53 protein-coding genes, 1 tRNA gene and 1 pseudogene (2 of these 55 running past the window's edge) are annotated in these 57,671 nt (G+C 41.4%); 23 read left to right on the top strand and 32 right to left on the bottom strand.

What is annotated here, in order from left to right:
• Both IPM95_02180 and IPM95_02175 read left to right on the top strand, forming a co-directional pair.
• Window positions 1-563: the 3' portion of a hypothetical protein gene (locus tag IPM95_02180; GenBank protein ID MBK9328124.1), read on the top strand. It extends 1,861 nt beyond the left edge of the window; 563 of the gene's 2,424 nt are visible here — the last part of the coding sequence; the start codon falls outside the window, past its left edge; it ends in the stop codon at window positions 561-563.
• Window positions 521-1,339 (top strand): gliding motility-associated C-terminal domain-containing protein, encoded by an 819-nt coding sequence (locus IPM95_02175; GenBank protein MBK9328123.1) that lies wholly within the window; start codon window positions 521-523, stop codon window positions 1,337-1,339. The genes IPM95_02180 and IPM95_02175 overlap by 43 nt, the downstream gene beginning before the upstream one ends.
• 15 nt (window positions 1,340-1,354) lie before the next feature.
• Here IPM95_02175 and IPM95_02170 read toward each other — a convergent pair whose 3' ends face one another.
• From IPM95_02170 to IPM95_02160, 3 genes are read right to left on the bottom strand one after another with little or no spacing between them, the layout of a single operon-like run.
• Window positions 1,355-1,555, bottom strand: a complete 201-nt coding sequence (locus IPM95_02170) for a DUF445 family protein (protein MBK9328122.1) — start codon at window positions 1,553-1,555, stop codon at window positions 1,355-1,357.
• Entirely contained in the window at window positions 1,555-1,971 is a 417-nt protein-coding gene (locus IPM95_02165; protein MBK9328121.1) for a DUF445 family protein, read from the bottom strand. Before IPM95_02165 ends, IPM95_02170 begins: the two co-directional genes overlap by 1 nt.
• Window positions 1,972-1,982: 11 nt before the next feature.
• A complete protein-coding gene (locus IPM95_02160; protein ID MBK9328120.1) occupies window positions 1,983-2,639 on the bottom strand; it encodes an orotate phosphoribosyltransferase in 657 nt (218 codons plus the stop codon).
• Window positions 2,640-2,694: 55 nt separating this feature from the next.
• On the opposite strand from IPM95_02160, the gene IPM95_02155 reads away from it, so the two are divergent.
• Window positions 2,695-3,330 (top strand): NUDIX domain-containing protein, encoded by a 636-nt coding sequence (locus IPM95_02155; GenBank protein ID MBK9328119.1) that lies wholly within the window; start codon window positions 2,695-2,697, stop codon window positions 3,328-3,330.
• 2 nt (window positions 3,331-3,332) lie between these two features.
• Here the strand turns inward: IPM95_02155 and IPM95_02150 are convergent, their stop codons facing one another.
• The 4 genes from IPM95_02150 to IPM95_02135 all read right to left on the bottom strand — a co-directional run bounded on the left by IPM95_02150 (window position 3,333) and on the right by IPM95_02135 (window position 6,749).
• Window positions 3,333-4,232 (bottom strand): AEC family transporter, encoded by a 900-nt coding sequence (locus IPM95_02150; protein ID MBK9328118.1) that lies wholly within the window; start codon window positions 4,230-4,232, stop codon window positions 3,333-3,335.
• Between the two features lie 71 nt (window positions 4,233-4,303).
• Window positions 4,304-4,843 (bottom strand): sterol desaturase family protein, encoded by a 540-nt coding sequence (locus IPM95_02145; GenBank protein MBK9328117.1) that lies wholly within the window; start codon window positions 4,841-4,843, stop codon window positions 4,304-4,306.
• Between the two features lie 71 nt (window positions 4,844-4,914).
• On the bottom strand, window positions 4,915-5,880 hold the full coding sequence (gene ftcD, locus IPM95_02140) for a glutamate formimidoyltransferase (protein MBK9328116.1): 966 nt from the start codon (window positions 5,878-5,880) through the stop codon (window positions 4,915-4,917).
• Window positions 5,880-6,749, bottom strand: coding sequence for an alpha/beta hydrolase (locus IPM95_02135; GenBank protein MBK9328115.1), 870 nt, complete (start codon window positions 6,747-6,749; stop codon window positions 5,880-5,882). The genes ftcD and IPM95_02135 overlap by 1 nt, the downstream gene beginning before the upstream one ends.
• A 44-nt stretch (window positions 6,750-6,793) precedes the next feature.
• Between IPM95_02135 and IPM95_02130 the strand changes: the two genes are divergently transcribed.
• Window positions 6,794-7,360 carry a Crp/Fnr family transcriptional regulator gene (locus IPM95_02130; GenBank protein MBK9328114.1) on the top strand — a complete coding sequence of 189 codons (567 nt, stop codon included), beginning with the start codon at window positions 6,794-6,796 and terminating at the stop codon, window positions 7,358-7,360.
• 227 nt (window positions 7,361-7,587) lie between these two features.
• Here the strand turns inward: IPM95_02130 and IPM95_02125 are convergent, their stop codons facing one another.
• The 3 genes from IPM95_02125 to IPM95_02115 form a co-directional block, all read right to left on the bottom strand.
• Window positions 7,588-8,202 carry a methyltransferase domain-containing protein gene (locus IPM95_02125; GenBank protein ID MBK9328113.1) on the bottom strand — a complete coding sequence of 205 codons (615 nt, stop codon included), beginning with the start codon at window positions 8,200-8,202 and terminating at the stop codon, window positions 7,588-7,590.
• Window positions 8,203-8,318: 116 nt separating this feature from the next.
• Window positions 8,319-9,122, bottom strand: a complete 804-nt coding sequence (locus tag IPM95_02120; GenBank protein ID MBK9328112.1) for a hypothetical protein — start codon at window positions 9,120-9,122, stop codon at window positions 8,319-8,321.
• Entirely contained in the window at window positions 9,119-10,039 is a 921-nt protein-coding gene (locus IPM95_02115) for a polysaccharide deacetylase family protein (protein ID MBK9328111.1), read from the bottom strand. Before IPM95_02115 ends, IPM95_02120 begins: the two co-directional genes overlap by 4 nt.
• A 319-nt stretch (window positions 10,040-10,358) precedes the next feature.
• Here IPM95_02115 and IPM95_02110 point away from each other — a divergent pair, with 319 nt between their 5' ends.
• Together IPM95_02110 and IPM95_02105 are read left to right on the top strand one after the other, a co-directional pair.
• The gene (locus IPM95_02110; protein MBK9328110.1) at window positions 10,359-11,687 is read left to right on the top strand and encodes an adenosylhomocysteinase; all 1,329 of its coding nucleotides are present in this window, start codon (window positions 10,359-10,361) and stop codon (window positions 11,685-11,687) included.
• 159 nt (window positions 11,688-11,846) lie between these two features.
• Window positions 11,847-11,922: transfer RNA gene (locus IPM95_02105), tRNA-His, on the top strand.
• A 14-nt stretch (window positions 11,923-11,936) separates the two neighbouring features.
• On the opposite strand, the gene IPM95_02100 is transcribed toward IPM95_02105, so the two are convergent.
• The 16 genes and pseudogenes from IPM95_02100 to IPM95_02025 all read right to left on the bottom strand — a co-directional run bounded on the left by IPM95_02100 (window position 11,937) and on the right by IPM95_02025 (window position 26,655).
• Window positions 11,937-12,524, bottom strand: a complete 588-nt coding sequence (locus IPM95_02100) for a phosphatase PAP2 family protein (GenBank protein MBK9328109.1) — start codon at window positions 12,522-12,524, stop codon at window positions 11,937-11,939.
• A gap of 4 nt (window positions 12,525-12,528) precedes the next feature.
• Window positions 12,529-12,774, bottom strand: coding sequence for an acyl carrier protein (locus tag IPM95_02095; GenBank protein MBK9328108.1), 246 nt, complete (start codon window positions 12,772-12,774; stop codon window positions 12,529-12,531).
• Window positions 12,771-13,945, bottom strand: a pseudogene (locus IPM95_02090) (2-oxo acid dehydrogenase subunit E2). Before IPM95_02090 ends, IPM95_02095 begins: the two are co-directional and overlap by 4 nt.
• Window positions 13,938-14,933: an alpha-ketoacid dehydrogenase subunit beta gene (locus tag IPM95_02085; protein ID MBK9328107.1), complete on the bottom strand. Its 996-nt coding sequence runs from the start codon at window positions 14,931-14,933 to the stop codon at window positions 13,938-13,940. Before IPM95_02085 ends, IPM95_02090 begins: the two are co-directional and overlap by 8 nt.
• Window positions 14,926-15,927, bottom strand: coding sequence for a pyruvate dehydrogenase (acetyl-transferring) E1 component subunit alpha (pdhA, locus tag IPM95_02080; GenBank protein ID MBK9328106.1), 1,002 nt, complete (start codon window positions 15,925-15,927; stop codon window positions 14,926-14,928). Before pdhA ends, IPM95_02085 begins: the two co-directional genes overlap by 8 nt.
• 3 nt (window positions 15,928-15,930) lie before the next feature.
• On the bottom strand, window positions 15,931-17,673 hold the full coding sequence (gene acsA / locus IPM95_02075) for an acetate--CoA ligase (GenBank protein MBK9328105.1): 1,743 nt from the start codon (window positions 17,671-17,673) through the stop codon (window positions 15,931-15,933).
• Window positions 17,674-17,795: 122 nt separating this feature from the next.
• On the bottom strand, window positions 17,796-18,218 hold the full coding sequence (locus IPM95_02070) for an SH3 domain-containing protein (GenBank protein MBK9328104.1): 423 nt from the start codon (window positions 18,216-18,218) through the stop codon (window positions 17,796-17,798).
• Window positions 18,219-18,224: 6 nt separating this feature from the next.
• Entirely contained in the window at window positions 18,225-18,695 is a 471-nt protein-coding gene (locus IPM95_02065; protein MBK9328103.1) for a BON domain-containing protein, read from the bottom strand.
• A gap of 125 nt (window positions 18,696-18,820) precedes the next feature.
• The gene (locus tag IPM95_02060; GenBank protein MBK9328102.1) at window positions 18,821-19,807 is read right to left on the bottom strand and encodes a DUF3089 domain-containing protein; all 987 of its coding nucleotides are present in this window, start codon (window positions 19,805-19,807) and stop codon (window positions 18,821-18,823) included.
• A gap of 5 nt (window positions 19,808-19,812) precedes the next feature.
• The gene (locus tag IPM95_02055) at window positions 19,813-20,952 is read right to left on the bottom strand and encodes a hypothetical protein (protein MBK9328101.1); all 1,140 of its coding nucleotides are present in this window, start codon (window positions 20,950-20,952) and stop codon (window positions 19,813-19,815) included.
• 66 nt (window positions 20,953-21,018) lie between these two features.
• On the bottom strand, window positions 21,019-21,666 hold the full coding sequence (locus IPM95_02050; GenBank protein MBK9328100.1) for an SDR family NAD(P)-dependent oxidoreductase: 648 nt from the start codon (window positions 21,664-21,666) through the stop codon (window positions 21,019-21,021).
• 3 nt (window positions 21,667-21,669) lie between these two features.
• Entirely contained in the window at window positions 21,670-22,410 is a 741-nt protein-coding gene (locus IPM95_02045) for a class I SAM-dependent methyltransferase (GenBank protein MBK9328099.1), read from the bottom strand.
• A 1-nt stretch (window position 22,411) separates the two neighbouring features.
• Entirely contained in the window at window positions 22,412-23,803 is a 1,392-nt protein-coding gene (locus IPM95_02040) for an MATE family efflux transporter (protein MBK9328098.1), read from the bottom strand.
• Between the two features lie 84 nt (window positions 23,804-23,887).
• Entirely contained in the window at window positions 23,888-24,658 is a 771-nt protein-coding gene (locus tag IPM95_02035) for an SDR family oxidoreductase (protein MBK9328097.1), read from the bottom strand.
• An 81-nt stretch (window positions 24,659-24,739) separates the two neighbouring features.
• Window positions 24,740-25,645: an EamA family transporter gene (locus tag IPM95_02030; GenBank protein MBK9328096.1), complete on the bottom strand. Its 906-nt coding sequence runs from the start codon at window positions 25,643-25,645 to the stop codon at window positions 24,740-24,742.
• Window positions 25,646-25,695: 50 nt separating this feature from the next.
• Window positions 25,696-26,655 carry a hypothetical protein gene (locus tag IPM95_02025; protein MBK9328095.1) on the bottom strand — a complete coding sequence of 320 codons (960 nt, stop codon included), beginning with the start codon at window positions 26,653-26,655 and terminating at the stop codon, window positions 25,696-25,698.
• A 112-nt stretch (window positions 26,656-26,767) separates the two neighbouring features.
• On the opposite strand from IPM95_02025, the gene IPM95_02020 reads away from it, so the two are divergent.
• The 3 genes from IPM95_02020 (at window position 26,768) to IPM95_02010 (ending at window position 29,773) form a co-directional block, all read left to right on the top strand.
• Window positions 26,768-27,493, top strand: coding sequence for a 3'-5' exonuclease (locus IPM95_02020; GenBank protein ID MBK9328094.1), 726 nt, complete (start codon window positions 26,768-26,770; stop codon window positions 27,491-27,493).
• A gap of 7 nt (window positions 27,494-27,500) precedes the next feature.
• Entirely contained in the window at window positions 27,501-29,282 is a 1,782-nt protein-coding gene (locus IPM95_02015) for an ABC transporter ATP-binding protein (GenBank protein MBK9328093.1), read from the top strand.
• A gap of 71 nt (window positions 29,283-29,353) precedes the next feature.
• Window positions 29,354-29,773, top strand: a complete 420-nt coding sequence (locus IPM95_02010; GenBank protein MBK9328092.1) for a DNA-binding protein — start codon at window positions 29,354-29,356, stop codon at window positions 29,771-29,773.
• Here the strand turns inward: IPM95_02010 and IPM95_02005 are convergent, their stop codons facing one another.
• From IPM95_02005 to IPM95_01995, 3 genes are all read right to left on the bottom strand, one after another.
• Window positions 29,774-30,046 carry a heavy-metal-associated domain-containing protein gene (locus IPM95_02005; GenBank protein ID MBK9328091.1) on the bottom strand — a complete coding sequence of 91 codons (273 nt, stop codon included), beginning with the start codon at window positions 30,044-30,046 and terminating at the stop codon, window positions 29,774-29,776.
• Window positions 30,047-30,291: 245 nt separating this feature from the next.
• The gene (locus IPM95_02000; protein ID MBK9328090.1) at window positions 30,292-31,431 is read right to left on the bottom strand and encodes a glycoside hydrolase family 88 protein; all 1,140 of its coding nucleotides are present in this window, start codon (window positions 31,429-31,431) and stop codon (window positions 30,292-30,294) included.
• 19 nt (window positions 31,432-31,450) lie between these two features.
• Window positions 31,451-33,475: a T9SS type A sorting domain-containing protein gene (locus IPM95_01995; GenBank protein MBK9328089.1), complete on the bottom strand. Its 2,025-nt coding sequence runs from the start codon at window positions 33,473-33,475 to the stop codon at window positions 31,451-31,453.
• Between the two features lie 225 nt (window positions 33,476-33,700).
• On the opposite strand from IPM95_01995, the gene rnr reads away from it, so the two are divergent.
• Window positions 33,701-35,602 carry a ribonuclease R gene (rnr, locus tag IPM95_01990; protein MBK9328088.1) on the top strand — a complete coding sequence of 634 codons (1,902 nt, stop codon included), beginning with the start codon at window positions 33,701-33,703 and terminating at the stop codon, window positions 35,600-35,602.
• A gap of 7 nt (window positions 35,603-35,609) precedes the next feature.
• Here the strand turns inward: rnr and IPM95_01985 are convergent, their stop codons facing one another.
• On the bottom strand, window positions 35,610-36,671 hold the full coding sequence (locus IPM95_01985) for an NAD(P)-dependent glycerol-3-phosphate dehydrogenase (GenBank protein MBK9328087.1): 1,062 nt from the start codon (window positions 36,669-36,671) through the stop codon (window positions 35,610-35,612).
• On the bottom strand, window positions 36,649-38,316 hold the full coding sequence (locus IPM95_01980; protein ID MBK9328086.1) for a 1-acyl-sn-glycerol-3-phosphate acyltransferase: 1,668 nt from the start codon (window positions 38,314-38,316) through the stop codon (window positions 36,649-36,651). The genes IPM95_01985 and IPM95_01980 overlap by 23 nt, the downstream gene beginning before the upstream one ends.
• 100 nt (window positions 38,317-38,416) lie before the next feature.
• Here IPM95_01980 and IPM95_01975 point away from each other — a divergent pair, with 100 nt between their 5' ends.
• Window positions 38,417-39,076 carry an ATP-binding protein gene (locus tag IPM95_01975; protein ID MBK9328085.1) on the top strand — a complete coding sequence of 220 codons (660 nt, stop codon included), beginning with the start codon at window positions 38,417-38,419 and terminating at the stop codon, window positions 39,074-39,076.
• A 23-nt stretch (window positions 39,077-39,099) separates the two neighbouring features.
• Here the strand turns inward: IPM95_01975 and IPM95_01970 are convergent, their stop codons facing one another.
• Window positions 39,100-43,863, bottom strand: a complete 4,764-nt coding sequence (locus IPM95_01970) for a translocation/assembly module TamB domain-containing protein (GenBank protein MBK9328084.1) — start codon at window positions 43,861-43,863, stop codon at window positions 39,100-39,102.
• Between the two features lie 160 nt (window positions 43,864-44,023).
• On the opposite strand from IPM95_01970, the gene tsaD reads away from it, so the two are divergent.
• The 12 genes from tsaD to IPM95_01910 form a co-directional block, all read left to right on the top strand.
• Window positions 44,024-45,034, top strand: a complete 1,011-nt coding sequence (gene tsaD, locus IPM95_01965) for a tRNA (adenosine(37)-N6)-threonylcarbamoyltransferase complex transferase subunit TsaD (protein MBK9328083.1) — start codon at window positions 44,024-44,026, stop codon at window positions 45,032-45,034.
• A gap of 83 nt (window positions 45,035-45,117) precedes the next feature.
• Window positions 45,118-46,314 (top strand): T9SS type A sorting domain-containing protein, encoded by a 1,197-nt coding sequence (locus tag IPM95_01960; protein MBK9328082.1) that lies wholly within the window; start codon window positions 45,118-45,120, stop codon window positions 46,312-46,314.
• 33 nt (window positions 46,315-46,347) lie between these two features.
• On the top strand, window positions 46,348-46,755 hold the full coding sequence (locus tag IPM95_01955; GenBank protein MBK9328081.1) for an acyl-CoA thioesterase: 408 nt from the start codon (window positions 46,348-46,350) through the stop codon (window positions 46,753-46,755).
• A gap of 89 nt (window positions 46,756-46,844) precedes the next feature.
• Complete coding sequence (locus IPM95_01950) at window positions 46,845-47,888, top strand: NAD(P)-dependent alcohol dehydrogenase (protein ID MBK9328080.1); 1,044 nt, start codon at window positions 46,845-46,847, stop codon at window positions 47,886-47,888.
• Window positions 47,889-48,043: 155 nt separating this feature from the next.
• Window positions 48,044-49,672 carry a glycerol-3-phosphate dehydrogenase/oxidase gene (locus IPM95_01945; GenBank protein MBK9328079.1) on the top strand — a complete coding sequence of 543 codons (1,629 nt, stop codon included), beginning with the start codon at window positions 48,044-48,046 and terminating at the stop codon, window positions 49,670-49,672.
• Between the two features lie 144 nt (window positions 49,673-49,816).
• A complete protein-coding gene (gene pruA, locus IPM95_01940) occupies window positions 49,817-51,448 on the top strand; it encodes an L-glutamate gamma-semialdehyde dehydrogenase (GenBank protein ID MBK9328078.1) in 1,632 nt (543 codons plus the stop codon).
• Between the two features lie 123 nt (window positions 51,449-51,571).
• Window positions 51,572-52,885, top strand: a complete 1,314-nt coding sequence (locus IPM95_01935) for a hypothetical protein (protein ID MBK9328077.1) — start codon at window positions 51,572-51,574, stop codon at window positions 52,883-52,885.
• Between the two features lie 70 nt (window positions 52,886-52,955).
• Window positions 52,956-53,588: a phosphoribosylanthranilate isomerase gene (locus IPM95_01930; protein MBK9328076.1), complete on the top strand. Its 633-nt coding sequence runs from the start codon at window positions 52,956-52,958 to the stop codon at window positions 53,586-53,588.
• A gap of 15 nt (window positions 53,589-53,603) precedes the next feature.
• Window positions 53,604-54,797: a tryptophan synthase subunit beta gene (trpB, locus tag IPM95_01925; protein MBK9328075.1), complete on the top strand. Its 1,194-nt coding sequence runs from the start codon at window positions 53,604-53,606 to the stop codon at window positions 54,795-54,797.
• A 6-nt stretch (window positions 54,798-54,803) separates the two neighbouring features.
• Window positions 54,804-55,583, top strand: coding sequence for a tryptophan synthase subunit alpha (locus IPM95_01920; GenBank protein MBK9328074.1), 780 nt, complete (start codon window positions 54,804-54,806; stop codon window positions 55,581-55,583).
• A 7-nt stretch (window positions 55,584-55,590) separates the two neighbouring features.
• A complete protein-coding gene (gene hisH, locus IPM95_01915) occupies window positions 55,591-56,193 on the top strand; it encodes an imidazole glycerol phosphate synthase subunit HisH (protein ID MBK9328073.1) in 603 nt (200 codons plus the stop codon).
• A 152-nt stretch (window positions 56,194-56,345) separates the two neighbouring features.
• A protein-coding gene (locus IPM95_01910) for a PKD domain-containing protein (GenBank protein ID MBK9328072.1) crosses the window boundary here: on the top strand, window positions 56,346-57,671 show its start. The gene runs 1,923 nt beyond the window's last position; the window shows 1,326 of its 3,249 coding nt (coding positions 1-1,326); its start codon is at window positions 56,346-56,348; its stop codon lies off the right edge, out of view.

Raw genomic sequence — 57,671 nt, 5'->3', positions numbered from 1 at the left:
CCAACGGAGCATCTACCTATACCTGGACAGGTGGATTGGGTAGCGGACCGAATGTCACATCACCTGTACTAAGCACTTCACAAACCTATACGGTTACAGGAACTACGAATGGATGCACAGGTTCTGCGGTGTCATCAGTAGTCGTAAAACCAACAAAATCCACCAATATAACCAGATCCATTTGTTCTGATGATAGTGTGAGGATTGGCACGCAAACATTTAATCAGTCCGGAAATTTTACGGTGGTGTTGCAAACTTCACAAGGATGTGACAGTATTGTTATTTTAAATCTTACTGTTACAAATGTCTTGACGCCTTCTGTATCTGTCACAGCCAGTAAAACAGATTTATGTCCAGGGGATATAGTTACGTTTAAAGCAACCCCCGTCGATGCCGGTTCGAATCCGGGTTTTCAATGGATGTTGAATTCAAATCCCGTTGGAACAAACAATTCGCAATTCATTGCCTCTAATCTGGGTAATAATGACAAGGTGGAGGTAATTGTTACCAGTAACGCTGCATGTGCCACCCCGAAACCGCCACCAGTGATTCAATTGCTGTAAGCTTAAGTAATGTTACATATGTCAAACCTGTTGTTGCTTATTGTAAAAATGATTCTCAAACCATTGACTTACTGGTTATAGCTGCACCTGATCCTGACTTCGATGTCAAATGGACAAACGGAAGTGTTGTTACTACTAATTCCAATTCCGTTTATACGGTCAATAATCTATCCAATGCTAACATACCATTTGAAATTACATATGGTAATAACTGTAAGGTAACTGATTTTTTAAGGGCTACCGTTCATTCATTGCCGGTCATCAATGCAACGTCAGATATTGCAGATGCTAAATATGAGCAGGAAGTTCAGCTGAATGCCAATGGATCTGCATCATTAACGTTTAACTGGCTTCCATCCGACCAGGTCAGTAATAATAGTGTACAAAATCCAACAGCAATCATCAAGGCGACAATGCTGTATAATGTTACCGTTAGAGATACCAATGATTGCGTCAACTCAGATACGGTTTTAGTCCGGTTGATTGACGAGTGTACGGAAGATTTCATTTATATACCGAATGCATTTTCGCCTAACAGAGATGGTGTAAATGACTGCTTCGGCATCATGTCTCCGCCAAAACTCTCGAATTACAAGATGTCTGTCTTTAATCGCTGGGGAGAGAAGGTGTTTGATGCGGTGGATGAGAATGACTGCTGGGATGGAATGTTTAAAGGTACGCCGGCATTGTCGGATGCCTATGTTTATGTGCTTAGTTTTATCTGCTATAATGGAAAAAACCTGTCCAAAAAAGGAACGGTTACTATAATAAAATAATCTGATTCTGGAACACTACAATGCGCTGATGAGCAGTTGTATGATGCCTATAATAAAACCAAGGACAGCACCTATGATTTCGATGAATCGGAATTCCCTGGATGTAATGTGTAACAGCAATTGTTCAAGGCGTTCGTCTGAAAAATTAGCCAATTTGTTCTGAACAAGTTTTTGAATATCTAATTTCTGTTCAATTTTTGTGATGGATGTGTCAATTAAATTAGGAGGTTCCTTTCAATTTCTGTGACAATCGTCTTATGGACACTCTGTATCAGCTGATCCGGGACAATAGCATCTAACAAGGCACTTTTTTCTATTCTGTCCCGTATGGCATTATCTACTCTGATGGCTATTTCTTCTTTAAAATTATTCAGAGCATCCGGATCCTGCATCCTTTCTTTTATATCTGAAAAATTAATCAAATCCCGTTGAACAATAGTTCCGAGCTTTTCGGCAATTCGCGGTTTGTTTTTAGGGAAAATTCCATGAAAAGTAATGAATGCTATTTTTACAGGTCTTCTTGGATGAAAGAGCATCTTTATGGCTAACCAGTTGGTAATCCATCCAATAAATGCACCAATCAATGGAACAGCCCAGGTTTGCCAGCTTATAAGTTGAATGGATAAAAGCATGTCCGGTTTTTTTATTGAATTTGTTGTTGTTGCTGCCACCAATCGTGTGGATTGGTCTGCCAGGTGTTTAAGGTTTCTAATTCATCACTGGAAATATATCCTCCTTTTGCAGCTGCCCGAATCAGGAATTCGTAATTAGTCAATGTCTTTAACACCACACCTTCCGCGTCGAATTTCTGTTTTGCAGATTCAAAACCATATTTATATATCGCAATCATTCCGATGACCTCGGCACCTGCAGCCCGCAGATCGCTTACGGCCTTTAATGAGCTTCCCCCGGTAGAAATCGTATCTTCCACAACCAATACGCGTTGGCCATGCCTTAAATCTCCTTCGATAGTATTGGTTAGTCCATGTTCTTTAGGTTTGGAACGTACATAGATAAATGGAAGATTTAATTCGTCCGCTATAATAGCTCCGTGTGGAATACCGGCTGTGGCTACTCCGGCAATGCAATCGGTATGCGGAAAATATTCATTCAACAGGCTGATTAACCCATCTTTTACAAAGTTTCGTACTTCAGGATAGGATAATAATTTCCGATTATCACAATATACAGGAGACTTTATGCCGCTCGCCCAGATAAATGGATTTTGTGTATTCAGTTGAATTGCTTTTATTTGCAGCAGATATTCTGCTAATGTTTCTTTGTAGGCGTTGTTTTCCATGCGTAATATTGTGAGCAGTATGATTAAAAATAATTGTTGTCATTAATCGTCGTAAATGTATAAACTTTTTATCAATAACAAGATAGTTTTCCTTTGTGAAAATCCAGCTTTTGTGGATAATTTAATGCATGAAGAATTTATTATAGAGCCTTACACGACAAAGGAGAATTTTAAAAACATTTTAAGAATTATTCTAAATAAGGAAAATCCGAATAGCATCGTTTTGTTTCACAGAGACCCGGATAAGGTTTTTACGGAAGTGTGTTCTTATTTCAGGTGCATCGAAGCAGCCGGTGGAGTCGTTGAGAACCCAGCAGGGGAAGTGTTGTTGATTCATCGCAGAGGATTCTGGGATTTGCCTAAAGGGAAAATTGAAAAAGGAGAAACGGTGGAAGGCGCTGCAGTTAGGGAAGTTATCGAAGAAACAGGATTAGAGAATGTGCGTATTGTTGAACCGGTCCGCTTTAGAAAATTTAAAAACAAAGCTACCTATCACTCCTACGCTATCGATGGTGAGTTAGCCATAAAGGTTTCCTTTTGGTTTAAAATGACAACTGATTCTGTCGGCACTTTAATTCCACAATCGGAAGAAGATATTGAACAGGCCATTTGGGTGAAAAAAAAAGATATTCCCGATTTCTTTGATAATATGTATCTGTCGATCATTGATGTGTTGAAAGAGATTTTATAGCTTTATTCCAATATCCATTTCCAAAACAACAGTGTTGGAATTGAAAACAGAATACCAAGCGTTGGCAGCGCGTTTGCCAGTTTTTCGTCCAGGCCATGTTCCGTTGCCATGATGGATGAGGTAATCATCGGCGGCATGGCACATTCCAGCACAGATACCGTATGCAGTTCCGTTCGTTTATCCAGGATAAGATAGAACAGCACAAAAATAATCAGCGGCGCAAGAATCAATTTATATAAAACGCCGGCAAAAAAATTACGCCATACTATATCTTTCAGCTGCCATTTAAACTGAAGTCCAAGCGACAGCATGGCCAGTGGAATCATCCACATTCCCAGAAACTCAAGTGACTTTAATACGTTTCCACCAATAAAATCTTTTGGAATAAATAAGGCTATGATAAACACCAGGAACGGCGGGAATTTCAGCAGCCGTTTGTAAATATCCTTGTGTGTATAGTCGGATGAACTGAAATAAGCAGCAATCAATACACCCAGTGTTGACATGATGAGAAAGCTGCCCGGCTGATCCACAAAAATGGCATACCGGATGCTCTCTGCCCCGTAAAAATAGTTCAAGATGGGAAAGCCGACAAAAGAGGTATTGCCCAGTCCGCAACATAAAATAATACAGGCAATTGTTTTTTTATCCCACTTCAACAGTCTGCCGATAGCAAACGCGTAGCCGATGCTCATAAAAAAGATTATCCAGGCGGATGCTATGGGGTATATGACTGACTGCGTGATGCTTAAATAAGGGACTTTAGATAAGGTGATAGCAGGAAGCGGGACAAAGATGATGAACTTGTTGATTTTGCGGAATAAATCTTTAGGTAAAGAACTAAAGAACTGAGCAATGATTCCCAGTAAAAAAAGACCGAAAAGTAGTATGGGTTGCTCCATGCTGACGTATTGCTGCAAAGGTGCAAAGAATACTTATCATTATCATGCAAAAAATCAGTAAAACCGGAAAATTAATGCATGTTGAAATGCTTCTGATACTTTGGCTTTAGTTGCTGGTTGTTGTCTTTCAACCAGGTCATAGCCATTTTATTCGGTACTTTAACGATGGGAGGTTTTTTATAGGTTCCGAATATCCTGTCCCAAAGCGCCGTGGTCACTCCGTGGTTTACTTTTGGATTGCCGAAGTGGTGATAAAAATGATGTTTGCGCATTCTTAACCCATAACGAATAAGCGGTTCTCTTATATGAAATCGTCTGTGTGTGACTTCGTAGATGAAATACATGCCTGCAAATCCAAGTGAAAATATAAAACCCATTTTAAATGTAAAATGGAGTCCTGTCACCAATGTTGTAAAAGCAAGGACTGCTACAGCTAACGCGATTTTTTTGATTAATGGAGCGAAATAGTGTGCTTCCGCATGGTGCCGCTGATGTTCCTTTTTTATGATTTGTTTTCCTTTTTTCTGATGTCCCAGAAAACGATGGATAATATATTCCATCAGAGTCCAGAAAGCAATGCCGGCTACTAAAAACAGGATACCTTTTATCATGGCTGAAGAATTAGATTGTTAAGGTATATTTTTTTTACGGCTTCGGAAAGCAACAGACACTTAAAAGTTTGTTAAACTTTTCGCAGGTTATACTCTATCACTCTTTCATTAATTTTGAAAGGCTTAACCGAATCCAGACCCAGATATGCTGCTGCTTCCTGGACAGATCTGTTCGGATGACGTAAAGTCAATTCAGGAACCAAGCCAATCAGTTCGCTTCCATCCACTTCAATGCCATAATTTCCCGCAATCTTTTTGATGCAGTCGTATACTTCTATCAATGGGCTGGCAAAAATATCCGTGATGTTGATGGATATCTGCGTGCACTGATATTCTTCCATCCACCAACCGATGGCTTTTACATGCTGCAACAGGCAGCTTTCATATGAGCCATCGTTCTTTGCCCGAATTTGCCGGATTTCCAGTGCGATTCTTTTGGCAAGGCTGAGGTCTTTACTCTTCAGATTTATATTATAAGCGATTAAAAAATTGCGCGCTCCCAGAGCCATCATGCCAAATCTTTCATTGAAGTCGGCAGGGCCGAAATCCGGTTTCCATTCCGGTAACTGTATTTTCTGAGGGATGCTTTCGTATTCGCCTTTGCGAAGATAAGAAAGATTCTTTCTTTCAGGCGAAGTTGCAGAATGTTCATACAAATACACGGGTATCCCCAAATTTCCAATCCGATTCCCCAAAAGTTTTGAAAGTTCCACCACTTCTTCCATTGAAATATGATGTAATGGGATTAATGGGCAAACATCACAGGCTCCCATACGCGGATGTTCACCTTTGTGCATACGCATATCAATTAATTCGTTTGCGGTTTTTATTGCAAGATAGGCGGCTTCCAACACTGCAGAAGGTTTTCCAGCAAAAGTGTAAACCGTTCTGTTGGCATCATATCCGGCATCCACATGCATCAATTTTACATCCGCTGTACTATTAATGGCAGCTGCAATCGCATCAATAATGGCCTGATTTCTTCCATCCGAAAAATTAGGTACGCATTCTATCAGTTTGTCACTATCTGTAAACATCACGAATTTGATTTAATAAATTCAACGACATTTCTGATCCATTCTTCCGGTTTCTCCAGCATCGGGTAATGGCCGCAGTGGTCGATTTTAGTATAGACTGCATTCGGAATTTCCTTATGTAATTGTTCTGCGATGGCTTTCACCGCAATCGGGTCTTGCTGTGCCCATAAAATATGCGCTGGGATATCTAATTGCGTAAGGGCCGGAATCCAGCGGTTCCAGTATTTCACGCGTTCATTGTTGTACTGAGATATTTTATGCAGGACATCTTTTCCTGCGTTCATCATCAGCAACTCCCAGAGTTCATTCATTTCATTCAAATCACATAATTCTTTATCAAACCAGATATCCTGCATGGTTTTGATGAAAGTGCGCTTGTTCATCAATGCGACAATATATTTACCCCAAAACGGATGTTTCAGCAATTTTTGCACAAGTTTAAGCTGCGCCAGCTCGATGTGCATGCTGCCGTTGCAAAAGGTGACAGATTTCAGTTGTACAGGTTCAAATCCCTGTTGCTTTCTTACAATAATTTCATTGGTAACCGTTGTCCCGTAATCGTGTGAGACCAGATGGATTTCTTTCAGACCGAGTTGTTTCCATAATTCAATGGCAATTTCAGCCTGTTCGATTAATGAGTAGGAATAAGGAGCCGGCTTGGCAGATAAACCAAATCCGAGATGGTCGTGAATAACATATGAAAAATCTTTTTCTAAATAGGGCAGCACTTTGTAATAATCGAATGAGGCCGACGGGTAGCCATGCAAAAAGGCGATGGTTGGCTGGCCCGTCTGATACTGAATGTTAAAAACGGAATGTCCGTATACTTTGGTGTACTTGCCTTCCGATTCCCATTGTCGTATATTCATTACTATAAAAATAGCTTTTTTTTATTAAGTTTGATGTGCCGATTATGTCCTCAGAACTGAAAAAATTCTTTCATGATTATGTGCCTCTTCCAGATGCAGAGTTGGAAGATATTGTCAGTAAATTCAGGAAAAAGAACGTAAGGAAAAATGAGTTTGTACTGATGCAGGGCGAAATCTGCAAGGATTTGATTTTTGTACAAAGCGGCTGTTTGCGTTTGTACTATTTACAGGATGAAGTGGAAGTGTCTGTCTGGTTTGCACTCAAACACTCTTCCGCCATTGAAATTTACAGTTTCATCAGTGAAACACCCACCAATTATTTCCTGCAGGCCATTGAAGACAGCGAAGTCTTGTACCTGCCCAAAGCAGAACTGAATAAATTATACCTTACCCACCCTAAGATGCAGGAGATGATGCGCAAATTCTGGGAGGATGTGATATTGCATCTGCTGCAACGCTTTACCGCCCTGCAGCGCGACTCCGCCGAGCAGCGTTATCTGGATTTGTTGAATAAACCGGAATTGCTGCAGTCCATTCCGCAGAAATACCTCGCTTCCTTTATCGGGGTGACACCGACTTCATTGAGCAGGATTAAGAAGAATATTCGATAAGCTTTCATGTCATTTCGGCCGCCAGGGAGAAATCTCAATATATAACAGTTTTTCCAAACTTCAGAGCAGAGTCTCTCGTATAGGACTCTGTGTAATAATTACAATGCAGAGTCCCTTTTAGGTGACACTGCTGAGAATGAATATTTAGCTTCTTTCATTGACGATACACCAACTTTCCTTGGTAGGATTAAGAAGAATATTCGATGAATACTTCAGGGGTATAACCTTTATTTGGTCAGGGTGATAAATCTTAAATACCCAAACAGATAATTTGTTTTTTTCTCCATTTTAAACCCAAGTGTACTCAGGTAAGACTCAAAATCAGATTTAATAAAATCAAGGTAGTATTTGCTCTCAAGTAGATTAATCAGGTGATATGAAACAGTTCCTAGAAAATCGTTTTGGGGTAAATCATATTCTAAGATGAATAGTTTCCCGTTACTTTTTAAAACTCGTCTTACTTCCTTTAATACTAAAGTTCTTATTTCTAATGGCATATCGTGCAACCCCAGGCTTATGGTAACGATATCAAATTCCTCATCTATATAGTTCATATTGCTGGCATCCATTAGCAGGAATGTCAGATTGTTCTTTTTATTTTTCTTTTTTGCAATTTCAAGCATTTCGGATGATAAGTCAATTCCAATAACTTTCTCTGCCGTTTTACTTAAATCCAGCGCCAGACTACCTGTTCCGGTTCCAACATCTAAAACTGATTTGCCGACGGGATGGATTGTTGTTGTAATGTCTCTTCGGACATCAGCCAGGAGAATTTCAAAAACGTCATATACAGGTGCCCACCTTGAAAAATATTGGTCATTATATTGCTTATAGTTTTTCATGTTTTTTACTTTTTTATTTTAAATCCTAAGTCCACAGGAATGATATTCTCACCAAACATATCTCGTTTGGTGAATATATAAATCGATAAGTTAAAATAATTGTCTTTCCTGAATCCTTAAATCGGAACGGTGACAATATCTTTTTTCAGATTTTCAGTTGCTCCCGATTTTATGCTGTTGCGGAAGTCTTTCATGTTCCATACCAGTTTGATTTTTTCTTTCAGGCCCCACTGTCTGGTGTAATAGGTCGTGCCTTTTGCTATATCCTTTTGTTTTACACTGGAATGGTTGCCTTTTAATAAAAGATCAATAGCCTTTAGATACAGCTGATGTGCATGGTCCATTACTTTCTGGTGGACATCCAGCAAAGTTTCATTGCCTTCAAATCCGGTAAATTCAGTGGTGATGATATTGCCGGTGTCAATTCCCAGGTCAATCCACATGATGGTATTGCCGATGAGGTGGTATTGTTTGGTGGCAATACACCAGTTGGTGCAATTAGGGCCGCCCTTAACATAGGGGGACAAGCCGGTATGCAAATTCAGTATTCCTATATCCGGTTTTATGGACAACATCTTTTCCTTCAATAACCTAGTGCCGGATACGATAATCAGATCCGGTGCTATTGCTGTCGTGAAATCATAGGCAGCCTGTGAGTTGATATTTTCAACGTCGATTGTCTTTGTTGGAGGGTAGTCGGTATAAATGTCATTGTAGTAACGTTTCATACCCCACCAGGCATCTGCGATGGCTTTTAAAAATAGTTTCTCGATCACTTTCTCTATGAGCTTAGCCAGGGTGATTTTGGTTTTGGTCTTTCTGCTTTCCAGTATGATTCCGCTGATTGGGTACTGCTTGTGTATCTTATTCGCCAACGCCTTTTGATTGGCTTCGTTGCCTATCCAGAGAACAATTTTCATTTGTAGCCGATTAATGTTTTAATATTTTCCAGGGTATTGGTGATCCGCAGTCTGGTTTTCCACCAGGGTTCGTTATAGAGTTCTATTCTGGGAATTTCAAATACATCATCTTTGAGCGGGTCATACGTGTTTTGTTTAACAGCCAGCCCAATTTCATAGCCGGCTTCTTTGCTTAATCTTTTGGTCGTTTCGTTGAAACTTCCAACAGGGTAGGAGATGGTCACCGGGAAATAGCCGAGATGCTCTTGAATGGACTGAGCGGAATGCAGAAGTTCATATCTTATTTCGTCTAGATTGTCCATTGTTCCGAGCATGCAATGCGTTACGGTGTGGGAGCCGATATAATGGCCAGCCTGGTGGAGTTGATTCAGGTCATCCCAGTTCATCATTAATCTGGGCAGCTCAGCATCGGAAAAGCTCTTTACCACAATTTCCAGCACTTCCGTCCTGTTTGCGTGAGAAATATTCTTTAAAAAAGGTTTAAGCTTCTTGACATAGGCTATCCTTTCTTCTTTTGTCTTTAGTTCCGATATTCGTAATTCAGGGGTTAAAAAATCATAGTTTAAATCTATTTTGGAATGTTTCGTGTGCTGGAAGGTATGTTCTAACACATGCGTCCAGGTCGGCACGTTTCTGTCGATGCAATCCGTCACCACATAAAAGGAAGCCTTGCAGTGGTATTTTTCCAGTATGTCGGCGGCATAGTCAATATTGTCTTTGTAGCCGTCGTCAAAATTGATGGTAGCGTATTTGTTTCTGCCCTGCCTATTTCCCGATTTCACCAAATCTTCAATACGGACGACATCGTAATTGCCGGATAGGTGCTTGATGCATTTCTCAAATAGTTTTACATCCATAGGATCCCACAGAACATCCCGTTCCGGATATACACGATGAAACAGAAAATTTCTTATCATAATGGATGATTCATTCAAAAATCGTGAAAATAAATCTCACTTACCAAAAATAGAGGCAACCCGACATATTTCCAAATATTTGGTAGTTTCTCAGTTTGAATTTTTGTTAAAATTAGTGATATTATTTATTTAGATTTTTTTGCTTGTGTGATTGTAAACGTATCTATATATAGTCTCGCCCACTGTAAGTGTCCCTAAAAGTCAGGTGTAAGCCTCCCGGTTCATAGTGCCACTCAATAGTAGACATTTTTATTTCTTGCCCTATGGCAACTTTTCTCTTAAACTTATACTATAATTTTGCGTTACTTAAAATAAAAATATGTCAACTACTACATCATCTCAAATTGATTTTAGCCTGAAATACAAGGTTAAAGACATGTCCCTTGCAGAATGGGGACGCAAAGAAATAACGCTTGCAGAAGCGGAAATGCCGGGCTTAATGGCACTTCGTGAAGAATTCGGTCCTTCACAACCATTGAAAGGCGCTCGCATCGCCGGTTGCTTACACATGACGATTCAGACGGCTGTGTTAATAGAAACATTGGTAGCTTTAGGTGCTGAAGTGACCTGGTCTTCCTGCAATATCTTCTCTACACAAGATCATGCTGCTGCTGCTATCGCTGCTGCCGGTATTCCGGTGTTTGCCTGGAAAGGCCTGAACGAAGAAGAATTTAACTGGTGTATCGAACAAACCTTGTTCTTCGGTTCTCCGGAACGTCCGTTAAATATGATACTGGACGATGGCGGTGACTTAACCAATATGGTGTTTGATAACTATCCTGAACTGGCAAAAGGTATCAGAGGTTTGTCGGAAGAAACGACTACCGGTGTTCACCGTTTATACGAAAGAATGGAAGCTGGAACTTTATTGATTCCGGCTATCAATATCAACGATTCCGTAACGAAATCTAAATTTGACAACAAATACGGCTGCCGTGAAAGTTGTGTAGATGCGATTCGTCGTGCTACCGATGTAATGATTGCCGGTAAAGTGGCTGTTGTTGCCGGTTTTGGTGACGTAGGTAAAGGTTCTGCGGAATCTTTACGTGGTGCCGGTGCGCGCGTGATTGTTACAGAAATAGACCCAATCTGCGCATTACAGGCTGCCATGGAAGGCTTTGAAGTGAAAAAAATGAAAGATGCGGTAAAAGAAGCGGACATCATCGTGACTACAACAGGTTGCCGTGATATCATCACCGGTGAACACTTCAGATTGATGAAAGATAAAGCGATTGTGGCGAATATCGGCCACTTTGACATCGAGATTGATGTTGCCTGGTTGAATACCAACTATGGTCATACTAAAAACACCATTAAACCGCAGGTTGACCTGTATACTATCGATGGAAAAGATATCATCTTACTGGCTGAAGGTCGTTTGGTGAACTTAGGTTGTGCTACCGGTCACCCTTCCTTTGTAATGTCAAACTCTTTCTCCAATCAGGTGATTGCTCAGTTAGAATTGTGGGCAAATGCTGACAAATACGAAAACAAGGTGTATATGCTTCCTAAACATCTGGATGAAAAAGTTGCCCGTCTGCACTTAGCTAAAATTGGCGTGGTGTTGGATGAGTTAACTCCTGAACAAAGTGCTTATTTGAACATTCCGGTGGCTGGTCCATATAAACCGGAGTATTACAGATATTAATAGTATTGAGTGCTCTATAATTAGTAATCAGATAGAATGCCGTCTCGGTTTAATTGAGACGGCATTTTTTATTTACGTTAAGTATAGTTTAAGTACAAATTGTTGATTTTGCATTTTCAAAAAAAAATCTATCTTTGCAGTCCAGTTCTTTTACTAGACGGACATGTTAGCTCAGTTGGTTAGAGCATCGGTTTGTGGTACCGAGGGTCATGGGTTCGAGCCCCATACGTGTCCCATTTTCTACTTTATTTATTGGATGAATTTATGGTGTATGACCTTTAATGCAGGCAAAACCAGTTTGTAATTGAACCAAGCCAATACATATCCTGTACCAAAACCTGCAATGATATCAGCCGGATAATGCAATCCCACATAAACCTGTGCAAACCCAATAATTGCTGCCCATAAAATCCAGCTAAGATTTATCCACTTGTTTGAAAAAATACCACTTAATACAATACTGAGTGCCATTGTCATGTGATTGGAGGCGTGTGTGGACGGAAAACTTAGCCTTCCGCCGCAATGATCTACCAGAAGCCTGACATGGAGAAAACCATTATAACAGGGGCGGGAGCGGTTAAAGATTGGCTTTAATAGTTGATGAGTGCTGGAATCGGCTATTGCGAAGGCAATAAGCACAAATAGTATGTATAACCAGGCATCTTTCTTGTAACGATGGATTACATATATTCCTAATAGAAGATAAATCGGAATCCAGGTGCGTGCATTTCGAAGGACAGGCATCAGAATGTCAAATACGGCATTTGATATCGTATGATTGATGAAATGAAAAGCACTGTAATCTGCATTTTTCAGGCAATCTATGAACTCATTCATCCACTTATACTTTCTTTGCTAGAATATAATCCGTTAAGTCCTTTAAAGTGGAGACAGCAGCATAATCCTGTTCCGGAATCTCAATGTTCAGCTGTTCATTAACAGCCACCATGAATTGCAGAAAATCGAATGAGTCCATTCCGAGTTCTGCCCGGAAATTAGCAGTTTCATTCAACTCTTCCGGTTCTGTGTCCGGTGCTGTTTTTTTGAGCAACTGAATTAGGATGGATTTTATTTCTTGATCATTCATAATGTTTCAGGATTTTGTAACAATTTATTAAATGCAGCTAAAAATTTACTGCCTGTAAGTCCGTCAGTGGCACGATGGTCGCCCGCCAGTGTAACATAGGCAAAGGTATGTTCTTGCTCTTTCCCATCGGCAAAGATAGTTTCTTTAAGCATATCTCCGATGCCAATGATAGCCACTTGTGGCGGATAAATGATTCCAAAAACTTTGTCTGCGCCGCCTTCTCCAAGGTAGGTCATTGTGATGGTGGAATCGCTCAGTTCGGAACTGCGTAATTTCAGTGCTCTTGCTCTTGGTATCAAGTCATTCAGCGATGCCATGATTTCGTCCAAACTCTTTTTGTCTACGTCATGAATGGCCGGCAACATGATTCCACCGCCTTTGAGTGATACGACAAATCCGATATGAATGCCGTCCTTTTTGATTAAACCGTTTTCCCATACTGCATTTAAATCAGGAACTGCCAGCAAGGCATCCGCACATGCCTTTAAAAACAAAACGGCCGGTAATAAGCGTTGCTGTATGCTGCGGCCGGCATTCTGGGCAGTCATCCATTCGATGGCTCTTGTTATATCTATTTTTTCTCCAGGTAATAATGCGGGATTTCCCGGTTGGACTTGCTCATAGCGGCGGCTACCGCAAGCCGTATGTTTTCAGAAGGTGTCGCCGTAGTTTTATTTTCTGCAATGGGGGGATTCGAGATTGCTTTCTCTACATCCTCTTTGGTGATGACACCACCTTCACCTGTTCCCGTTACTGAATTTAAATCAATATTTTTTTCAGCAGCCAGCCGTTTTGCCAGAGGGGATGCCTTAATGGCTGAATGGATGGAAAACGGTATTTCTGTTTCAGTCTCTTTCCATTCTGAAGGTTCAATGATATCTGGTTTAAGTTCGGGCGTAACCACCTCGGCTCTGAAGGACACATTTACTGCTTCTTGAGGTGGTCTTATGATTGCCATGACAGCCCCAACAGGCACCTTTTCATCTTCTTTAATGACTAATTTTTCAATGACTCCTTCATCAAATACTTCAATGTCAATATTTCCTTTTTGCACTTCGACGGATGCAATGATGTCTCCGCGTTTGACGGTATCACCCGGTTTAACTTTCCATTCCCGTAGAATACCGTCTTCCATATCGGCACCGAGGCTGGGCATTTTGAATTCAATCATGCTGCACTATTTTTTGTACACGATTTACAATATCCGTTACCTGCGGTACGGAAGCTTCTTCCAGGTGTTTGGGGTAGGGAACAGGTACTTCCAGACCGCATAAACGTTGTACCGGTGCATCCAATTCATAAAAGGCTTTTTCCATGATGCGCGCACTTATTTCAGAAGAGATGCTTACAGAACGCCAGGCATCTTCAACGATGAGTACTTTATGCGTTTTAGCTACGGATGCCAGGATAGCGGCTTCATCCAATGGTCTAAGTATCCGAAGATCTATCACTTCCGCATCTATTCCCAGCATTTCCAGTTCAAAGGCTGCCTGCAGGCATTTATGTACCGCGCCGCCGTATGTTACTATTGAAATATCGATACCGGATCTGAGCACTTTAGCTTTTGTGATATCTGCTATGCCCCCCTCATTTTCTTTTATTTCTGATTCCATGTTGAGTAAAAAGGTATATTCAAACAGAATAACAGGATTCTGTTGCTGTAACGCAGCCACCAACATACCTCTGGCATCTTCGTGTGTACCTGCAGCTAAAACAATCAATCCCGGGACATGTGCAAAGATAGGTTCCCAGCTGTGAGAGTGCTGTGCAGCTAACTGACGGCCAATACCACATCCGATTCGGATAACGACAGGAACATTCAACTGCCCGCCAGTCATGTGGCTGAATGTTGCAGCATTATTAAAAATCTGATCCATAGCCAGCAAACTGAAATTAACGGTCATGATTTCCACAATCGGTCGCATGCCATTCAGAGCCGCCCCAATACCCGCGCCCACAAAACCGGATTCGGAAAGCGGGACATCCATGATTCTGTCTTCGCCAAATTCCTCTAACAAACCTTTGCTGATGGCAAAAGCACCGCCATAATGCCCCACATCTTCTCCCATGAGAAATACGTTCTCGTTTTTTTGCAATGCCTCTCTCAGCCCTTGTTTCAGAGCTTCCCGATAGGTGACTTTAATAGCGTTCTTACCCATTTGTTGATTTTTCGCTGTATAGAAACTGGGTAAGGTTTTCGACAGGCTCCCATGTTCCTGCTTCCGCATAATCCGTAGCTTCCTGAATCTCCTTTTCGATTTTTGCATCAATAGATGAAAGCGTGGTTTCATCACTCAGCTCATTTTCCAGCATATGCCGCTCAAGTAATAGAATCGGGTCACGGTGCTTCCATTCTTCCACTTCATTTTTATTCCTATAAAGTTCGGCATCAAACATGGAATGTGCTCTGAAACGATAGGTATTGCATACCAAAAAATAAGGTTTTCCGGTTGTTCTTATATTCTCAACGGCTTTCATAGCTGCCTCACATACCTTTAAGACATCCATACCATCCACTGCGGCGGATTCAATGCCGTAATCTTTCCCTCTTTTTTCGAGTTCCTGTGACGCATGCGTATATCGTATAGCCGTTCCCATCGCATATAGATTGTTTTCGCAGATAAATAAAACCGGCACCTGCCACAGGGCAGCTAAGTTCATGGCTTCGTGAAATTCTCCTTCAGCCATAGCTCCTTCGCCGAAAAAACAACATACTATTTTATTCTGCTTTTGTTTTTTTACAGCTAATGCCATACCAACGGCTATAGGAATATGGCCGGCAACAATCGCATTCCCGCCGTAAAAGTTTTTCTCCTTATCAAATAAATGCATGGAGCCGCCACGACCTCCGCTGCAACCTTCCTTTCTGCCATACATTTCCGCCATTATTTTTTTTGCGGGAACATTACGCGCCAGCGCATGCCCGTGCTCCCGGTAGGTAGCGATAACAAGGTCATTCTCGTTCAATGCCTGTGATACACCAACCGCTACCGCTTCTTCACCGATATATAAATGCAGAAAACCGCGAATTTCCGTTTTCGTGTACATCTCCGCCGCCTTTTCCTCAAACCTTCGGATAAGCTTCATTTGATACAGAAGATACAGCGTTTCTTCCTCCAGCAGATTGTTCTTAAAATTCGCTTGTTCTGCCATTTCTCAGGATTGTTCTAAAGTGGATAAATCGCCTTCCGGCAAACCAAGTTCTCTCGCTTTAAGTAAGCGTCTCAATATTTTGCCGCTTTTTGTTTTTGGCAAATTATCAATAAATGAAACCTCTTTCGGCGCAATGGCCGGGCCCATTTTTTTTCGCACAAATCCCATGATATCCATTCTTACTTCATCATTCGGCTGATATGCACTTTTCAAAACAATAAACGCTTTGACAAGCTCACCGACAGAAGGGTCAGGTTTGCCGATAATGGCAGCTTCCGCTACAGCAGGATGCTCCATCAGTACACTTTCTACTTCGAAAGGCCCCACCATATGTCCGGATGTTTTAATGATGTCATCCGCTCTGCCAACAAACCAAAAATAGCCATCCGTATCATTTTTTGCCAAGTCGCCGGAAAGATACCATTCACCTCGGAAGCATTTTTGGTACCGTTCTTCTTCATGCAGGTACGTTCGGAATAAGGATGGAAATCCTTTTTTCAGAACCAAATGTCCGCTCTTTTCAGGTTCTGTTATAAACTGCAGTCCATCTGCTGTCTCTTCGGCAATGGCTGCCGTTACGCCCGGCAGTGGTTTTCCCATTGAGCCAGGTCTTACCGGCATAGATCGGTAATTTGCCATCATGATGCCTCCTGTTTCAGTCTGCCACCAGTTGTCTAAAATTGGAACGCCGAAGGTTTTTTGTACCCAAATTACCGCTTCCGGATTCAGCGGCTCGCCGACACTTAAAATCAGCCGCAGGTTTTCAAGGTTATAATCTTTGGAGGTGTCAATATTCAATCGCATCAGTCGTCGGATGGCGGTAGGAGCGGTGTACCAGATATTGACTTTTTGATTTTGCAGAATGGTGTACCACCTTACCGCGTCAAATTCTTCTTCGTCAATGATATTCGTTACTCCATTGACAAAAGGAGAGATGATTCCATAAGATGTACCCGTTACCCAGCCGGGGTCGGCAGTACACCAGTAAATGTCACCTTCATGAAAATCAAGCACGTATTTTCCGGTCGTGTAATGCGTCAGAACGGCATTGTGAACATGCAGGGCGCCTTTCGGCATGCCGGTGGTACCGCTGGTAAAATGCAGCAAAGCCGGATCGTCGGGTGAGGTTGGAGGAATAATAAAACTGTCCGAAGCCTCTGACATCAGTTTGGAATAGGATAACACGGAATCAGAAACAGGTTCATCAATATCAGTAATCAGGATATATTCTAATGCAGGCAGCCTTTCTAGCAATTGCTTTATTTTCTTTTCATATTGAGTGAGTGTTGTTACTAAAACTTTTGCATCGCCTTTGCTTAATCGCTGCCAAACCGGTTCCGGGCCAAAGACAGAAAATAATGGGCAGTACACGGCTGTCTTTTTGAGTGTACCTAAAGCGGTGATATAGAGTTCAGGAATTCTGCCGGTAAAAGAGAAGACACGTTCGCCTTTCCGGATGCCCAGTCTTTCCAACACATTGGCAAACTTAGATGTAAGCTTATGTAAGTCGGTGTAGGTAAAATCCTGTACATTGTTGTCTTTCCGAATCCACCGAAGTGCCACCGTATCTTTGAGATGGCCATCGGCATTTCTTTCGGTGGCTTCAAACGCAATATTGATACCCTGATTACCCGGCAGCCCATTGAGTTGTTTGCGTTCATTCTCCCAGTTAAATCCAGCATATAGTGCATCATAATCCTGCAGGTTGGGTGTAACGGACGAATGGGTATTCAAAATGTCAGACATATTCCTGTAGATAAAAAATTACCTATTAAAAGTACAACAAATTATGATTGGCAAAACTGAGAAATATCAGTTTCAAAAAAAAACTCCCGTTTAAACGGGAGTACAAATAATTAGCAGATTAATTATTGAATGGGTTCCAGGTACCTGGTATAGCTATAACCTTCCTCCCCATCATCTGTTCGAACCAACCACCATTGGTCATTCGTTTGGCTGATTAAAGTAATTATTTCACCTTTAGCCGCTTTTCCAACAATAGGCTGATCGGTTCCCGGACCTTTGCGTATATTCAAATTTGAGTGTTCGGTGATTACTTTAACTTTTGTAACAGCAGCATCTACCGATACGGAAACATTTAAAACTAAATCCCCGGAAGTAAAATTAGGATCAACGGAGTCGTAGACTGCCCAAAGCTGGTCTTTTACTGAACCATTGGGTGCAGTTCCATCGACATACAATACATTATCCTGTTCTCTGACCAGCAATCCTGTTACACCTGAACTTGCAGCTGCATCAAGGAGTTGTTTATATTTATCTTGTAACGACATAATTCTTTATTTTACGGTTAATTGGTTATCAATCTTTTTCGGTTTCAGGCTGTTTAACGTTTGCATAAGTTTGATTAAATCTTTCTTCTGGATTTCACCTGTTAGTGTAACAACACCATCTTTGACTTCCGTTTTTACAGTTGGGAAATCTTTAGAAGCATCTGTAACCGCTATTGACAGGGGGTCATCAGCAGTAATTTCCACAGGAGGCGGAGGAGGAGGGGTGACAGTTCCGTTATTCACTACTGATTTTAGTCCTTTAATGCCTTTAATGGCCTCTTCGGCGGCCAACATAGCGGCTTCATCTTTAAATTCACCGGTTAGTGTTGCTACACCATCCGTTACTTCTACCGTTATACCTTCAGCTATCGCTGAGATTTTTTGTTCAACAGCTTTTTTTATGTCAGCATCTTTTGGTTTGCAGGCAGTAAAGCATAAAACTACAGCTACAAGAATTACAGATAGTACTTTTGAAATTTTCATAAAACAATTATTTGTGCTTATAAACATAAATAATTATTCTGACAAATCAGTTGTTTTTCACTTTTTTTTTTAAACAATTAGATTTGGCTATTACTTATGAATCTGCTGGTATATTATGATTAATTTTTTCTAAAATATTCTGCAACCCTTTGTTGTGCATTTTTCCGGATATCCCACCAAAAGAGGTTGTAATCTACGAGGTGTAATACATTCTTTCTGCGCATAAAGGTCAGGTTCGTTTTCGCCCATAAATAAGACGGCTGACAGATGCGGGTTTCCGTGGTGAAATATTTTTTGCGATTTACATTCAATAAGATTCCTCCGTGAGATACAGCCGTTAACGTATCCATTTTCCACGAAACGGGATTAACACAGACATTGCCGAAATAACGCAGTTTGTCTTTATACAGAAATCCATCCTTAAAGGTGGACCAGGTCACATAACAGTTGGTTTCTGCGGCCTCTTTACAGGGAGTGAGCACTTCATAGCTTTCTTTATTGATTTCATATCCAACCACATACGCACAGACCAGTTTTGCTTTCATTTCCGGTGTGTCGAAAAAGTCTTTCAGCAAACGCCTGCCATGTGTGGTACCCTGGCTATGCGATGCAATGATAATGGGACGTCCGTTGTTGAAGTGTTGCAGGTAATATTCAAATGCTTTCATTACATCCTGATAGGCAAAATCCAGTGCTTTCTCTGAATTGCTGGATGTGTCAAAAAAACATTTGACAATAGCCTGACGATAACGCGGCGCATATACGCGTCCTACCTGATTGAAAACGGATGCCTGGTATTTTACCGGCAATCGATCAAGCCTTTTATTGAGTTTCTTGTTGTTTACATCCGCATTCCAGGTCTTTCCTTTCGAATACAAGGTAGGATAGATATAAAATACATCGACATTTTTCAGAGAATCATTTATCCAGCTTTCTATTCCGGGTGTGAGGTCTGCTGCGTCCTTTCGAAAAGGCAGTGCACTCCAATAGTTTGCATCCGAATAATTTGGCGCTTTTGGCTGATCTGTCGCAATAAATAAAGGAAGGGGTTTTGAAAAAGATGATATAGTAATTGTGACAGCAGATAGCAGTAAGGTTTTTTTCATTTCTATTATCTTATTATTTGCGCTTCTTCATAGTTATCCGGATCTATATTCGGATTCAATTTTCGTAAATCATCCTTGGTAGTGTGCTGATCGGTTCCTATGTAGCTGTTATCCAATTTGTTGATGTAATATTTCTGATGGCTGTTATCTACCTGAAAAGTTTGACCGGTTGGTGTTGCAACGGTACTTTCTTCCTTTATCATATTCAAAAACATACCGTGATTGTTGTCAATCGAATTCTGCTGTTGTTTCCAGCTGTTGTTATGTGCATCATTTGCAGCCTGCATGTTTTGCATTCTTAATTGATGTCGTTGGCCTGAAGCATGTATTTCTGCCATATTTCGCTGATGATCTGCCTGCATTTTTGCCAATCGCTGCTGACGCATGCGTTCTTCGTTTGCCAGCCAATCCGGATTATGTTTTACGGTAGATACAATTTTAAAAACCATTTCGTTAAACGAGGCAGGATTGCCTGTGGTGGAAATCCCATTTACACCGGGCATCCAGATTGTATTAAAGAGCGTAACGGTACAATTTAAAAGTGCATGTACTTTTTTTCCGTTCATATCATAGTCAAAAAATATCCTCGAAGTGGTAATTTCATCTGCTTTCATGCCATTTTCCTGAAACTGGTCTTCAATCAGTTTTATGTATTCAGGGCAAGTCGATTTTTGGGTAATATTAAAATTGGTAAGTTTGCCAAATTTGTTTTTAACATAATTTTCCAGATACTCATCTGCCTTTTTGTATTCTTCGTATCTGAATAATGGGTTTTGATTGGCTATGCTGCCATACTGATTAGACAGATCGTTCGGAATTGAATAAGCAGGCATTTTCGGGTCTCCGATAAACAATGCAGTATTTCCATCAGGTGACAGGGATGTAGCAACATTGCGTGTCAAATCATACACTCTGTAGATATAGGCGTCGTTTTTCCAGCCTCTGGGAAGCTGCACTTCAAATGCTTTTTCTGCCGGATCCTGTATCCATTCAAATTCTATATCATCAGCACTAACGGTTGCGGTGCTGTTTTCAGCAATTCCGGCACTTTTTTCGGAGCCTGACGATGTATTTTTAGTGTTACAGTTTTGAAGCAGCAGAAGTGACGCTGAGCATGCAACTAATAAAATAATATGTGTTTTCATGGTTCTTGTTTTGATAGTAAGATATGCCTTTTATTCCTGGTTGTCAAGTCATACGCCCGGTTTTCATTATAACTGAATTTCAAATTCATTCCTGTCGGTGTATAGTTTCCAGAATTGATCGGCTATATTAGCTGGATTGTGTATTTCGGCATCCGGTTTTACAAATCCGCATACGGTCACGGTACCTACAAAAATATTTTTGGGTTTTAATGCAGTATGCAGGGAGTTGGCCATATTCCTTATCGCCGCTTTTCCTATTGCCAAAGAGCCATACTGCGGATCAGGCTGCAAGGCGAATCCACCGCCAGTAAGTAGAATGGTGCCTTCTCCTTTCTTCTCCATGTCTGATAACACAAGATTCAGCATGGTCAGGACGCCCGCCGCATTGACCTTGAAATCGCGTGTCAGCCCATCGGCTGTTTCGTTGGCGATATTCACCATTTTTATTTTTGCGGCGTTATAATGTACCACGTCAACATCATTCCACTTTTCCCATATCTGGTTGAACGCATCTTTCATGGATTCAGCGTCACCGGCATCCCCCACAAATGCATGGGCGTCTATACCTTTTTGCTTAAGTTCAGCCGTCAGTTTTTCTAATTTCTCTTTTCTCCTGGAAATCAATGCGACGGAAAATCCGTTCATTCCAAATTTTTCTGCAACACCCTGGGCGATTCCGGGACCGGCTCCGATTATCACAATCAATTTACTCATATCCTAATTTTTCTTTGCTAACAAAATATATCTGTCCGATGTTTTCGGGTTAAACGGGTTTAAATGATAATCCCCGAATTCCCGGACTAATGTAAAACCGGTATTGTTTAAAAAGGTATGAAAATGATGCTGCATCAATGCCTGGACTTCTTCCCTGTACATCCACATCTTTTCTTCTTTTTCAATCTGAATATGCTTGATTATCTTCCCGTTTACCATATCTCTGCGAATATAAAAATGATATCCGTCTATCTGTTTATTTTCTCTTAAAACCAGGTTTTTAATGATTTTTTCTGTATTCATAAAATCAATCAGGATATGGCCGTTGTCCTTTAATCCGGAATGCATGCTTTCAAATACCATTTCATTTTCTTTCAGGTCATTGAAATAACCCAGACTGGTGAAAAAATTGAAGATGTAATCGAAATAATTTATCCGGAATGGCAGCCGCATGTCGTGTACATAAAACTCCAGATTATCCAACTGGTACATGGTATTGGCATACCGGATGCTTTCTTTGGATAAATCCAATCCAACCACGTCAAATCCTTTCTGTGCCAGGTAATAGGCATGCCTTCCCTTGCCGCAGGCCAGATCTAAAATACTGCCATATTCTATATTCAGGTGTTTTAAGACCGCATCAATAAAATGATGGGCCTCTTCCTGATTCCGGTTTTTATATAAGATATGGTAAAACGGAGAATCAAACCAAAGCTCAAACCATTCTATTTTATCTGTTGTCATATCACGCCGTAATTGTATCTATATGCCTGACAAATCTTTTCCATATCCCACTTCCCCAATAGACTGTAGTAAAAGTAAGCAATGAAAACCAATATACCACCTCGCAGCCCCATGCAATATACAATGGGCTCTTTTTTAACTGTATAAAATAATAACAGTATCCAATATACGAAAAGCAACAGAAAAGTTCGACCATAGCGGGTATCTTGGTGGCACCCGTTCCGATAATTCCCTGATTCATGATCATCCCGGACGAAAAGAACAGCAAGGCAATCATCAATGTATAAAACGGAGGGATGCAGTCCTGTATCAGCTGCAAATCATTGGTAAATAAGGATAAAATCGGCCGGGGAAATAGAAGAATTATCAGGTTGAGCGACATGGAGATTCCGACAGTGACAAGAATTACCTTTTTGAGAGCCGGAATGACATCTTCCAGTTTGCGCTGACCGATGATATTGCTGATAATCGTATTGCTGGCACTGCCCAGGCTCCAGACGGGAATACCCAGGAATACAAACAGGCTTTTAAGAATGCCTGAAACGGCTAATTCATGTTCCCCTAATTTTTCCACACACAAAAAAAAGTATTGCCAGGAAGTGATACCGATTAAATTTTGCAGTACAATGGGAGTGGACAAATCTATCATTTTCCGGAATTGCAGCCACTTCAACACCTTAAAGCGAAAGGCATCATATGTTTTAGTGTGTTGCTGCCGGATAAAATATACCAGGTAGACTAAGAATAAAACGATATTGGCAATAGTGGTTGCAATGGCAGCACCTTTAATACCCAATGCCGGAAATCCCAGTTTCCCAAAAATGAGTATGTAATCTAAAATGATATTGGTGATACCCATCAGCAAGGTGGCATATGTTATAATTTTCGTTTTTCCTATGCCGGAATAAAAGGCATTAAAGCAAAATCCGAATACAACAGCCGGTACGCCGATATTCATGTATTTTAGATAGGTTAACGCCTCCTCTTGTATTGCTGTTGATTTTACGGAGATAGTAACGATTGCCGGCGATGCAAAAGCAAAAAAGATTAGGGTGATAACTGAAAGTATTGCGGAAAATGCCAGCAGGTGATCAAATGCAATTCCTATTTTGTTATAATGCATTTCACCGTTGTGCCGTGCAATCATTACCTGGGCGCCTCTGGCAAAACCGCCTGCAATAAAGGTGATGTTAAAGAAAAATATACCGGTTAGTGTTACGGCATCCAGCGATATTTTACTGTAATGGCCGAGAAAAGCCGTATCAATCAGCTGGTTGATACTGTTGGCTAGGCTGCCCAAAATGATGGGAAAGGCAATCTGCCATATTTCGCGGTATGTTCCTTTTATCTGCACGCTGATCTGATAAAATAAGTGGTTGCCGTAAGTAATCATTAAAACTAACGGATATTGGAAAAATAAGTAATTTTTTCGTTAACGAGGCCTTTATTCTAAAGTGTCACCCGTTAACGTGGGCTTTCACATCTTCCATTGGTCGCCCCAAAGCCGGTTCCCGCCGTCTACGTACAATGTTTCGCCGGTGATATAGGAAGCCATCGGCGAGGATAGGAAGAGAACGGGCCATCCCACTTCTTCCATGGTACCCATGCGCTTGTTGGGAATGCCGTCTGTAATGCCTTTTAGAATGGCTGGTGGATAGGTATCCAGTCCGGAGGAAAGGATAATACCCGGTGCTACGGCATTTACACGAATATTATAGCGAACCCATTCTATGGACAAGGTTTTTGTGAGATTGTCTACACCTGCCCGTGCTGCACCCGTATGCGCCATGCCCGGAAATCCTCTGTAGATATTCGCGATGATATTGACGATATTCCCTTCATTCTGTGGAATGAAAAAAGTCTTTGCCATAATCTGTGTCACATAAAAAGTACCTATCAGGTTATTGGTAACCACCGCACGGAATCCGTTGAAAGAAATATTTTCCGCCGCTGCCGGAAATTGCCCGCCGGCATTATTTATCAGGATATCCAGCCTTCCGGCATCGGTTTTTATTTTATCCGCCAGTGCCTGTATTTGTTCCGGTTCCCTGATATCGGCAATCGCACTGCGAACATCACCAAACGCATTTAATTGTTCTATCGCTTTTTCAATCTTTTCTACGTTTCTCGATGCAATGTAGACGATAGCGCCTGACTGCAGATACTGTTTTGCGATGGTATAGCCGATGCCGCTGCCGCCTCCCGTTACCAGTACAATTTTGTCTTTAAATAAATCTGTCTGAAACATTCTTATAGTTTAATTTCAACAAAAATAAAGAAAAACTCTTACCAAACGCTCGTTTGAAAATAAGAATTATTCTTACAATTGTTAGATGTTGTTTTTGCTGCCGCGAATACTGATGAGTAAAACACCTGTCAAGACCAAGAGTGTTCCAAGAAAATGCATGAAGGAGAATGATTCATGCAGGATATAGTAGGAGAAGACAATCGTTGCAATTGGGCCGATACTCGCAATGATTGCCATATTGGATGAACCAATCAGGGCAATCCCTTTTGTCATCAGAAAGGATGGCAAGACCGTACCGATGATGGCCACACCAATTCCCAAAAGATAAACCTGGTAAGGAAAAGAGAAGATGGCGAAACCATGGACAATCACATAATGTGTCAGGACGGCTATACAGGAAACTATCATGGAGATACAGGTGAACCGCACCGTGCCGATATTTCTTATCAATAGGTCGCTTCTGACCAGATACAGGGCATACGTCAGGGAGCTCAGCAGAACGAAAATGGTTCCTTTGGTCAGATCGGAGCTGACATAAGAGGATTTATCAGAATAAAATGCGATGAGGATGCCTATATAGCAAATCAAGACGGCTGTAATCTGTAGGGTGGAAATCTTACGTTTGAAAAATATTCTGGACATGATGAGCACAAAGGTAGGGTAGGTAAAGATGATATTTCTTTCCAGTGATGCGCTCACATATTGTAAGCCCATAAAATCAAATAAAGCGGCAAGATAATAACCGATTAACCCGAGCGTGATGATGGATATCCAGTTTTGTTTTCCGATTGCTTCGGGCACTTTCTGGTATTCATTGATGAGGATTAATATATACAAAGGCAATGCGAACAGCATCCGGAGCATTAGGATTTCCAGCCCGTCAACACCGAATGTAAAGGCCAGTTTAGCGAATATTCCTTTCGTAGAAAAACAAACGGCACCGCAAAAAACCAAAACGATTCCTTTATAAAAACTGGATCTTATCATAAAAAAAGGCAGCCCGGATAGGCTGCCTAAATATCTTTAAAAAAGTCTAATTATTTCATGGAAAATGAAGACTGGCCAATTAAAAAGCCTTTTTCATAAACTTCTACAGAATATTTTCCGGAAGCAAACTTGAAGGATTGTGCCCAGTACGAACATACCGTTTTAGTTTCGTTTTGATAATCCGGACTGATTGAGTAGGTATAAGGAATATCATTTCCGGTGGTTGCTTCTGAAAATGTACCGCTTCCCAGATTCTGCAATTGGATAGTGGAACCATCCGGTGAAATGATGCGCACCTCAATCTTTGTTTCGCCGCTCGGAGCTATCTTATTTTGCAATACATCAAAGCATACTCTGAGTTTTTCCGCATCCTTAGCTTTGCTCACTTCATCTTCTTTTCCTTTTCTGGTCATCCGGATAGGTGTAGCCTGAATGTTGGCAGTGCTCAAAATAGACGCCTTGTCTATTCTGTCTTTCATGCGTTTGTTTTCATCGTCAACTTCCTGTTTTTTCTGAAGAGTGGAAGAAAGCTCTCCGGAAATACTGTCACGTTCCTGGAACAATAATTTATTCACCGTCACCAGTGAATCAATCGTTGTCTGGAGGTGCATCTTATCATCTTCCATTTGCCTCATCAATGCCTGTGCCTCATCCAGTAATTTGCTTTTAGAAGCATCATCTGACTTTAATCCAGATATCTGGGCAAGCAATGCATCAATTTTAGCCTTTTTGGAGGTTAACTCCTGTTCTTTTACTGTTAACAGACTGTCTAATCCTGCATTTTCAGCACGATAGCTTTCTATTTCCTGTAAAGATTCTGCATACTTCTTGTCGAGTTCTGCTTTAAGGGTTTCAACTTCATCTCGTTGTTTTTCAGTAACGACGATGGTTTCTTTGGATTTTTTTAGTTTTACATTGGTGTACACCAAACCACCAATTAAGAGGGCAATCAATACAATGTAGATAGCATGTATCCTGCTGTTTGAGCTGCCATTTTCATTTTCTGACATAAGAATTTTGTTTACGTTCCTGCAAATTTACGTTTAAATTTTGAATAGTTGATGTATCTTGCATAAATATTCTGAATTATTTTTTACCTAATACAAACAAAAACTGTGAGTTATGCTGGATAATATGAAAATGGAGGATATTCTTTTTATTGATATTGAAACCGTGCCGGGCGTTAGATCTTTTCACGAGCTGGATGCTTATGTTCAGGAATTATGGGAAGAAAAGAAAGGCAGACATAAAGGGGAAAATGACGAACCGGAAGATTTCTATTTTAATAACGCCGGCATATTTGCGGAATTCGGAAAAATAATTTGCATTTCAGTTGGCTGGCTGGCACAGGATGGCATGTTTCAGGGATTTGAACTCCGATCATTTGCCGGCGATGATGAAGTTAAGTTATTAAAAGACTTCTCCTTCTTCTTAAAAAAGCAAGCAAGCCTTAGAAGTATGGTTTGCTGCGGTCATAACATCAAAGAATTTGACGTACCTTATATTTGTAGAAGAATGCTGATTCATAATCTCAAATTGCCGGATTATTTTGAAAGCCTGCAGGCTAAGAAACCCTGGGAAGCCGGATTGCTGGATACCATGGATTTGTGGAAATTCGGAGACTACAAAAACTATATTTCCCTGAAATTACTGGCACATTGCCTTGGAATTCCTTCGCCCAAAGACGACATTTCCGGCAAAGACGTTGGGAGGGTTTACTGGCAAGATAACGGGTTGCAGCGAATTATCACCTATTGTCAGAAAGATGTATTGACAACCGCGCAAATAGTTTTAAAATTGAAAGGATTATCCTTAATTTCGGATAGTAATGTTAAAATAAACCAATAGTACTTTTATGAGTGAATTACTTTTAGACGTTAAGAACTTAGTAACAGAATTTAAAACGGAAAGCGGTATTGTGAAAGCGGTAGATGATGTTTCGTTTCAGGTAAATAAAGGGGAAGTAGTCGGTATTGTAGGGGAGTCCGGTTCCGGCAAATCGGTCACATCGTTGTCTGTAATGCGACTGATTCCCCATCCTCCCGGACAAATTACAGGCGGACAAATCAACTATTACCGTGATGGAAAAACAGCCATTGACCTCGTAAAGATTCCGGAACAGGAAATGCGGTCGTTTCGTGGGAATGAAATTTCCATGATTTTTCAGGAGCCGATGACATCCCTCAATCCGGTGTTTACCTGCGGCAATCAGGTGATGGAAGCGATCATGCTGCACCAGAAGATTTCTAAAAAAGATGCGGAAACTAAAACACTGGATTTATTTGCGCAGGTGAAACTGCCCAATCCGGAAAGAATCTTAAAATCCTATCCGCATCAGTTATCCGGCGGACAAAAGCAGCGTGTGATGATTGCGATGGCGATGAGTTGTCAGCCAAAAATACTAATAGCCGATGAGCCGACCACTGCGCTGGATGTTACGGTCCAAAAAACAATATTGGAACTGATTAACGAACTCAGCCGTCAGACAGGCATGTCCACGATTTTCATTACGCATGATTTAGGTGTCATTGCGGAAATAGCTGATAAGGTGGTGGTGATGTATAAGGGAAAGATTGTTGAACAGGGAACTGTTTTGGAAATTTTTTCCAATCCCAGACATCCATATACGAAAGGACTGCTGGCCTGCCGTCCGCCACTCGGAAAAAGGCTGAGCAAACTGCCGGTCATTGCAGATTTTATGGAGGAGAAGGACGGTATCATTACAGAGAAGGCAGCCGATATGAATGCGCTGGTCGAAGCATTCGTGGTCAGTGAAGCAACCACGCAAAAACGATATGAAAACCTGCAGCAGCAAACACCGATTCTGCAGTTGAAGAATATACAAACCTGGTTTCCGTCTAAAACCAATATTTTTGGCAAGCCGCTGGATTACGTCAAGGCAGTAGATGATGTGTCGTTTGATGTGAATGAGGGCGAAACACTTGGATTGGTTGGAGAAAGCGGATGCGGAAAAACAACATTGGGCAGGACGATTTTGAGATTGGTGGAACCAACAGGCGGTAAGGCTGTTTTTGACGGCAAAGATATTTTCAACTTAGACCAGACTGAACTAAAACTGCTGCGTGAACACATGCAGATTATTTTTCAGGATCCGTATTCTTCCCTGAATCCGAGGATGACGATAGGTAATGCCATTCTGGAGCCGATGCAGGTGCACAATAAATATGGCAACAACGCCGAGCGGAAGGATAAGGTGATTGAATTGCTGGAAAAGGTCAATATGAAAGCGGAGCATTTTCAGCGCTACCCGCATGAGTTTTCCGGTGGTCAGCGTCAGCGTATCTGTATCGCACGAGCCCTGGCATTGAATCCGAAATTTATCATTTGCGATGAGTCCGTTTCCGCGCTGGATGTTTCCGTTCAGGCTCAGGTATTGAACCTCCTGATCCAGCTGCGGGAAGAGTTTAAATTCACCTACATCTTCATTTCACACGATTTATCGGTGGTGAAATTTATGAGCGACAGGATGGTGGTGATGAACAAAGGCAGGATTGAGGAGATGGGACTTGCGGATGAAATCTATAACAACCCGCAGCAGGAATACACCAAAAAACTGATAGCCGCCATACCGAAAGGGAATGTGGAAGATATTCGCGCCAGATTTGTACGCGTATAATTTTTTTTAATCAATGCAATCTGCTTTTTTCGGGAAGTACGCATTTTCGCTTACATATTTAAACAGCATCTATGAAATTTACGGTTGGTGAAAAAGTGCAGTTGGAAATCGGCAGACCAACGAATCTGGGTATTCATGTGCTGATAAACGGCACACAGGATGCCATGCTGTACCACAATGAAATATTTCAGCCGCTGACCTTAGGGCAAATCACGGATGGCTATATCAAAACGATACGCAGTGACGGAAAGATTGATGTCAGCCTGCAGCCGCAGGGTTTTCACAAGGTCATAGAACAGAATTGTTCGGGGATACTGGATAAACTGAAGGCAGGAAAAGGAATACTGAAACTCACCGATAAAAGTACTCCAACAGAAATACAGCAGGAAGTGAACATGAGTAAGAAAGCCTTTAAAGCCGCTATCGGTCAACTGTACAAACAAAAGAAAATTACCATCGGCCAGGATGGTATTTATGCGGTAAAAAAATAACTACTTGTTCATTCGTCCTATCATGCAGCTGGCATAGCTTTTCAACTGCAGCAACAGACCATTCTCTTCTGTGGCTTCCGGATAACCGAGTGAATGAAGTTTTTGTGTAATGGCTTCCCTTTGTACAGCACCGGAATGCAGAACCGTCACCGAGTCTTCATCATGATTCACCATTACACTCTCCACACCTTCCAGTTCGTTCAGTTTGTTTTTTATCGTTGTCGCACAGCCGTCACATTTTAGGTTGGCGATGATGATTTTTTCCGATTGCATAGTTCTATATTTTGTATAAGCGAAGTTAGATACTTTAAATGGTTTATAGAATGATTAAAATCAGGAAACAGCTGTTCGTTTTGTGATTCGAACAGTTCTGCGAAAAAAATGCAGTTTTTTACAGGAAGTATAGTGTCCGGGTTCTTGTAATACCCTTTAAATCCATTGATCCCCAAATGTTTTTGGTTTTGTCACTTCGTTGATTCTAACTCAATAGACACTTTGACACGAATATATTAAACTGCTTATAATTTTTCATATGTGCTGCCAAAACGGATAAACATGCCTATACTGTAGGGTTTTTCGTTTTTTATTTTGCGTTTCAGGTAGTAGTTCTTATCACCTATACAGGTTCCCTTGCAAACGTTTTTAGTAGTAATGTATTTTTCAGAAACCTCTGTTATACTGTATTTGCGCAATCCTTTGTATGCAGAATCTATACTTTTTCTGTAGGCTGAATCTGTAACGATACCGAACTGAAGGGCTTTGGTAATTCCATAGGAAAACATGGCAGTACTGGAGCTTTCAATATAGTTTTCAGGTTCCTGCGGGCGTACGGGCAATTGGTACCAGTGTCCGTTCTGTTTATTTTGCAGTTCCGGCAGATGCACCAGCATTTCCTTTAAATATCCGGCCAGTTCCGGCCAGTACGGATTATCTTTAGGCACCGTCTCCAGCGCATCGGATAATGTCACTACGATCCACCCGTTGCCTCGTCCCCAGATTTCGGCACTTCTGCCGGTTGTTTTATCCGGCCAGTTTAACTGGCCGCAAAAGGTACAGTGAGATTTCCGGTCGCTGTCCCAGCCATGTACCCATAATCCCCATTCTTTATCCTGCAGTTTATCACGGTGTACACGGATTTGCAGCATTAGTTCATCGAGATAGGCGGTATCGCCGGTGGCTCTGAACATTTCGAGCAAAAACTGACCGATCATAAAGATGGTGTCGTCCCATAACTCCAAATCTTTTCTCAGATGAGAAACACCTCCGTCTTTGGTTCGCTTTATCTTTAAGTAATCCGAATAGATTTTCTGACAGGCTCTTTTATACTTCTCTTCCCCGGTGATTCTGGCAAGGAAAGCCATCCCGATTCCGGAAGCCACGGCATTCGGTATTTTCCCATTTGCAATCGGGTAGGTTTTATCCATCGCAGTACGGACATACTCAAGATAGATTTTCTTTTTATCCTGTTCGCTGTTATCGTATTGCCTGATCATCGTATACAGCAGGGAAGCGTTCATCCAGTTCCAATGAAACTTCGAGGGGGGCAGGTATTTTTCCCGGGCATAGGTATCCAGCGTATCAACCCAGGATTGTGCATGGCTATGCTGGTGCATGGAAAAAATCAAAAAGCTTAACCCTATCAGTATTTTTGTTGTCATCTGTACTGCAAGTGGTAGTTTATTTTTTGATAAGTAGTTTTTGGGTGTAAACATCCTGCTGATTTTCGAGTAAAAGCATATACATGCCTTCTGTCCAGTCTTTAGTTGTAATATTTACTGTATTGCCCGGCGGAGGTGCTGCCAGATTTTCGGAATAAATCTCAGAACCTTTGATGTCAAATATTCGGAGTGTTGCCGAACGCAGGGACAGAGGTACGTCTACCTTCACAGCATCTGTGGCCGGATTGGGATAAATGGTCAATTGTTTGACATCTTTGCTGCTGTTTAGTAGGGCAGTTGGAGTTTGTGTCGGACCGGAAAAGATATCACCGTTCCAGGCATATTCCAAGGTCTTTCCATCCACTGTTATTTTTGAATAGTAAACCCATTGTAAGGTAGGTAAATTGAAATACCATTTTTCTTCGTACTGCGATTGTTCAATAATTTGCTGGAAATTGTCAAAACTGCCATACATATCGGCATTGCCAACCATAAACACCCACGTTTGCCCGTCGGGATTCTCACAGGCCCTGACACCGTTTATTTCGCCTGTACAGCTTCTTCGAACGGCAACATAACCATCACCTTCGCGCCCTAACAGCCACTTGCCGCTCTCCCGGACTTCATCCATTTTATCGGGTTTAAAGTGAAGGGCAACATCCAGTTTTTCATCTTTATAGCCGAATAAAGCCAATCCCTTTTCCGGACGATACATCACCAATGCTACATTTGATTTTTGCTGTACATAAGGCAAATGTGTATTTGCATTGTGAGAAGGTCTGTTATCCCAGTCAGTATCGGGTTTTCCTGAAAGTGTAAATACGGCACTTGTTCCGGCGTTTACCATAATTGGAAATTGCTGATAACCTAATTTCCCTTTCCAGAAATCCTGTAAGGATGATAGGGTGACCGATTTATTTTTGAAAATAGCGATTTTCGGATTATATATACCGGAACTTTTGCTGATAGGACTGGCGATTTCCGCAATAACCGGTGCCAGATCTGTAGGTAAAAAGGAATATTGTCTGAAATCGGCAAATTCAAAGTGGTCCCATAAATTCAAGTCTTTTAATAATTTGAAAGTGGAATAGGAAACATCCGGGTGAAAATAGGCACCAGAACTCCATTGGAAGATAACCTTGTCTTTAGTGGACATCATATTGTTAATATTGTTAATGCCATTCTGTAAGGTGTGACCTGAAGTATAAACAGTATCTAAGTTGGGTTTCCATGAATTGATTACATCATCTAGCGGAACTGTTGTAGTTGCTAAAAAGGCACCGGCATGAGAAGGACCATTTTCAACTTCACCCAAACCGGTTAACAGATAAATCAGGTTATTATGATTTGCGCCATAAGCGGTTTCATATTTTCCGGGATAATTTCTTCCGGCAGTGGGAAATAATACACCTCTGTCATTGGTAAGCAGTAACAGTTCTTCTTTTAATAATTTTTGTGAAACCTGTGTTGCCAGGCTTTTGATTTCGGCATCTTGCGAGAAATCTGCCAGATTTAACAATCCTGTTAAGCAATAGGGGGCATAGGTGGTTGAATTGAACTCATAAAAACCGTATTGCAATTTCAATTTCAGATAATGACGTAACCTTCTGTCTAAAGTACTGTCTACCACTTTTCCGTATTTCTCATGCAGTAACCAGTCAGATGCCATCCACATGATCATATGATTTTCTGACCAATACTCCCTGTTATCCTCATTTGCTTCTAACCAGAATGGAAGTGGTGCTAAAACCGGCAGTATCTGACTGTCATATTCTCCGTTTGATAACAGCAGAATCCGGACTAATTTTATGATATCAAAATCTGCAGTAGATCTGGTTGAGACATTAGCTAAAATAGCGGTTAATTCCTGTTGGTTGACGGGGATTCCTTTTGCAGCCTGAATGCTCAGAGCGTCTGAATTGACATTATTTAAGGCATAGTCAATATAGGTTGTTCTTCTGGCATCAAAATCAGGGTTACCCGCCATGCAGGCAGTAAAACCGATATAACAAATCAGAAATAAAATGGTGTAAAATCGAATCATTGCCGATGTTTTTAAAAGTGAAAATGACAATACAAGATACTGTAATTTGTTGAAATCGTATACAATCCCTGCAAAGATTGTATAAGCGCTTAAATTGTCTTATTTTTACAGTATGTCCAAGAAGAAAAGATAAACAAAACCAGGCACACTCATCCGCATAAACGTGAGAAAAAGGATACTAAAAAAAATCATGAAATATTTATTGTAGGGGAAGAGCTTACCGGGATGATTGATATTGCCCGGAGCGGGGATGCTTATGTGTCCATAGAGGGAAAATCAAAAGATTTTTTTATTCACCGCAAAAATACGCATCATGCTTTTGACGGTGACACCGTAAAGGTGCAGCGTGTACATAAACCCAATGCCGTTCGTCCGGAGGGATTTGTAACGGAGGTTGTCAAAAGGAAACGTTCTCATTTTATAGGTGTGGTGGAAAGAGTCAATGACACCTGCTTTGTGGTGGCAGACAATCCGGGTATAAAATCCGATTTTTATATTCCGGAAGGCCGTTCCATGAAAGCCAAACATAAAGATAAGGTGGTGGTAGAACTGGCAGAATGGCGTCCGAAGGATAAAAATCCCATTGGACATATTACCGAAATATTCGGTCAGGCCGGCACTAATGATATTGAGATGAAATCCATTCTGGTGGAAAATGGCTTTTTCACTTCCTTCCCAAAAAATGTGCTGGACGAAGCGGATGATCTGGAATTTAAGGTATCCGAAGATGAAAAAAGGACACGAAGGGATTTTACGGATATTCCTACCTTTACCATAGACCCTGCAGATGCCAAAGATTTTGATGATGCCCTGTCTTTTCGTGTGCTGGAGAATGGCCTGTATGAAGTAGGTGTACACATCGCGGATGTGTCGCATTATGTGAAAGAACATTCTGCATTGGAAAAAGAAGCGTTCAAACGGGCAACCTCGGTTTATCTGGTGGATAGGGTAGCGCCCATGTTTCCCGAAAGGCTTTCCAATATCATCTGCTCGCTGCGGCCAGATGAAGATAAGTGCTGCTATGCAGCCGTTTTTCAAATGGATGAGAAAGCGGCGGTGAAGGATGTATGGTTTGGCAGAACAGTGATTCATTCCCAGAAACGCTTCAGCTACGAAGCTGCACAGGAAATCCTGGAAGGCAATGACGGTGTGTTTAAGGAAGAGCTGTTAAGACTGAATGAACTGGCACATCTGTTACGCAGAGAGCGGTTTAAAAATGGCTCTATCGGTTTTGAAGCTCCGGAAACCAAGTTTCAACTGGATGAAAATGGGAAACCCGTCGGTGTATATATCAAAGAGCGCAAAGATGCCCATTTGCTGATTGAAGATTTTATGTTGCTGGCGAATAAATACGTGGCCAAATTTATCGGGAAGGATAAAAATGAGAACGGCAAGACGCCGTTTGTCTTCCGGGTGCATGATTTGCCAAACGAAGAAAAATTAATCGACTTCCAGTTGTTTGCACAGAAGTTCGGATATAAAATACAGTTTGATAATCCGAAACAGATTGCCCGTGAATTGAACCGGCTGATGCAGGAAATCGAAGGAAAACCGGAACAGGCTGTGTTGCAGCAGCTTGCCATTCGCTGTATGGCAAAAGCCGTTTACACAACCGATAATATAGGGCATTACGGATTAGGCTTCGATTTTTACACGCATTTCACGTCCCCTATCCGTCGTTATCCGGATGTGATGGTGCATCGGCTGCTGGATAAAATCATGAACGATAAAAAACTACCGACCAAAGATGAACTGGAATATCAATGCAAACACAGCAGTGAACGTGAGCGTGCAGCCAATGATGCGGAACGATCATCCGTAAAATACAAGATGGCGGAATTTATGCTTGACAGAATCGGGGAACATTTTACGGGAGTTATTTCGGGTGTGAAAAACTGGGGGATTTATGTGGAATTGCCGCAATACAATTGTGAAGGGCTTATTCGAATCGAATCGATGAAGAACGACAGTTATACTTTTGATGAACGGAAAATGCGTTTTCTGGGCCGGCATCAGGGGCATACCTATCAATTAGGGGATAAGATAGATGTTACACTTACAGGTGTGGATATCGAAAAGAAAACGATTGATTTTGAATTAAAGGAAAGTCACGGTATTTTACTGTAAGTCCGTATTACATATAATCCGCATCATAACCCCAGCGGTATTCCATCAAATAACCAAGAGCCAGGTCCACCTTCAGGTCTTCAAACAATGCTCTGTAGATATTTTGAATGATAGGTAGTTTTATACCGGTGGTATCTGCCAGTTTTTTAGAGATACTAACGGTCTTAATCCCTTCTGCCACTTCCGTAGAAGTGGCGATAATCTGTTCGAGGGTTTCACCTTTAGCAAGGCGGGCACCCACCGTATAATTTCGGCTCATAGGAGATGTACAGGTCGCTATCAGGTCGCCGATACCGGCCAGCCCGAGAAATGCTTGTTTTTCCGCACCCATTGCCGTTGCCAGGCGAATAATTTCACCTAAGCCGCGTGTAATTAAGAATGCCATTGCATTGTTGCCGTAACCTAACCCGCCTAAAGCGCCTGCAGCAAGTGCCATCGAGTTTTTGAGTACTCCTGCTAATTCTACGGCATAAATATCGTGGTTGCTGTACACCTGCAGCCGTTTGCTGCGTATTGCGGCTTCGCCTTCTTTAATCACCTCATCAAACTTACTTGCAATGACGGTAGCTGCCGGATGCTGATTGGCGATTTCCCGTGCTAAGTTAGGTCCACTCATGCAACCCACCCGTTTTACACAGGTTTCTTCCAGTATCACCTTACTCATCGTGTAGGTATCCTGTGGATACAGTACAACATCCCTGTCCAGGATGGATTTTCCGGGTTCTAATTTGATGTCAAATCCCTTTGTGCAGTGAATCATCATATGATACGGTTTTAAAAACGGCGCCATATCGCGCATCACCTGCCTGAAACTATCCGACGATACGGATGGCAGCAACAGATAGCATTTGTCCGTGATTTCCTGCATATCGTTGGTTGCCGTGACATTCGGATGGATGGTCTGTCCGTTATTGATACGATCTCTATTGATAATTTCAACAGCCTCCGGTCGCCGGGAATATAAGAAAACCCGACCGTTTTCAGCAAGAAGGTTGGCAACTGCGGTACCAAAACTTCCTGCTCCTATAACAGCAACGGGATGTTTATCAGATGTGCTTTTCGAGACCATAGCCATTTAATCTGTTGTGATAATAATACAATAGTTTCAGATCTTCACTGGTAATATTGCCCACCTTATTCCGCATGATTGGAAGATTGGCATGATAGATGCAAACGTTGTTGATGCCCAGCTCGATGATTTCTTCCAGTTCCTTGGTCGTCATGTGCGGGGCCAGTTTTATCAAGTTCTTGTTGTTCAGCATATAGAGTTCGTCAATTACTCTTTTAACAGAAGTTTTGAATGTATCCCAGTCAATTTCCCGGTCTTCATCTGAAGTACGGAGCAGTGTAAATAAATCCGGATAATCCAATTGTTTTTTCAGTAATTCAAAAGCGGCAAATGCAACAACATGGGAGGCATAAACGACATTATTGCTGAAAAACCCGTCAATGATTTTGTCGCCGAGCATTTGGGTGTAGATCGTTTCACGCTGGTCATCAGCTTTCAAATGCCCCTTGTTTATAAAATAATTTCTGATTTCCAGTTTATTTCCGGTCTTATCTAAGCTGTAACCATCATTATCAACGGCATTTCCGAAAATATCCATCGGTTCACTTAAGGATAAAGTGATATCCGTAGATTTTGAAAATGTCTCCCAGAAAAACTTCCATATAGCTTTCCCGGTAGTTTGTGTATTGTCATAAACCAGGTATTGCTCTTTTCCAATTCGTTTCAGTTGTTCTTCTATGAGAGAAGAAGCTTCCAATACGAAGTGATAGCTGATGGTAAGCGGCACGATAAAAATTTTAGGTGCCAGGTTTGCCGGGTTTTTTTCGTAATGGATGCGTTGAGCTTCCACAACAGTACCGAGTAATCCCAGCTTTAAATCCGTTTCAATATTTCCTGCTCTGGAACGGGTTCCGCCCGGGAAAAAAATGGTATGTGCTCCGGCCAGTACATTTGTCCTGGAGAATGATTTAAGGGTTTCGAGATAGATGGGATTCTTTTTTCTCCTGTCTAACTTATAGGCGCCTAGATTACCCATAAACAGGCTGAAGAATTTAGAATTAAACAGATTTAAACCGGCGCCGTACTGAAATGCGGGCATACCTATATAGTCCATACCAAAACCAATGATAACGGAATCTAAATTACTGAAATGGGTAGGCACTAAAATAACAGTCCCTTTGGTAGCTAAGGTGCGCAATTTCTCCACCGGTCCTGACACAATCAGTTTGTCTTTCAGTTTATCTTCAGGATTAAACAGTCCTTTAAAACCGCCGAAATGAGCATTAAACAAACGTGCGAAAAAGCGGCGCAGAATCTGCCGGGCAAACCAAAATAAATTGGGGATGAAATTACCTATGATTTCGTTGGCGTAGCGCGACATAATATCCTGCAGCATTTCCTGATGCTGCTCTTTGGAGATATCTTCATCATTATGCGCCGGATCCGCCTTTAGTAATCGTTTCTTTATACTGCCCCAGAATTCACGGTCGTCTTCGGGGTCCACTTCCCACGGATCATTCTTGATACGTATATGCTCCAGGTAAAGTGTTTTTTGCAACTGGTTGCGCAACGCAGAGAGTGTAGGATTGGCCTTGTTGAATTCTAAAACTGCTTCTGAAATAGTTTCCTGTAAGATTTTGTCCCTTTTTTTGGCTATCAGGTTGATTGGCCAGTCTTTTATTTTGGGAATTACTGATTCAAGCATAAATATAAAATCACTAGGTAAGTAAAAATAGGTATTAAATTAGTAAAATCTATGTTTTTTTGTTGAACCATTTATATTAATCAGGTTAACTTTCATACGGATGCGGTTTTCACCGGAAATAAAATACAATATTGACGAGTTGGAGCGAATCATTTCCAAAGGGGAAGGCGTGCAGCTGGATTTCAAGCAGACCATCACGAGTCAGCGTAAGATTGCCAGAACATTGGCGGCATTTGCCAATAACAGAGGCGGTAAGCTGTTAATCGGAATAAAAGATAATGGTGCCTTGTTGGGTTGCGATATTGATGAGGAAATGTATATGATTTATGAAGCTGCCGAACATTTTTGTGAACCTCCTGTCGATGTAGTCTTTTCTGTCTATGAAACAGATGACATGTTGAATATATTGGAAGTGGATATCAATAATAGCTTGCGAAAACCTCATTTTGCGCAGGATGACCATGGAGTCTGGCAGTTGTATATGCGCAGCAATGACAAGACGCTGATGGCTTCCAAAAACACGCAGCGTATGCTGGAAAATGAAAATAGGGAAGAGGAGATGGAACAAACCGCACTGGATTCTAAAGAACATTTCGTGCTGGAATACCTGAAAGATAAACAAACCATTACAGCTAAAATTGCAGCGCACCAATTGAATATTTCCCTCCAGAGGGCAAATGGGTTATTGGTTAAACTGAATAAACTTGGATTGATTCTGTATAATAAAGATAAACGGGGAGAGTATTATTTGCTGCGTTAGCAATCCCTCTTTCTGATTATAATTTACCGGCCGGTTAAAGTAAATGAAACGTATTTATTAAAAATTTCATCAAATCTTTCCTTTGATTTCAGCTTGTCTTCAATCAGATTGATCGGCTTGAGAGACGAAGTGTCTGCGGGTGTTTCTTTAGGCTTTTTGTCTTTTTTATTTTTCGGCCGGAATAATTCTTTTAAGCTGTCGAAATCCTTTTGGAATGAAATAGCGCCGCCAGTTCTCACTCTGTCCTGATTGATGATGTCAGTCGTATAGTTTGTGGTTCGTGCATAGGTTTTTAGCCGTATTCTTCCATCCGGTGTAACCAGGTATTCTAAAAGGAAGTCACCGGCGATTCCGGTGTTATTGGTGGTTTGTCCGGTTGTTGTATTGGCGACCGTATTGTTGGCATTACCAAAGTTGACATTGCCGCCAATCGTTAATATCAAACGGCTGCCCAGTAATTCCTGCTTATAGCTGAATCCGAAATTTCGGGATTCCTTGGACTCCAAATCACTTAACAGCAAATCGATGGATGCACCTTTTATGACCTGCGACAAACCTTGCGATAGGAGCTTGGAAATCTGGCTTGTCAGAAGTTGTGTAACGGTATTGGAATATGCCTGAAATTTCTGGTCGGAGGCAGTTCCGAGTGGCCAGAAAGAACTGAACAAGAGCAGTGTGCCTGCTTGTTTATCTACTTCCGCATCGTTTTTAGATATTTCATCCAGCACCCGCATCAGTTCATCGGACTGGGCGGAAGCTGACCCTGTTGTAGGTGCAATCCTGAACCCGATTTTCGTTTTTTCCAATGTACCTGTTATCAAGAGGTTTAAATCAATTGGGAATGTTCTGTTCTTTATGGTCGAATTGCTGTCCACGATATTCCGGACAGAAGCTGCCTTTACATTGTAAAGGCCAACGATATTTAATTCAGCTTTAAGCGGATCGCCGTTAAAATTGATGGTGCTGCCTTTTCGAACATTAAATGTTTTATTTAAAATTCCCTGAAAATTAAAATCATATTTACCTTCTGTCAGGTTATAGGTACCTTCTATGTTAAGTTCTCCTTTTTTATTCATGGTGAGGTTGAGGTTCCCTTCCCCGCGACCGATGATTTTATCATTGGAGGATGGATCAAGAATGATATTGGCTACGGCATCCGGTGTCGCCGTGATATTCATATTGAGATTCAGACCACTGATTTTTGATTTGTAATCAATCTTTTTGATGGTATCTCTCGGATCTACAAATTTTACAAAACTGTATCCTTTATCAGCTGCCTTATCAGAAACGGGTAAATTGAATTCTGTATTTTTCATCGTTTCCATTCGGGTTACGTCAATAAATAAATCATTGAAGAATCCGGATATGCTCACTTCTCCTTTTGCAAAGACTTTTCCATAGAAATCCTGATTGTCGTCATAGGTGATATTCATAAAATTAAAGCCGGCCGGTGCGCTGAAGCTGACATTTTCCGCTTTAAAATTCTTAAATCCGCTGTGCTGAAGTTTTCCTGCCACCAGAGCCGTATTGCCATAATTATCGTACACGGTCATTTCTCCAAAGTCAAATCCCTTTTGAGTGAGTTTCACTTCTTCATTGACCAATTTGAAAGTGGTGCCGAGGTAACGCATTTTTAATTCAGCTGTATCAATAATCTGTGCTTCGCCGAGTAAAACGGGCTTTTTAATATTTCCCGTGACTTTTACATTTCCTTTAACAAAAGCTCTCGGGACGAGCAGTTCTTTTTTAAGAAGTGCTTCCAGAAAGTTCAGATTCACCTTTTCGATGTCTGCGTCCACATCTAAATTTTCTTTTCCCGGAATCTGCATATCATAACTGCCGTCAAAGGACAGCTGGTAATTGTCATCTTCAATGGTGCCGCCAGCCTCCAGGATTTTTTTTCCGTTTCTGCCGTATACACCATCCAGGCCAATATATTTTACTTTGTAATCCAGCACCTGCAGATCATTGATGGTGATATCAGCATTGGCCTGTAGTTTGGTGAGGATATTCCTCAGGTTGACCGTTCCGGAGAGTTTTCCATTCCTGATTGCACCGGTTGAATCAATCAGCTGGCCGATGTCAATCAGATCCAGGTTCTCGATATTTATTTTTGCATCGGACAGTGTATTTCTACCGTTTTGTATGTTTATTTTCTGTTTATCCTGTATCAGTGAAAAATTCTTGGCGATAAAGATACTGTCTATTATGACCAGTTCATTCTCTTTCTGAACTGTCCATACTTTCTTATTCAGCATAAGTTTTGAGTTCAGTATTTTTGCGGTAATGGTATCTTTGTTAAAGTCTAAGGTAGATAATAGCCGAACGGCGTTGTCGGATGTATCGCTTGAAATATTGACGTGCGTCAGTAATTGTTCCAGTGAACTGTTCAAGCCCAGATGTATATCTTCGACAACTGTTTTACCGGATTGTATTTTTTTAATTTCACTGTTAAGCAACAGATCCCTTTCCTGTATGTCTCCGGTCAAAGCGATGCGATTAAATGCTATGTTTTGGAAATTGGCAGAATCCAGTTTTGCATTGATTTCAAAAAGATTGTCTTCCGTGCTGATGCTGGCATTTAAGTCCAGCTCACTGATATATTTCAGGTCAGGAACGAAGACTTTGAATAAACCGAAGTCAGATTTTAATTTCAATCTTGCTTCCAGTTGCTGCGGTCTGCTAAGTTTGAAATCCTTCTCTTTTGGTTTTATCAGTTTAGAATAATTGCTGAGAAATACTTTCATGGAAGGAACCAATGTGATAGGGTCGAATTCTCCCACAAAATTTGCATTAAACTGGTCTGAAGTGATGGTGTAATTTTTTGTTGTGCCGTCATTTTGTAAATCAATGTCCACATCTGATAAGACCAGGATGTCTTTTGCATTCTGTAAAATCAGGTTGCTGAACTTTCCGGTACCCATCAGGTTTCCAATGTTGTTACCGGCTGCGTGTACTTCACCATCCAGCGAAATCATTAAAGTGTCTTTTGTTAAATTAAGTTTTTTCAGGTCCGCATTCTTGATACTGGTGACGAAGTCGAATTTTGGCAGCTTATCATTAAAGTCAGCGGTTCCGTTAAAGTCAATCAATAAACAATTGTCATCGTAGAATGCCTTTCCTTTGAACTTCTTCTTGTCCAGTAGGCCATCCACTATTATTTTGTCAAATACAAATCCATTGAAGTAGAAATTGCGGATGGTTCCGGTAAGTCTGGTATTCAGGTCTTTTGCATTAAATCCGTTTCCATTTGCATTCAGGTCCACATCCGCGGTGCCAAATAATTTGTGATTGCCGGTCAGTTCTGCAATATTGATTTTTGTTGCAATAATATTGCCCGAATAAGTAGGCGCTTTTCCATTCGGAAAACTCATCCTGACATCCGTTGTGATACTGCCCAGGTTGCTGGTTGTCAAATTTCCACGGGCAACAAAATCATTGATGAATCCAAAATAGGAACCTTTAAAATGGATGATGCCGGCATTTTTTAATTGTTCGGGCATCTTGAAAAGTGGCAAAAGCGTTTTCAGGTCATTCGTACTGGTAGTAATGTTATTCGCTTTTATGTCAAATAAGGTTTGATTGATTTTGGGTAATCCTTTGATATTTCCGGTTATATTGATTATGGTGTTTTTACCTGTTTTTAAGTCCAGTTCATCAATCCTCAGGTTGGCTAGTTTCCCCTTAATATACCCATGCATGGCAACATCAGCAGGCAGGTATTTGAGTAATTTAGGTGCGAATACACCAACATCATTCGACTTAGCCAGTACTTCCTTAAGATCGGCCTTGAGAATAACCTTGTTTTGGAAGTCGCTGAAAGAACGCCATTCATCCAAAAATTGTATGGATAAATTTCCTCTGATTTTTGAATCATTGAATGCAATATCCGCATTGTCCAGGTAAATGCCTCCATTGTCCAGTAATGCGATACCTTCCAGTTTTTTTACGTTTGCATTGCTGTCTGCCAGTGCCTGCAGTTTTTTCATGTTGACATGCATGCCGGTGGAATCCCATCGGTAGTTTCTGAAATCCAGCTGAATCTCATGTATGTTCATCCGGCTGATCAGGAATGTTCCAGCCCTCTGGTTTTTATGGTGGAAATCCATCGAGTGGGTGCCATTTACAATCGTTAGCTTATCTAACGTTATATTGAGCTTTTTCCCTAAACCCTGTACATCGAAGCCTTTGCTGGGTTTTCCGCTTGGTTTCTTCTCTTTTTCGTTGTACTGTGTCAGTTTAAAATAGGGATCTGTCAGTACAATTTGTTTTGCATCTATTTTAAAGTGGTTGAGATTCAGTTCCCTTAAATCAATATAAACTTTGGTAAACCGTATATCAAACCGCTTGTCTTTAAAATGGTCGTCCAGAATGATTTTACCGTTCGTTAGATTCAATTTTTTCAGCTTAAGCTCTAAAGGGGATGAGTTGGTCGTGGTATCGGCAGGTTTTTTATTTTTGGAAGCAAATTTTGACAGAATAAACTGGTAGTTATACAGACTGTCATTTATTCCTCTATAGCCGTATAACCTCAGTCCATCCATGCTTATATTGTCAACGTATATCTTTTTGTCTCTCAAATGGGTGATTTGTTCCATCAGATTTTTTCCAAGCATCATATCTGCACCCAGTCTGTTTACGTACAGGATGGTATCGGATTTATTTTTTTGGGAAGATAAGTACACCCCGTACATATCCAGGGTTCTGATAAAACTGATGCTGACAGAGTCTATCTTTACGGTACTGCCTAATTCTTTTGATAAATATTCACTTACTTTGTGAACCAAATAAGTTTGAACTTTAGGTTGTTGGATTAAATAAAAGGTGGAAAAAAATATAAGTAACAATATCAGCACGATGACTAATAAGGTTCGGAAGGTATATTTCAGGAATTTTTTCAACAGCTATCTAAAAAGTTACAAAATTACGAGAATTTAAGCAATAATTATGCCCGATATAGTCATATTAGCGATTGAGTCATCCTGCGATGATACTTCAGCTGCCGTATGCATAAACGGCAGGGTTGTTTCGAACCTGACAGCCGGCCAGAAAATACATGAACAGTATGGCGGTGTCGTTCCGGAACTTGCCAGCAGGGAGCATACCAAAAACATTATTCCTGTCGTTGAAGCAGCCATCAAAGAGGCAGGCACCAACAAGGAGGAGATTTCGGCGGTAGCTTTTACACGCGGACCGGGTTTGATGGGATGCTTGCTGGTTGGTGGTATTTTCGCCAAGTCATTTGCTCAGTCATTAAACGTCCCATTGATTGATGTGCATCACATGCAGGCGCATGTCCTGGCGCATTTTATTGATGATCCAAAGCCATCCTTTCCATTTTTATGCCTTACTGTTTCCGGTGGTCACACCCAGATTGTTTTGATAAATGATTATTTTGATATGAAAATCCTGGGCGAAACGGTTGATGATGCAGCAGGAGAGGCTTTTGATAAAACAGCCAAGTTGCTGAATCTGCCTTATCCGGGAGGACCGCTGATAGACAGATATGCACAAACCGGAAATCCGGATGCATTTAAGTTTTCTGAGCCGCAAATGGAGGGACTGAATTTCTCTTTCAGCGGCGTTAAAACCAATATTTTGTATTTTTTAAAAAATGAAATTAAGGCAAATCCTGATTTTATTCAGGAACGACTGAATGATATTTGTGCTTCCGTACAAAATGCGATTGTCCGTATTTTGATGAATAAACTTAAAAAAGCAGCTCAAGAAACCGGAATTCGAGAGATAGCCATTGCAGGTGGAGTCAGTGCCAATTCTGAATTGCGAAACCAATTTTCCCGGTTAGGTACAAGTTGTAACTGGAGTACATACATACCTGATTTCCAATATTGTACAGATAATGCCGGCATGATTGCTATAGCAGCGTATTATAAGTTTTTGAGGCAAGACTTTTGTCCAATTGACATCCCTATTTTGGCAAGAATGTCAATGCAATGAACATTTCTGAATAAAGAGTAATTACAGAATGATAAATTGTTTTTATTTTTACCAAACGTTTGTTTGAAAAAAATCAGTTTTTTATGCGTAAATCTATTTTGCTATTAACATCCTTAATGGTGGCTGTCTGCACTTTTGCACAATACTCCATCGGAAACAGGAAGTTTATTTTAATCGATAAATCGAGGAGCAATCGCAGTATCCTGACATTTGTCTATTATCCAGCCATTTCCACCGGATTGGATGCACCCATCGTCAATGATGGCAGTAAGTTTCCGGTTGTTTCATTTGGACATGGTTTTGTGATGTCGTCACTGGCCTATCAATGGCTGGCAGAAGCATTGGTACCTTATGGATATATAGTTGCATTTCCCGGTACAGAGGAAGGAGTACCTCCTAATCACAGCGATTTTGGGAAGGATGAAGTGTTTGTAGCTCGTGCATTCAGGAATTATGGTGATTCAGCCACCTCCTTTTTATTTGGAAAAACAAATGGCTATACGGCAGTGGGTGGCCATTCCATGGGCGGCGGTGCTTCTTTTTTAGGTATGCAAAATGTAACGGACATCACCACATTCTTCAATTTTTCGGCCGCTGAAACATTCATAACGGAATCTGCCATTCAGTCTGCAAAAAACTGTAACCGGCCGGCACTGGTTTTTACAGGCACCAAAGACTGTGTGGCACCACCAATCGGCAATAGTCGTTTTATGTATAATAACTTGGCTTCCGAGTATAAGTTTTTTGCCAATATTGTTGGTGGTTCTCATTGTCAGTTTGGCGACCCGAATAAAACGCCCTGCGAATTGGGAGAAACGCTTGTCTGCGCCGGTACGACCTATATTTCGCAGGCTGACCAGAAAAATAAGGTGCTATTGTTACTGAAACCCTGGTTGGATTTCTGGACGAAAAGAGAATGTGCCGCAATCACGACCTATTACAATAATGTAGCCGGCAATCTTTCAGCTATCGATACCTTGCAGTCTAAAATAATCACATGCGGAGCACTGGATGTAACGACTGCTGTTCGGAATCAAACATTCATCAGGGCAAATTTATTTCCGAACCCAACTACCGGCAATTTTACATTGGAAACAGCCGAAAATTATACCAAAGGTTATTTACAATTAACCGATGTAGCCGGAAAAGTTGTCGATGCTCAGCAATTTAACAGCCAGCGCTCCATACTGCTAGATTATACGTCCATTGCGAAGGGTATCTACCAATTGCAGTTCAGTACGGAAAAGGGTACTTTTACCGGTAAGATAATGATTGAGTAAGTATTTGCTCAGCAGTTTTTGTATCATTGTAATATGGAACGCGTAAAGATTTCCTTACCTTCAAAAATCTTATTTACCACTGTTTTTACTATTGGTAAGGACGATATCAATGAAGCCAATCATATGGGCAATGAACGTATCCTGGTTTTTACCAATGCCATCCGTTCTCCATTTTTCAGACACCTCCAGTTGACAGAAAATGATTTTGAAAAGCTGGAAGGAACTATAGTGGTGAATCATTCCATCCACTATCTTTCAGAAGGTTTCCTGGGAGATATAATAAGGTGTGAGGTAGGCATCACCAACCTGTCTGAATGCAGTTTTGATGTGGTTTTTAACTTTAAGAAAAAAGATGGAAAGACAATGGCCGTTGTCAGAAGCGGGTGTGTATATTTTGATTATGCGGTCAGAAAAATTCGCGCATTGCCTGTAAAATTATAACTGCCTTTTCAACATGACAATGCAGTTTTATTATCGTATATTACAGTAGTTAGATTTCGAATATTACAAAAATAAATAAAGACAATAATATGCCTGCTATAAAATCTTATGCCGCGCTCAGTGCCACTACGCCTTTGGTTCCGTATTCCATTGACAGAAGAAACCCCAAACCTCATGATGTACAAATAGAGATACTCTACTGCGGTGTCTGTCATAGTGATCTGCATTTCGCCCGGAATGACTGGGGGATGTCTGTCTTTCCCATTGTACCCGGTCATGAAATTGTGGGAAGGGTGACGGCGGTAGGGAATGAAGTCACCAAATTCAAAGTGGGAGATCTGGCCGGTATCGGATGTATGGTGGATAGTTGCCGCACCTGTGACAACTGTAAGGAAGGGCTGGAACAATATTGCTCGGAAGGGGCTGTGTTTACGTATGGCGGAGTGGAAAGGGATGGCAGTGGAAATACGTACGGAGGTTATAGTAAATCAATTTTGTCACACGAAGATTTTGTACTGCATATTTCTGATAAACTGCCGCTGGAAGGAGTGGCGCCATTGCTTTGTGCAGGTATTACAACCTATTCGCCGCTGCGCCACTGGAAGGTAGGAAACGGGACAAGAGTTGGCGTATTGAGATTGGGCGGGTTAGGCCATATGGCTGTGAAACTGGCTGTATCAATGAGTGCTGAAGTCACCATGCTGAGTCATACGGCTGCAAAAGAAGCGGATGCTAGAAAACTGGGGGCGCATAAATTTGTACTCACCTCAGATGCAGAGCAGACAAAATCGGTAACGGGCTATTTTGATTTCATTCTCGATACGGTTTCTGCCGAACATGATTATAGTTTTTACCTGAGTCTGTTGCGTACCAACGGAACCATGGTTTGTGTGGGAGTTCCTCCGGTTCCTGCAACCATACCGGCCATGAATCTCATCTTTGGACGCAAGAGTTTTGCCGGCTCCCTGATTGGGGGAATTTCGGAAACACAGGAAATGCTGGATTATTGCGCCGAACATAATATTGTGAGTGAGGTGGAAGTGATAGCCATGAAGGATATTAACGAAGCCTACGAGCGTATGTTGAAAGGTGATGTGCGTTACCGTTTTGTGATTGATATGGCAACATTGTAGGTGTCATCCAACTTTGTATTTTCTGTTTTTCTGCTTTGATTACCTGATACGTCCGTCACTTTAAGATAACATTATTTAAAGAAATATTTTGCCTTGAATCAAAACTAGGTTGTGGCACTTTCTCTTATCTTTAGATAAAATTGTAAAGTTATTTTATGCCCTTTTCCGCCCGTAACAGAACCCGGTATATCCAGCAACTGCAAAACGATTCATTTGACTTATTGGTTATAGGCGGCGGCATAACAGGTGCCGGCATCGCACTAGATGCCATAACAAGAGGTTTAAAGGTTTGCCTGATTGAAAAGTCAGATTTTGCCTCCGGTACCAGTTCACGTTCCACCAAATTAATCCACGGCGGTTTACGCTACCTCAAGCAACTGGAATTCGGTATCGTACGGGAGGTCGGACAGGAGCGTGCCATTTTGTACAAAAATGCACCGCATATCGTTATTCCGGAGCGTATGTTGCTGCCAATTGTCGAAGGTGGCTCTTTAGGAAAGTATTCCACATCCCTGGGGTTGTATGTCTACGACCGTTTGGCGGGCGTTGAAAAAGAGGAACGGAGAAACATGCTGTCTAAAGAAGAAACACTGGAAAAAGAACCGCTGCTCAATCAGGATATACTAAATGGTGGCGGTATGTATGTGGAATACAGGAGTGATGACGCCCGACTGACCATTGAAGTCATGAAGTCGGCAGTCGAACGCGGTGCATTATGCATCAATTATGTTTCCTTTGAGTCTTTTACCCATAATGCAAGTGATAAGGTAGCGGGTGCATCGTGTAAAGATATGTTGAGCGGTAAAATATTTTACATCAAATCTAAAAAGATCATTAATGCCTGCGGTCCGTGGGTGGATGAGCTGCGCAAAAAAGACAAATCACTCAACAAAAAAAGACTGCACCTTACCAAAGGAATTCATATCGTTGTTCCTAAGGGAAAATTACCGATTCATCAGGCTGTTTATTTTGATGTGCAGGATGGCAGGATGATATTCGCCATTCCGCGCGGCAAAAAAGTATATATCGGCACCACGGATACCAACTATAACGCGGACACGAATTTTCCGTTTGCCACCCGGGAAGATGTTAAATATGTCCTGGATGCGACCAATCTTATGTTTCCAAGTGTTTCACTACAGCTTGATGATGTGGAATCCAGTTGGGCAGGCTTGCGCCCGCTAATTCATGAAGAGGGAAAATCACCGTCTGATTTATCCCGAAAAGATGAAATTTTCATTTCCGATTCAGGGTTGATTTCCATTGCAGGCGGTAAATTGACAGGATTCCGCAAGATGGCGGAACGCTCGGTCAATGTAGTGTGCAAGCAGCTTAAACTGGAAGAAGGCAGAACATTTCAGCCGTGTATTACCGATAAGATTGTACTCAGCGGCGGTAACCTGGATAAATATCCGGCAGAATATGCGAGAGCGCTTCAGGAAGATTTTAAGCAATTTTATGTGGATGATGTATATGAGCTGGTGTTAAAATACGGAAGCAATACACAATATGTGCTGGCATCTGCCCAAACGAATTTTAAAAACGATTTGATTCTGGCGGAAGCGGATTATTGCCTAGAGAACGAGCTGACAATGAATGCTGCTGATTTTCTTATTCGCAGAACAGGACGGTTGTATTTTGATCGCCCGGAAGTGAACACCCTGATAGAGAAAGTGGACGATTATTTTAACCGTCAACTTGAATACTCACCGGAAATGATTACCAAAAATCTGAAAGATTTTGAGAAAGAATACACCGGGGTGATTGCTTTCCGAAATGATTAGACACAACATTTTAGTAGTCATTCCCTTGTAAATGGGAATCTCATTCGATTTTTTACCCCCTCTTCGAAGATATCCTACTAAGGCATTTTCTACTATAAATTGCTAACTTTGTTTTATCTGTTGAGTTATTCAAAATATGCTACTATGTCCAATAAAATGCTAAAAATCGACCTTCCGCAAAATGAGCCGATACTCGGCTACCTGCCGGGCAGCAAGGAACGCGCAACGCTGAAAGAAGAATTGAATCGGAGGAAAAATACAGTTTATGACATACCGCAGGTGATACACGGCAAAGAAATAAGAAGTAATAATACCCTGGATTTGTTCCCACCGCATGAGTTGAACCATAAAATAGCCCACTTCCATCAAGGTAACAGCAAGGATGTAAATGCCGCCATTGAATCCTGTTTGAATGCGAGAACGAAATGGGCAGCGATGCCCTGGGAGGAGCGGTCTGCCATTTTTCTGAAAGCTGCCGACTTGATTTCGGGACCTTACAGGGCGAGTATCAATGCAGCTACCATGCTGGGGCAGTCTAAAAATGTATTTCAGGCAGAGATAGATGCAGCCTGTGAACTGGCCGATTTCCTGCGCTTCAACGTCTATTATGCCAATCAAATATACGGCGACCAGCCTATTTCCGTATCCGGCATCCGGAACACGGTGGAATACCGCCCTCTGGAAGGATTTGTGTACGCCATTACACCGTTCAACTTTACGGCAATTGCAGGCAACTTATGTGCGGCACCTGCCATGATGGGTAATGTGGTGGTCTGGAAACCCTCCCATTTTCAAATCTATTCGGCATGGACGATTATGGAGATTTTTAAAGAAGCAGGATTGCCGGATGGTGTAATAAATCTGATTTATACGGAACCTATCGAAACGTCTAAAATCATTTTGTCGCATCCTGATTTCGCAGGGGTGCATTTTACCGGTTCTACATTTGTGTTTCAGGAACTCTGGAAGATGATAGGAAACAACATAGACACTTACAAAACCTACCCCAGAATAGTGGGAGAGACCGGTGGAAAAGATTTTACGCTGGCACATCCTTCTGCAGATATTGATATTTTATCCACTGCGATTTTAAGAGGGGCATTTGAATATCAGGGACAGAAATGTTCCGCCTGTTCCCGGGCGTATATCCCAAAATCGTTGTGGGATAAAACCTGGGAGAAGATGTATGAGGCTTTAAAAACGTTTAAAGTGGGCAATACGGAAGATTTTTCCACTTTTATGGGGGCGGTTATTTCTGAGGATGCTTACAAACGTATTACGAAATACATAGATCAGGCTAAAGCCAATCCGAATAATATCATCATGTACGGCGGCGGATATGATAAGAAGAAAGGATATTTCATTGAACCGACCGTCATTTTGACCAAGGACCCGAAATCGCTGACGATGGTGGAAGAGATTTTTGGGCCGGTACTGACCATTTATGTTTATGAAGACGAAGCGTTTGAAGAAGTGCTGCATCTGATCGATACCACCTCCGGCTATGCGCTGACAGGCGCCATTATTGCACAAGATGTATACGCGCTGGAAAAAATGAAAATGGCTTTGACCAACTGTGCAGGCAATTTCTATGTGAATGACAAATGTACCGGTGCGGTGGTGGGTCAGCAACCCTTTGGCGGTGCCCGCAAAAGCGGTACGAATGACAAGGCAGGCAGTAAGCTCAATTTGCTGCGCTGGGTTTCGCCGCGCACCGTGAAGGAAAACTTTGTTCCGCCGAAGTTCTATACCTATCCGTATATGAGCGAGGAGTAATGAATAATGGTAAATTATACAATATATCGAATCCTGAATTCTACCGTTAAATTAAACTAAAAATATTGAGGTTGTATTGGTTCTCACCAAAAACAGTGATATCTTGCCGGAAATTATGTTATAATGCGTCCTCTTTTACTTTTAATTTTATTGTTTGCAACAACTACATTCGTTTTATCCGAAGATAAAGTGAATGCAGCTACTCCGGCCAATTACCTGGTGAGTTATGACCTGGTGAAATCGCATACTAAAAAATCAATTTCAGCACTTTGGAAAAAACACCATATCCCCAAAGTTATTTTACATGTAAAGAATGATGTAGATATTTATGAAATTATCTACCGGGCAAAGTGGATAGACAGCACCTGGATTCAATGTTCCGGCATCTACTATGCGCCCAAAAACATAAAGAAACCGGCACCGATCCTGATGTACGGTCACGGCACCCAGATTCACAAGCATAGGGATATCAGCGACGAAGATGCGCAGCAGGGCATTTGTCTGGGTTTTGCCACAGATGGGTATGCCGCCTGCTATCCGGATTATTATGGTATAGGAAAAGGGGAGAAGGAACACCTCTACCAGCACTCCTGGTCGGAGGCAATGTCCTTTATCTACATGTTGTATGCCATAGATGAACTGAATAAACAAATCAATGTAAAAACCAACGGACAGTTATTCCTAACCGGTTATTCGCAGGGCGGACATTCCTCTTTTGCCGCGCAGAAATACTTGGAAGAGTTGAATGATCCGCGTTTTAAGGTAACCGCCACTTCTCCTATGAGTGGCGCTTACGATATGACGGGCGAGCAGGAAAAGTACATGTTTCAGGTGTATCCGCGTCCATTCTATTTACCCTATCTGTTGGTATCTTACCAAACAGCATATAAAGTACTGGATATCGATAATATTTATTCCATCTTTAAACCACCTTTCGATACGTTGCTGCCACAGTTTTACTCTAATAATAAAGACAATACATTGGATTCCCTGGACAAAATCATGCCTAAGATTCCGGCAGATGTGGTGAAGGATTCTTTAGTGGAAGTCTATAAGTCAACCCCCGACTTTCTATTTACCAGAAAATTAAAAGAAAACAGTCTGATAGACTGGAAACCGCAGGCGCCGGTGCAATTGTGTTATTGTAAAGGAGACCGTGAAGTCAATTATAAAAATTCGGAAGTCGCTTTTAGTACGATGACAGGAATGGGGGTTACAAAAATTAAGTTGAATAACTTAAGTAATAAATTAGACCATAATACCTGTGCGCCTTTTGCCGTGATGGCGACCAAGTTCTATTTTGACCGATTTAAAAAACATGGGGATAATCCAAAAATGAAGGATGTACCAAGGTTTAAGAAGGCACTGGCTAATATCATAAAAAAGAAAGAAGAGAAAAAATATGAACAGACCGGAGCGGATGGCATAAGGTATTAATTTATGGATATATTTACGGATTCAAATCTTGCAGACATATATCTGCAAGGTTTTTTAGTAAATTTGAAAGATGAAGATCAAGATATGTGGCATGAAGTATCCGGAGAATATGCAGGCAGTGGCTGCATTACAACCGGATTACCTGGGATTTATCTTTTATCCGAAATCTTCCCGTTATTGTGCGGACACCCTGAAGTATGAAGATATCGCCGCTATAGAATTTCCAATTCAGAAAGTGGGCGTTTTTGTTAATGAAACCATTAAGGATGTCATTCGCCTTTCCACAGAATCCGGAATGGATTTAATACAATTGCACGGTGATGAAACGGCGGAATACTGTGAGAATTTAAAACTGCTGGATTTCCGAATCATAAAAGCTTTCGGGATGGATGATAGATTTGACTTTAGCGGTTTGAATGAATACGAGGAGGTCTGCGATTTTTTTTTGTTTGATACCAAATCAGTGAATTATGGCGGCACCGGAAAAAAGTTTGACTGGACTTTGTTGAAACAATATCAACTTCAGAAACCGGTTTTTTTGTCCGGCGGGCTGGATATATCCGATATTCCGGGTGTTTACGATTTAATAAAAGATATCCCTGTTCATGCATTGGATTTTAATAGTAAATTGGAACTTGAACCCGGACGGAAGGATTTAGAAAAATGCAGATTGCTGATAGAATCTATACGTAACGGTATTTAAAAAATAGATAAATAAATGACAACGGGCGATAAATATCAGGTCAATGAGAAAGGCTATTACGGCCAGTACGGTGGAGCCTATATTCCAGAAATGCTGCATCCGAATGTAGAAGAACTGCAGCGGCGTTATAAGCAAATCATAGCGGAAGAAAGTTTTCAACGGGAGTTTCAGTCACTACTGAAAGATTATGTGGGCCGACCAACACCCCTGTATTTTGCAAAACGTCTTTCAGAACATTTCAAAGCAATAATTTATCTTAAAAGAGAAGACCTTTGTCATACCGGTGCTCATAAAATCAACAATACGGTCGGCCAGATCTTACTTGCAAAACGTTTGGGGAAAACCCGTATCATAGCGGAAACAGGTGCAGGGCAACACGGAGTTGCAACTGCCACCGTATGTGCATTAATGGGTATGCCCTGTGTCGTTTATATGGGCGAAGTGGATATCGCACGGCAAGCACCCAATGTACAGCGTATGAAGATGCTGGGTGCGGAAGTACGTCCTGCAACCAGCGGCAGTAAGACGCTGAAGGATGCTACCAACGAAGCGATGCGAGACTGGATTGCTAATCCTGTTGATACGCATTATATCATTGGCAGCGTGGTTGGACCGCATCCGTTTCCGGATATGGTCGCCTATTTTCAGAGTATCATTTCAGAAGAAATAAAAGTACAGTTAAAAGATAAAACAGGAAATGAGAATCCTGATTTCGTAGTAGCCTGTGTGGGCGGCGGCAGTAATGCAGCCGGTGCATTCTATCATTTTCTGCAGGACGATAAGGTGAAACTGGTGGCCGTGGAAGCCGCCGGCCATGGCGTCTATTCAGGGAAAAGCGCAGCAACGACCATATTGGGAAAGCCGGGTGTATTGCACGGAAGCAGGACCTTGTTCATGCAGACCGAAGACGGACAGGTGGTGGAGCCGCATTCCATTTCTGCCGGTTTGGATTATCCCGGAATCGGCCCGATACACGCCAATTTATTTGAAACCGGACGTGCCCTCTTCCTCAGTGCCACGGATGATGAAGCATTGGAGGCGGTGTTATTACTGTCAAGACTGGAAGGTATCATTCCTGCATTGGAGAGTGCACATGCCATTGCGGTACTTGATAGGATTGGAGCAAAAGAAGCTGATGTGGTGGTCGTTAATCTTTCCGGCCGGGGTGATAAAGACTTGGATACCTATTTAAAATCATTGAAGCTATAGACTCAAATGAACAGAATTAAAGAACTTTTTCAGCGAAAGCCGCATAATATACTCAGTGTTTTCAGTACAGCAGGATTTCCGGAACTGGAAAGTATCGTACCCGTGCTGGAACAGCTGCAGGCAAATGGGGTGGATATGGTGGAAATCGGAATGCCGTTTTCAGACCCGACGGCAGACGGTCCGGTGATTCAGCATTCCAACACCATCGCTATAGATAATGGAATGACATTGAGCGTCTTGTTTAGCCAGTTAAAAACTATCCGTGATAAAATTCACATACCACTGGTATTGATGGGATACATCAATCCGGCTATGCAATACGGTATCGATAATTTTCTCAAAGACGCCCATGACTGTGGCATTGATGGTGTTATTATTCCTGATTTGCCGTTATATGAGTACGAGACTTTCTACAGGGAAAAATTCAGTCAATATCAGATTCAAAATATTTTTCTGGTGACACCGCAGACATCGGAAGAACGCATCCGAAAAATAGATGCATTGACAGACGCATTCATCTACATCGTTTCTTCCAATGCCATTACCGGTGGTAATTCTTCTATTCAAACGGTTCAGACTGCCTATTTTGAACGCATACAAAATATGCAGCTGCTGAATCCGACACTTATCGGTTTCGGTATCCGAGATAAACAAACATTTGACGCAACTTGTCAGTATGCCAATGGAGCCATCATTGGAACCGCTTTTATTAATGCTATTGATATGTCTGATGATTTAAGCAAGGACATTCATTCTTTTATTCGTTCCATTCAATACGCTGATTAATGATTTTATGGAGGTCGTCATCCTAAAATATAATGCAGGTAACACGAAGAGCGTAGAACACGCTTTGCACCGAATTGGCATACAGCCTATCATTTCTGATGATGTGGAAGTGATTCAAAAAGCGGAAAAAGTCATCTTCCCGGGTGTCGGTCACGCTGAAGCCACCATGAAACACCTGAAAGAAATGAAGCTGGACGTTGTTATAAAAGAATTAAAACAACCCGTTTTAGGCATTTGCCTGGGGCAGCAGCTAATGTGTTCGCACAGCGAAGAAGGAGACGTGGAGTGCCTGAATATTTTTCCTGTAAAGGTTAAAAAGTTTCAGCAGGAGTTGACAAAATCAAAAATACATTTAAAGATTCCTCACATGGGCTGGAATACCATACAGCAACTATCTTCTCCGTTGTTTAAAGGCTTGGATGAAAATCATTATGTTTATTTTGTGCATAGTTATTACTGTGAAATGAGTGGCTGCACCATAGCCGCTTGCGATTATATTCTTCCTTTTGCAGCTGCTATGCAAAAAGATAATTTTTTTGCCGTTCAGTTTCACCCGGAAAAGAGTGCAGAGTCGGGCAGTAAAATTTTAGAAAACTTCATAAATATCTGATGATTAAATGCTTGCATATTGTTTAATGTGTTTTAGTTAACGATATACAATTCGTATATTTGTTTATCATTTTTTATACGAATATCTGTTTGTGTTTTTCCAACAGATAAAAAAGGAGTAGGTTTCATACACCACTAAAACAAAAAAGATAAATGAAGAATTTTTTTATCCTGTTGAGCTTTATGATGGCTCTGCATTTCAACTTGATTGCACTTGACGATAAAGAAAGAGGCAACGAAAGCGGGACACCCCCCGAAAGAAGAACCTGTAAGACAAAAATTCCGTCTTTAGAATGGGAAAATGATTTTCAGCAAAAAATCACCCGGTATGTAGCATCTCAAAATAATCCTCAGGCAAGGATAATGACGGATTATACCATTCCGGTGGTCGTACACGTAGTCTATTGGAATGCCACTCAGAATATCTCACAGGTACAGGTAAATTCACAGATTGATGTACTGAATAAAGATTATGCCGGTATCGGATTAAATGTCGGGGATGTTCCTGCTGAATTTTCATCACTTGTTTCCAATACCAATATTCAGTTTTGTATGGCTCAGAAAAAACCTGATGGAACGAATATGACAGAGCCGGGTATAGACAGAGTAGATGCACAATCAGTCGGATTTTCCAATCCCGGTACATTCGGATGGTTTAGTAATTATGTTGATGCCACAATCAAACCCGCTACCATCTGGGATCCAACAAAATATTGCAACATATGGGTCTTACCATTGGAAGATGGTACTTTGGGTTATGCTACCTTTCCGGCATCCTCCACCTTAAGCGGCATTTCAGCCCTTGACGCAGGCGGTCCCGATGATGACGGTGTAGTTATAGGTTATCTTTATTTTGGAGACAATACCGGTACGGTCACCGGTTCCGCACCGTATAACCGGGGCAGAACGACTTCGCATGAAATCGGTCACTGGCTCGGTCTCAGACATATTTGGGGAGATTTCAATTGCGGAACGGATTATTGTAATGACACACCCACCCAGCAATCAGAAAATTATGATTGCCCTTCGTTCCCGAGTGTTTCATGTACTAACGGACCAAATGGGGATATGTTTATGAATTTTATGGATTACACAGATGACCCGTGCATGTATATGTTTACACCCGATCAGCGCACGAGGATGCAAACGGCAATGGCCAATGGTACCTACAGATTCCCTCTTTCCTCTTCTAATGTCTGTACTATCATACCACAAGCCCCTGTTGCAAACTTTTCAACAAACAGAACCAGCATTTGCCCGGGAAATACGGTCACTTTTACAGATTTATCTGCAAATGCACCGACATCCTGGTTATGGACTTTCCCAGGTGGGACACCTTCTGCCTCGACTGCTCAAAATCCAACCATCACATATAATTCGGCAGGCACGTATGATGTTACCTTAAAAGCATCGAATGCCCTTGGAAATAATACGATCACCAAATCGGCTCATATAGTTGTTGGAAATCCTGCCGGCGCT

The sequence above is a fragment of the Sphingobacteriales bacterium genome (assembly GCA_016719635.1).
Taxonomy (GTDB): Bacteria; Bacteroidota; Bacteroidia; order Chitinophagales; family JADIYW01; genus JADJSS01.
This window is presented reverse-complemented; position numbering and strand designations above follow the sequence as displayed.

Bases quoted from the DNA above. Each gene is read 5' to 3' on its own strand.
- IPM95_02175 (MBK9328123.1), top strand. From the start codon at position 521: ATGTGCCACCCCGAAACCGCCACCAGTGATTCAATTGCTGTAAGCTTA.
- IPM95_02160 (MBK9328120.1), bottom strand. From the start codon at position 2,639: ATGGAAAACAACGCCTACAAAGAAACATTAGCAGAATATCTGCTGCAA.
- IPM95_01920 (MBK9328074.1), top strand. From the start codon at position 54,804: ATGAACAGAATTAAAGAACTTTTTCAGCGAAAGCCGCATAATATACTC.
- IPM95_02020 (MBK9328094.1), top strand. From the start codon at position 26,768: ATGCTGGATAATATGAAAATGGAGGATATTCTTTTTATTGATATTGAA.
- IPM95_02085 (MBK9328107.1), bottom strand. From the start codon at position 14,933: ATGGGTAAGAACGCTATTAAAGTCACCTATCGGGAAGCTCTGAAACAA.
- IPM95_02025 (MBK9328095.1), bottom strand. From the start codon at position 26,655: ATGTCAGAAAATGAAAATGGCAGCTCAAACAGCAGGATACATGCTATC.
- IPM95_02135 (MBK9328115.1), bottom strand. From the start codon at position 6,749: ATGAATATACGACAATGGGAATCGGAAGGCAAGTACACCAAAGTATAC.
- IPM95_02070 (MBK9328104.1), bottom strand. From the start codon at position 18,218: ATGTCGTTACAAGATAAATATAAACAACTCCTTGATGCAGCTGCAAGT.
- IPM95_02095 (MBK9328108.1), bottom strand. From the start codon at position 12,774: ATGAATGATCAAGAAATAAAATCCATCCTAATTCAGTTGCTCAAAAAA.
- ftcD (MBK9328116.1), bottom strand. From the start codon at position 5,880: ATGTTTACAGATAGTGACAAACTGATAGAATGCGTACCTAATTTTTCG.
- IPM95_02130 (MBK9328114.1), top strand. From the start codon at position 6,794: ATGTCCTCAGAACTGAAAAAATTCTTTCATGATTATGTGCCTCTTCCA.
- pruA (MBK9328078.1), top strand. From the start codon at position 49,817: ATGTCCAATAAAATGCTAAAAATCGACCTTCCGCAAAATGAGCCGATA.
- rnr (MBK9328088.1), top strand. From the start codon at position 33,701: ATGATTGATATTGCCCGGAGCGGGGATGCTTATGTGTCCATAGAGGGA.
- hisH (MBK9328073.1), top strand. From the start codon at position 55,591: ATGGAGGTCGTCATCCTAAAATATAATGCAGGTAACACGAAGAGCGTA.
- IPM95_01950 (MBK9328080.1), top strand. From the start codon at position 46,845: ATGCCTGCTATAAAATCTTATGCCGCGCTCAGTGCCACTACGCCTTTG.
- IPM95_01955 (MBK9328081.1), top strand. From the start codon at position 46,348: ATGGAACGCGTAAAGATTTCCTTACCTTCAAAAATCTTATTTACCACT.
- IPM95_02015 (MBK9328093.1), top strand. From the start codon at position 27,501: ATGAGTGAATTACTTTTAGACGTTAAGAACTTAGTAACAGAATTTAAA.
- IPM95_02100 (MBK9328109.1), bottom strand. From the start codon at position 12,524: ATGAATGAGTTCATAGATTGCCTGAAAAATGCAGATTACAGTGCTTTT.
- IPM95_02040 (MBK9328098.1), bottom strand. From the start codon at position 23,803: ATGATTACTTACGGCAACCACTTATTTTATCAGATCAGCGTGCAGATA.
- IPM95_02125 (MBK9328113.1), bottom strand. From the start codon at position 8,202: ATGAAAAACTATAAGCAATATAATGACCAATATTTTTCAAGGTGGGCA.
- IPM95_02000 (MBK9328090.1), bottom strand. From the start codon at position 31,431: ATGACAACAAAAATACTGATAGGGTTAAGCTTTTTGATTTTTTCCATG.
- IPM95_02055 (MBK9328101.1), bottom strand. From the start codon at position 20,952: ATGAAAACACATATTATTTTATTAGTTGCATGCTCAGCGTCACTTCTG.
- IPM95_02120 (MBK9328112.1), bottom strand. From the start codon at position 9,122: ATGAAAATTGTTCTCTGGATAGGCAACGAAGCCAATCAAAAGGCGTTG.
- IPM95_01945 (MBK9328079.1), top strand. From the start codon at position 48,044: ATGCCCTTTTCCGCCCGTAACAGAACCCGGTATATCCAGCAACTGCAA.
- acsA (MBK9328105.1), bottom strand. From the start codon at position 17,673: ATGTCTGACATTTTGAATACCCATTCGTCCGTTACACCCAACCTGCAG.
- IPM95_02115 (MBK9328111.1), bottom strand. From the start codon at position 10,039: ATGATAAGAAATTTTCTGTTTCATCGTGTATATCCGGAACGGGATGTT.
- IPM95_02155 (MBK9328119.1), top strand. From the start codon at position 2,695: ATGTATAAACTTTTTATCAATAACAAGATAGTTTTCCTTTGTGAAAAT.
- IPM95_02145 (MBK9328117.1), bottom strand. From the start codon at position 4,843: ATGATAAAAGGTATCCTGTTTTTAGTAGCCGGCATTGCTTTCTGGACT.
- trpB (MBK9328075.1), top strand. From the start codon at position 53,604: ATGACAACGGGCGATAAATATCAGGTCAATGAGAAAGGCTATTACGGC.
- IPM95_02035 (MBK9328097.1), bottom strand. From the start codon at position 24,658: ATGTTTCAGACAGATTTATTTAAAGACAAAATTGTACTGGTAACGGGA.
- IPM95_01960 (MBK9328082.1), top strand. From the start codon at position 45,118: ATGCGTAAATCTATTTTGCTATTAACATCCTTAATGGTGGCTGTCTGC.
- IPM95_01985 (MBK9328087.1), bottom strand. From the start codon at position 36,671: ATGGTCTCGAAAAGCACATCTGATAAACATCCCGTTGCTGTTATAGGA.
- IPM95_02110 (MBK9328110.1), top strand. From the start codon at position 10,359: ATGTCAACTACTACATCATCTCAAATTGATTTTAGCCTGAAATACAAG.
- IPM95_02030 (MBK9328096.1), bottom strand. From the start codon at position 25,645: ATGATAAGATCCAGTTTTTATAAAGGAATCGTTTTGGTTTTTTGCGGT.
- IPM95_02045 (MBK9328099.1), bottom strand. From the start codon at position 22,410: ATGACAACAGATAAAATAGAATGGTTTGAGCTTTGGTTTGATTCTCCG.
- IPM95_02165 (MBK9328121.1), bottom strand. From the start codon at position 1,971: ATGCTTTTATCCATTCAACTTATAAGCTGGCAAACCTGGGCTGTTCCA.
- IPM95_01935 (MBK9328077.1), top strand. From the start codon at position 51,572: ATGCGTCCTCTTTTACTTTTAATTTTATTGTTTGCAACAACTACATTC.
- IPM95_02010 (MBK9328092.1), top strand. From the start codon at position 29,354: ATGAAATTTACGGTTGGTGAAAAAGTGCAGTTGGAAATCGGCAGACCA.
- IPM95_01995 (MBK9328089.1), bottom strand. From the start codon at position 33,475: ATGATTCGATTTTACACCATTTTATTTCTGATTTGTTATATCGGTTTT.
- IPM95_02050 (MBK9328100.1), bottom strand. From the start codon at position 21,666: ATGAGTAAATTGATTGTGATAATCGGAGCCGGTCCCGGAATCGCCCAG.
- IPM95_02150 (MBK9328118.1), bottom strand. From the start codon at position 4,232: ATGGAGCAACCCATACTACTTTTCGGTCTTTTTTTACTGGGAATCATT.
- IPM95_02005 (MBK9328091.1), bottom strand. From the start codon at position 30,046: ATGCAATCGGAAAAAATCATCATCGCCAACCTAAAATGTGACGGCTGT.
- IPM95_01975 (MBK9328085.1), top strand. From the start codon at position 38,417: ATGCGGTTTTCACCGGAAATAAAATACAATATTGACGAGTTGGAGCGA.
- IPM95_01980 (MBK9328086.1), bottom strand. From the start codon at position 38,316: ATGCTTGAATCAGTAATTCCCAAAATAAAAGACTGGCCAATCAACCTG.
- IPM95_02060 (MBK9328102.1), bottom strand. From the start codon at position 19,807: ATGAAAAAAACCTTACTGCTATCTGCTGTCACAATTACTATATCATCT.
- tsaD (MBK9328083.1), top strand. From the start codon at position 44,024: ATGCCCGATATAGTCATATTAGCGATTGAGTCATCCTGCGATGATACT.
- IPM95_01930 (MBK9328076.1), top strand. From the start codon at position 52,956: ATGAAGATCAAGATATGTGGCATGAAGTATCCGGAGAATATGCAGGCA.
- pdhA (MBK9328106.1), bottom strand. From the start codon at position 15,927: ATGGCAGAACAAGCGAATTTTAAGAACAATCTGCTGGAGGAAGAAACG.